Consider the following 57,671-nt stretch of genomic DNA (forward strand, 5'->3'; position numbering starts at 1 on the left):
ATTCTTCAAGGATGGGCCTGCCCCACCCTCCATATTTGGACCATGACATGCAATACACGAAGAGCCGTAAAGGGATTCTACCCTATCAATATCGTTTTCTGTCAGTTCGTTTTGTGGCGGTCCCACCTTGTTCAATCTATAGGTGGATGCATATTCCTGGGTCATTATGTACATCATTCCGTTGCGAGGGTCAGCGGCTGTGTTGCCGTAATTGGCACCACCCAAAGCTCCGGGCATCATTATGGTTTCATATTTGTCGGAAGGTGGTACGTATAATCCAGTTTTTGCAGAATCCAATCTTTTGAGCCAATCCTGCCGAAGACTATCCGAAAAGTAGGGGTTCAAGTTTTCTTTGGTCACTTCATGTCTCGTAAAACTCGGAAGTGAAGTGATGGGTTGGGTAGGCCAAGATTCTTCCCCTGGCATCTCGCTTTTGGGAAACGGTTTTTCCTCAATGGGGAATAGTGTTTCCCCAGTTACCCTATCAAATACAAAAACAAAACCGTGCTTGGTAGCAATGGCCACTGCATCTATTTTTTTGCCGTCCTTCTCAACCGTGAGCAGTTGTGGGGCCGGTGACAGATCATAGTCCCATAGATCATGGTGCACCGTTTGATAGTGCCACAGCCTCTCCCCTGTTTTTGCATCAAGGGCCACCAAGGAATTCGCAAAAAGGTTACTTCCCAACCGATCAGCTCCATAGTAATCATAGGTTGGCGAACCGATGGGCAAATAGGCAATTCCACGTTCGGTATCCACCGATATTTCGCTCCATACATTTGTGCCACCTACATATTTATAAGCATCCTTAGGCCAAGTTTCATATCCATATTCACCGGGATGGGGTATGGTATGAAAAACCCACTCCATTTTACCGGTGACCACATTATAGGCCCTTACATAACCTGGTGGGGAAAAATAGGCCTCCCCAGGTGCAGAGCCGAGTATCAAAAGATCATCGTAGATAACACCGGGCATCATGGGCTGTATCCGTGTGATGGATGTTGGGTCACGATCCAAACCTTCACGAAGGTCCACATAGCCATTGTTGCCAAAATCCATAATGGATTTTCCAGTAACGGCATCAATGGCCTGAAGGGAATTGTTCAGTGTGAAGAGTAATCTCTTGTTTTTTTTGTCCTTACTTTCCCAATAATTGATACCCCTCCGGGTAATGCCCGCCAAATCTGTATGTATCCAAAGTTCTTCACCTGTTTTGGCATTCATGGCAATAAGGGAACTATTTTTCCCTAGAACGTACATGGTGCTGTCCACAATGATCGGGTTGAAAAAATAAGAACGATCATCCCTCGATGGGTAGCTCCACAACAGTTGCATTTGTGCAACGTTGGACTTTGTAATGCTGGGCGACTCGAAGAATTTAGACTGGTCGGGGCTGCCTCCGTAGTGTGACCAGGTGCTGTGTTCAGTAACTTCAGTTGTATGCTTCTGACATCCTGATATATGGGCAAAAATTATCAGCATGGTCAGGATATGCCACGACGTTGGGGAGAATTTAGTATTTGACATTGTTATCTAGGAAAAGTCCATTATGCCGAGTTTTCATACACTCGGCAGGCAATGGCAGTTGTCAAAATTTTATAGGTTTACCAAGTTCTTTTCTTCAAAATTTCTTGGATCTGCTCTTTGGAAACGGGAAGTTCATCAATATGCTCGTTGAGCCACTTGCTAAAATCCTTTTCGATTTCATCGGACCATCGCGTATCAATCTGTCCGGCGGTATAGGTTCCTTCTTTTATACGTTGATGTCCGAACATATCACGCAAACGAACAACTTCGGAAGTTGTCGCCACTTTTTCCGCCAAATGTGCCGGTATAAAGGTGACCACGCCCATTTTTCCCAGAACCACATCACCGGGCATTACAGTGACCGTCCTTATACGGGTAGGTTGATTGATGCCGATGAGCATGGTATTCAAATCTCCCGGTGGATTATGATGCGAAGCATCGTAGCTAGTGTAAAAAGAGGTGAAACCTCCTATTTCCATGAGTCCTTCCACATCCCTTAGGGCACCATCGTAAACTATGCCATTACCTGTTTTGGCATAAATGGCATTGCCCACATTGTCACCAATGGTTGGGCCATCCCTATCCGCTCCAAATTGGTCAGCAACATATACATCGCCCTTGACCAAAATATCCACGGGCCAAGTGTTCTGTCCTCGTTTTCCCTGGGCCTTTCCACGGTCATCAATGGCTTTCCAAACATCGGGACGGCCTGGCATAAAGGTTGCCGTGACCGCACGCCCGACCAACACGCTATCCGGATTGATCAATTTCCAGTCCTCCGCAATTTGATAGCGATACCCTTCATTTTTCATGACCGCCCATGCCTCTTCCACGCTAACGGATTTTATCCTCTCCAATAGCGCATCGGGTACCTTGGGCCTACCATCTTCAAAACGTTCCCCTTTCCATTCCGGGGTCAAAAAAATAAGTTCTTCCTTGCTGATCTGTTGCCCCATCATTTGGGTTGTCAGACCGGCAAGTACCAAGAATAGCATGTATGTTTTTCTGGACATAATAGTATGGTTTGATTTATTGTTAATCATTCAAAAAATGGCACGCCTTCCGGTGCATATTTCCTCATCGCCTCTTCATTGATATCCACTCCAATACCGGGCTTGTTGGAAACAGTGACAAAACTGTCCTTTACCCAATCCCCTTCATCGTAGGTAACGATTTCCTTGAACATTGGATCTGTGTGGAAATAGGATTGCCATTCCATCAAATGGAAATTGGGCACCGTGACGCACACATGCGCACAGGCCATGGCACCCAAGAAGGAAGCTACCATGTGGGGCGAAAAGGGAACGTAATATAGATTGGCGAGGTTCGCAATGCGTTGTCCTTCCCCAAGTCCGCCACATTTTTGCAGATCGGGCATGATGATGTCCACCCCATTATCCAACAATTGTTTGAACCCGTGGCCCAGATATACATTTTCACCTGCCGAAATGGGTGTACTGGTTTCTTCCGCAAGGGTTTTGAAGGCATCAAAATTTTCAGCAGGGATCGGCTCTTCCAACCAGGTCAGGTTAAGGTCCTCCACTTTTTTGGCAATGGTCTGGGCGGTTACATGATCGTAACGCCCGTGCATATCCACACAAAGGTCTATTTTTGGCCCCACAGCTTCCCTCACTGCAGCGAGTTGATCATACATTCTTATGATCTCGCCCGGACTGGCCGTCCAGTTATAGCGATCGTATTTATCAGGATCACTTGCATAATCCAAGTCGAATTTCAACGCATTGAAGCCCCAATTTTTAATGGCATCCTTGGCTGCGGTGGCAAAATCATCCGGAGATGGGAAACTTACCCGATAAAGGGCAGTATCACAATACACCCTCACTTTATCCCGAAATTTCCCCCCAAGCAGCTGATACACGGGAAGATCGAGGGCTTTTCCTGACAAATCCCATAAAGCGGTCTCTATGGCGGAAAGTACGGCCACGTACATTCCAGATTGGGCTCCACCGAAATGCCCACCCCTACGGATATCCTCAAAAATCTTGTGTACATTGAATGGACTTTGGCCCTTTAGTCTTCTTCCAAACATTTGGACAAGATGGTAGGTGCCGTTAACAGCATCCACACCTTCGCCACAACCATAAATTCCTTGGTTGGTATATATTTTGACAAATAAACTGCTTCCGCGTTTGATATAGCCACATTTTACATCTGTGATTTTCAGATCCGATGGTGCGGACAGTTTGGGGTTTTTGTTCATGGCTTCTTGGTATTCCGAACCAAATGCTACTGAGGACACCATTCCCAATCCTGCACCGGCCGCGATGGATTTGGATATAAAAGATCTTCTTGAATTTTTCATACGTTTCTTATTTTTGATTTAATGAATGATGGATTATCGATTTTTTAATTGGTCATTACGGTTTCCGGCTTCTCCACAGTAGGCTTTCCATGCCAGTAAGAAGCTAAAATAGAGCCTGTTATATTCATCAAAGGGCCAAATACGGCCGGTGCCAGCCCCATGGTGGCAATTTTGCCCAAACTGTTCGCTATACCTGAGGCCAATCCCCCATTTTGCATTCCCACTTCAATGGCGATGGTTCTTGCGTCTTTTTCGGACATCCCAAAGAACCGAGCGTACCAATACCCCAGTAAATACCCAAAAAGATTATGGGCCAATACCAAGAGCATCAATATTCCACCTATTTCCAAAAGGCTGTCCCTTCCTGCTGCGGTGATAATGGTGATGATAAGACCAATGGCCAACATGGATATCAAGGGCATTGCCCTACCCAACCATTGGGTACTATTGCTAAATAGTTTATTGAAGAGCAAGCCTGCCCCGATAGGTATGATAATCATTTTTACAATGCTCCACATCATGGCGAACACATCGATTTCGATGAACTCCCCGGCGAACAACTTCATCATCAAAGGCGTAAGAAACGGTGCCAAAAGTGTGGCAATGGAAGTAATGGTTATCGAAAGTGCGACATTGGCGTTGGCCAAAAAAGCCATGACGTTGGAGGCCACACCACTTGGGGAACAGCCTATGAGTACTATTCCTGCTGCAATTTCCGGTGGAAAGTTACTGATCTGTGCCAAAAAGTAGCCCATCAGCGGCATTACGATCAATTGCGCAGAAACTCCGATCATCACCCCTTTTGGTGATTGAAATATGGCAGCAAAATCTTTGATGCTCATCGTGGTTCCCATACCGAACATGATAATCTGTATCAAGGGAATTATGAGTATCGTGAATTTGAAATCACCAAAATGGGTAAAGTATTCGGGATAATATAGTGCTGCCGTCACCCCTGCAAAGATCATGGTGGTGAATATCAATCCCTTCATTTTTTTGTACCCGTTAAACCCGAAGGCCAACAAAGCAAAAAATCCAAGGATGAACAGTCCGGCTTGGTCGATATGGCCCATGATGACCATGCCAATTATAATGATGAACAGCAGAGCTGCCAACCCTAATGCTATGGAATAAATGCTAATCTTTTTCAAAATAGAAGGAATTAAAGTTTATATGCCTGTCTTGCCAATAATTTCCATTGACCCCCTTCTTTTTGAAACACCAACAGACAACCTATATTGACTGTTGCCGGCGAACCATTATTGGTTCCTTCGCCTTTAAACATATGACGCACTATACCTATTTTACCGGAAGTTGTTATGGTTTGATTTTCTGGCGTTATCGAAGAAAATAGAAATGCGCCGTGCAAAACGCCATCGACGTATTCCTTTTTGTTCTCAATCTTGCCACTGGAGTGGCCATAGGTCAGTTTGTCCATGGTCAATTCTTCCAGTTTATCCGAATTCCTATCGACCATGGCAGCGTATAGGTGACTTACCGTGTCGTCTATTTTTTTGGCATCGGCATCTTTGTTTTGGGCCACCAAAACTGTAGAGAAACAAAGAAGTATTCCCAAAAAGGAATGCTTTATTGATTTAGAGTATGGAGTTGATTTTTTTAAAAGATAATTTTTCATTCTATTGGTTATTGTGGTGCAGCTATTTATTCTTTTTTTGATGCCAAATAATCATTAAGTTCTTTTCTCGTCATGGGCAATTTGCTATCAGGATATTCCTTCAGCCAATTCTCAAAATCTGCATTGATCTCTTTCGTCCACTTCGTGTCTATCTGTCCGGCCGTGTATTTTTTCTCCCGTAGCCTTTGGAATCCAAAAAGATCACGCAAGCCTACTATTTCAGAGGACAGCACCAATTCCGAAGCGAGATGGGAAGGAATGAAAATAGTTCCATGTTGGTTGGCCAACACCACGTCGCCAGGTAATACGGTTGCCCTTCCAATGCGGATAGGCATGTTAATACTGGTCAACATTTCTTCCTGTAAATAAGAAGGATCTGCACCTTTGTACCATCCATTGAATCCCTCGATATCCAAAAGACCTGCGACATCCCTAACGCCACCGTCAAAAATTACCCCGTTTTTGGAATTGGTATAAATGGCATTGCCTAAATTGGAACCGATCAGGGTACCGTCAATGATTCTTCCGTAGCCGTCCGCAACATACACATCCCCAGGCACCAATTGCTGAATGGGCCATGAGTTGCTCCCTCCAATGGTATCCCGTTTCTCTTGGCCTCCCTTTAGTTTCACCAATTGCTGATAGTCCGGTCTAAGTGGCATATATTGTGCCGTCACGACCCTACCGGTCATGGCGCTTTCGGGGTGTATGATCTTCCAATCACCTTCATATTGATTATTATATCCCTTTCTTCTTAAAAAGCCCCAGGCCTCTTCTATTTGAATATTTTTCATTCGTTGCAATAAGGCGTCGGAGACTTTTGGCCTTCCGTCCTCAAAACGCTCACCGCTCCAGTTCGAGGTGAGTTCCTTAATATATTCTGGTGAGGCTGTAACTCCCTGCGATTTGGCCTGGAAAAAAACCAGAAAGCTACTTAGCACCAATACTATCCTTAAATTTTTCATTTCTATTATTTTAATTTTCCCTTAAAAAGGGTTCATCCATACTAATTTTCCAATGTGTCAAGTGAGATAGGAAACCCCCGTTAAAAAAACGGGAGTCTTCCTATCAAACCCAAACTAAATCAAACTAAACTAACTCAAAATCTTACTCCCAAATACAGTAGTGAACCTAAAGGAACACCGCCTTTATTCAGGAGAATGTTATCCTGTTATCAACTATAGCTCCTGTCATGGGAACGAAGCTCGTTCCATTCATCAGTGGATTTAAAGAATGTTTTGTCCGAAGGATGCAAATGTTCCTTCACCACTTCTTCATCCAACTCTATCCCCAAACCTGGTGCGGTAAGCGGAACGGTGGCAAAACCTTTGTCGATCATTTTAAAACCACCGACCGTTTTCACCAGACTTTCCCACCACGGCACATCCACCGAGTGGTGCTCCAGGGCCAAAAAGTTTTGGGTCGCGGCCGCACAATGCACATTGGCCATGAAAGAGACAGGTGTGCCAGCTTGGTGCATGGCCATGGCTATACCATATTCCTCGGCATAGTCGCCAATCCTTTTTGTTTCCAAAAGACCGCCTGATGATGCCAAGTCTGGGTGGATGATATCAACCGATCTGTTATGGATGAGAGGCTTAAAGTTCTCCAAGAAATGGATATCCTCACCTGTGGTCGTGGGCGTCTCAATGGCATCGGATATGGTCCTCCATTGCTCATGGTACTGCCAAGGCACCATGTCCTCGAACCAAGCCAGCCTGTATTTGTCAAGGGCTTTTGCCAAACGTATGCCGTTATTGAGATCAAAATGTCCATAATGATCGGTTGAAATCGGAATTTCATACCCTACCATGTTCCGAACATCCTCCACTACCCGCTGCAGTTCCTCAAGTCCTTTTTCAGTGATCTGTATCTGGGTAAAGGGGTGCATGGTATTTGCGTAGGACATCGGATTGCTCCGATCGCCCCATTGGGCCAAAACGCCTTTATCGTTTTCCCAGAACTTTCCATTTACGACAGTATTGGGCTTGCCCCTTAGTTCGCCAATGGAAACATCCATTTTCAGCCAAGTGTATCCCTGTTCATTTATCCTGAAATCTATCAATCGTTTTTGCTCTTCAGGAGACGATGCTTCGGGGGTATCAGCATAGAGTCTTACTTTGTCCCTATATCTTCCACCGAGCAATTGCCATGAGGGCACATTGTATGCCTTACCGCAAATATCCCAAAGCGCCATTTCAACGGCGCAGACCCCCCCAGCTTGTCTGGCAGGCCCTCCGAATTGTTTTATGCTCTTGAATATCTTTTCGACATTGCAAGGGTTTTTGCCCAAGATCCGGCTTTTAAGAAAAAGTGCATAGCGTACGTCTGCTGCATCCCTTACCTCGCCAAGACCATAAATACCTTGATTGGTCTCTATCTTGATGATGGCCGTGCCTCCCATCACATTGGTAAGGGCATACCTCATATCGGTGATCTTGAGTTCCGAAGGTGCGGACATACGGCTGACCTTGGAAGTGGTCTGTGCTATGGTATCCTCTATGCCCAGCCCCATCATTCCGGTCATTGCAATGCCGCCCAAGGCCGTCTTTTTCAGAAAGTTCCTTCTGTCATCGGTCGTTTTTGGGTTTTCCATTTCTTGTTGTCTGGCCAACCCAAGGTCTTTTTCTTCTTGCTTGTTCTTGGCTATAATCTGTTTCAATACTGATTTCATACTTATTTTATGTAATGGTCTTGGTTACTAATCAATCTACATCCCACCAAACCTTTGTATCCAAGTTGTCGGGGCCCATTCTGGAAACCGCCTCTTGAAGGTTTTCCTGATTTACTGCTATTTCGTCAGGGGGATAGGTCAGCCTATTTATGAAATCACCGGTGATATCCTGCGCTGGATAGGGATTGGGCGCCAAATCGGGATAGCCAGACCTTCTAAAATTGGCAAACAGCTCCGGTCCGTTCAAAAAGGAAGCCACCCAATATTGTGTGTTGATTTCCTCAACAGCATTGGCCATATCCAATGGATTGGCAGCTATATAAGCATCAATATCCGCTCCGGCAATGGCCACACTTTCTCCATAGGCAGCTACTTGCTCCATATGTCCGCGGATCCCATTCTCATAATATTCGGCCGCATCTCCCGATACCCAACCATTGACCGCTGCCTCTGCCAACAATAATTGGGTCTGTGCATAGGTGCAGAGGAACATGGGCGAGGATTGGGCCCCATAGGTAAAGCGATCCAACTGGGTAAAGTCATAGAAACTGGCGAGTCCCTCATTGGCCACCACGGTACCGATGGTACTGTTGTCATACCCCATGGGCATCCCTATCTGATCGTCAGGATCCTTCGAGGCGATGGCCACTACTTGGTCCGGCCCTGATGCGGCACCCACATATCTGATGGCCAATGAGGCCAACCTTGGGTCATTGTTTCCATATAGATAGTCCACAAATACATCCGTCAAATAGAAGTTATTGGCTTCTGTCCCATTAAAGGTAAAGCTGTATGGGTTGGTGAAATTGGTATCATGGCGCACCACAAAATTATCGTCATTTGACTCCATCACCCCTCCATCAAAACCACTTTGAACGGTCTGTTCTGCCAAGGCGGCATCCACATTGGAAAGTCGCATCCCGATCCTGACCAAGAGGGAATTGGCCAGTTTTCTCCACTGATCCAAATTTCCTGCGTACATGGCCTCCCCGTTTTCAGCTGGGGCAGCATCACTCAGGGCATCCCGTGCTTCTGTCAATTCCGTGATCAGATCCGGATAGATCTGTTCTTGGGGGTCATAGTTGGGCAAAACCACCTGTTCTGACAAGCCCTTACCTGCCTCGAAATAGGGAATTTCCCCATATTCATCGGTCAAGACCATAAAAGCATAAGCTTCCAAGATACGGGCCATCTGCAATAAATTGGTACGGTCCGATCCTACAGTGTTAAGTTGAAAAATAACGTCACTGGTATGTTTTATGACATTTTCATAGTATGTATCCCACTGGTTGCCAGTATTGTTCCGGTTATCCTGATTGTAGTTGGCCCCGGCCACAAATCCCGAGTTCGGTGTGACTATCTGCTGTACAATGGCCTCATCATAGTAGATGTTGGTCCCACTTGGAAAGGAGAGCCCGACTATTGCATTGTTCAACAAGAACACAGGGTCTATACTTTCGCTTGTGGGGTCAACGGTATTGGTATTGAGTTCATCAAAATTCTTTTCGCACCCCAATAGACCTATCAGGATTACAAAAATTATGATTCTATTCCCTATATTTTTCATGATGTCTTATTTAGAATTTGATGTTTAGGTTACACCCGATACTTCTTGTCGTCGGTACACCTGTGGATTCCAATCCTGAAACGTTGTCCGAGCTATAGGCAAAGGAGTCGGGATCAATATTGGGCACCCATTTTTTGAGTATCGCCACATTGTTTGCGATCAGGCTGAGGGTAACCCCTTTCACAAAGGAGTTCTCTGGAATAAACTTTTGGAAATCATAGCCCACGGTAATCTGCCTCAATTTCCAGAACCCGGAATTGTACACAATGGGTTCTATCAATTGCTGTGAGCGCACCACTTCCCAATAGGTCTGGGGTTCTGTTGCAACCGTATTGGGTTCTCCTGCTTGGTTCACCCCTTCTCCGATGACCCCGGTATCCCTTCCAGGAAGGGTCATTTTATGGAGACCGTGTCTAACAGCATTGAAGTTGGTGCCGGAAATCATCTTACCTCCCAATTTGAAGTCAATCAGAAAGGATAAGTTGAAATCCTTGTAGCGCACCGTGTTGGTAATACCTCCGACCCAATTGGGCAGTGCACTTCCAAAGAATTTGATTTCATCTGACCTCAAAGGCCTTCCATCATTGGCAAATATTTGTCTTCCCTGGTCGTCGAACTTGTACCCGAAACCTGCCAATTGACCAATTTCCTCACCTACCACTTGGTAGAGATAACCGTTGAACACGTGGTTACCTACCAATATACTCTCACCTTCCTCATCGCTAAGGAGGCTGATCACTTTGGTTTTATTGTAGGACGCATTGAAACTAAAATCCCATCGTAGATCATCATTGCGGATCGGTGTCAGGTTCAACAGCATTTCAATACCGTCACTCCTACTTTCACCACTGTTGATCAACTGGCTTATAAAGCCTGAAGAATTGGAAATCTGGGCTGGAATGATCTGATCTATCGTGGTCTTGCGATATACGGCCACATCCAATCCTACCCGGTTATCGAACATTCTTAAATCCACACCTATTTCAGTTTCCTTTACACGCATGGGGCGAAGATCAGGATTGGGAAGTATGGAGGTATTGGCCCCGGCGATTGGATTGGGAGCCCCATCCGGTCCCGGAAAAAAATTGGTGTTAAGATCATAAAACAAAGCATTCGAGTAAGGAATTACATCCGTGTCACTTCCTACCTCTGCATAAGCAACTCTTAATTTACCCAAAGTGAGCCATTCTGCATCATCCCCAACCCAATTGGAAAAGAGTAGACTACCGGAAACAGAAGGATACAGGATACTCCTATTCTCTTTGGCAAGTGTGGAGAACCAATCGTTACGGGCCGTACCACTTAAAAAGTAAGTGTCTTTATAAGACAAATCAACAGCTCCATACAATGAATTTATTCCACGTGTATAGAGATCATAATCTGGATCTTTTACCCTTCCATTTTGTACGGTGTACAAATCACGTATTATAAAATCGGTCACATCGACACGGTTCAATTCTTCCCTTCTTCTCATTTGGTTTCCCCCTACATTGTAGCCAACAACAAAATCTTCATTGACATCTACATTCCCAGAGAAAAGGAAGTCAACATTGGACTCTCTATACCTCCTTGTCATTTGTGTATAGGTTCCATTAAAGAATGGAGCAGGAGCCGCTGGTCTTGAAGCTTGACCTGTGGGAAATCCATTGAATTCCTGGGAACGGGACCAATAGTCCTGCCCTACCCTGATCTGCCCAGAAAGCCATGGGAAAATTTGATAGCGTGTGGAAATATTACCAAATATTCGATCCCTTCTGATTTCGTTGAACTGTTCGGAAAGTGTGAAGTACGGATTGGTACGGTTTCTAAACCTACTGTACACAAACTCATTTCCGTTGGCATCAAACTTTTTCTCTTCCAAGAGATCCAATGGCATGGAGTTGGCCATATTGAAAAGGGCCACTGGAATGGTATTGTCCTGTTGACCTACATTGGGAGGGTTTACATTTTTCTCGTAAGAGTAGTTAACATGGGCCTCCACGTTAAGTTTATCCGATAAATCATAATTGGCTCCAAAGTTTACCGTTTTCCGGTTGAACTCATTGTTAGGAGTTATGCCCTTACTGCCCAAATTGGAAAGGGAAAGATTGAAACCTCCCTTTTCCGATCCACTTGAGATGGATATGGAATTGGTAATATCGGTTCCGTTCCTATAGAATTTCTTTATCCTATCATATACGGGAACATAGGGAACTTCCACACCGTCAAAAAGAACCTGTGTCATTCCAGGCTGAAAACGCTCCCCGAAGGACCATTGTCCCGAGGTGGGATTGGCAGATGTTGGCCTTACCCCGAATTCACCTTGTCCGTATTCATACTGATAATCTGTAAAATCCAAAGGTGTGTGGTCCATTACGTTCAGGTTGTAGGTGACACCTATTCCTTGTTGGCGGCCACGGGATTTCGTGGTGATCATGATTACGCCATCCTTTGCCCTGGACCCATAAAGTGCGGCCCCGGTGGCACCCTTAAGAATGGTCATACTTTCTATATCGTCCGGGTTGATACTGGAAAAACCATCGCCTCCATCGGAAAAGACACCATCGCTATTGGTACCCACTTCTGTACTTGTACTGCCGGGACTGGTTCCAAAACTGGTATTGTCAATGGGAACACCGTTTACCACTATCAAAGGGTTGTTGGTTCCAGAAATGGAGGATTGCCCGCGTATCCTGACCTTTGATGATCCACCCGGACCTGTGCTCAATGATGCTATGTTGACACCGGCCACCTTACCTTGAAGGGTGTTCATAAAGTTGGAGGACCTGTTCACGTTGACCTCTTCGGCATCCACTTGGGCAATGGAATATCCCAATTTTTTTGTCTCTTGCTTGATTCCCAGGGCGGTTACCACTACTTCGTTCAGGTTCTGGGTATCTTCCTGCAATACGATATCGAGGGTTGTGGCCCCACCAACAGGAATTTCCTTTCTTGTGAACCCAATGGAACTGACCAACAAAACGGCATCGGAATTCTGGACCGTTATCTCGTAAAACCCGTCAAAGTTGGCTGCCACACCATTGGTCGTGCCTTTTTCAATCACGGAAGCCCCTGGTATCGGCACGCCATTGGAGTCTGTGATCTTTCCTGAAATTGTAGCCTGGGGATTGCCATCAGGGACAGGGGGAAGACCCGTCTCCCTGGGAACGACATCGATTGCGTTCTTGGTCTTTAAAATAATTTGTTGTTTGTTAAAAAGATAAGTGATGTTGGTTCCCTGGAAAAGTTGGTCCAGTATTTCTGTGATCGTTTTTTGGTCCACATTGATGGAGACCTTTCTGTGGGCATTTACTTTTTTGTTGTCATAAAAGAACTTGAATTCTGAAACAGACTCAATCTGTTCGAACACTTGCATAATTTCCACATTTTCCATTTCCAAACTGAGTTTGGTCTTTTGGGAGTAGGAATTTGCGTATGTCGAAAAAAAGGAAACCGTCAAAAAAAGTGCAGTTAGTTTCACTGTCAGCGACAAGTTGTTTGTTAAACAAGGCAGAGTGCTCTTGATGTAATTTTTCATACCTTTGTAATGTTTTTAGTTAACTTAATTTTTTTGAGTTAATGATCTCAATCGGGAAGATGTTGCCGCATTTCCCGATTTTTTTTTGTGCATTTATTTCATAGGCGTGTAACTGGTTTTTGGTTATTTATTCTAAAATGGTTATCTGATCGTTTTCTATCACATAGTCAAAACTTGTTTCGGACACGAAAGTGTTGAGCACTTCTTCAATGGTTTCCACATCAAAAGTGGCAGTGAACACCCTATCCTCCAATATTTTGTTCTTATTGTGTATGGACACCCCATAGTGTCTTTCGAGCCTTTTTTCTATATCCTTGAACTTCATTCCCTTGAGAACGAGTTTTCCTTGCATCCAACTGGTATATAATTCGGTATCGACCTGTTCTACGCTTACTTTTTTGTTGTCACCCTCCCATGAGGCCATCTCCCCCGGGGCAAGTAATGTAGAATTGTCCTGATCATACGCCCCGCCCGATTCATAGAGTCGAACAGATCCTTCGACCAACACCGTCTTCTGGTCTGTATCTTCGGGATAGGACGTTACATTGAATTTGGTGCCCAGAACACGTATGTCCAATGAACGGGAAGTGACAATGAAGGGACTCTTTTCATCCTTTCTGACATCAAAGAAGGCTTCCCCGATCAAGGTCACTTTTCTATGTTTTCCCTTGATGAATTTTACCGGATACTCCAAGGTGGAACCTGCATTCAGATTGACAGTAGTTCCGTCTGACAATACAATCTTGAATGTTTTCCCATTGGGAATATGGAGCGTATTATATACCTCAACATCATTTTCATCAACATCGGTATGGGAATAGTCCACCACACCGTCAGCTTTGCTGCCCAACACATTGCCATCCTTTGTGACGATCTCCGTGGAGCCAGATTGGGAGAGGATTCGGGTTTCACCATTTCCCAGTTCCAACCTGATGGCTGTTGGGTCAGGCGCCACCTCTACCTGTTCTTCCGCATAAAATGACCTATATAGAAGGGATAGCCCTACAATGCCCACAAAAACCGCCGCATAGCGTATAAACTTTATATGAGAAGTCGCCGCCGGGCGTCTGTTCAGTTTATTTGGATGAAGCTCACGTTGGATTATTTTCCAAGCCTTTTGTGGATCAAGATGGTGTATATCCTGAAACTCTTTCGATTTGTCCTGTAAATTTGAGAGCCTTTGAAAGGTAAAAAGGTTTTCATCATCTTCGGCCAACCACTTTTCAAATAGAATTTCTTCCTCTTCGCTTAAGTGCCCTTTTAATTTTTTAAGGATAATTTTTACGATCAATTTGGTCTTTGTTTATAGCGATGATAACGTATCACCTATCTATAAGACCTGAAAAAGCAAAAAGCGGGTAGTGAAAATCTTAATTTTTTATGTTGTTTTTTATGTAAATGGTATTCTACAACATCCATAAATGTATATTTCTCAAATTTAAACGAAGCATCTTGAAGGATTTTTTCAAATGATACTTTACCGTGTTGACCGTTACTCCCATGATTTCTGCCGCGCCTTCATACTTGATCCCTTCCATGACGCAAAGTTCAAATACCTTTCTGTTCTGTGCGGGCAAAGATTCCAGTTCCCTGAAAATCGTTTCGGAAATCTCCGACTGTATCAACTCGTTCTCATAGGAGGGTACATGGGTAGTGGAATGGGGAATAGTGAAAGTTCTTTGCTTACTTTTGATTTTTTTTAGACTTTCATTTCGTACAGCTTTACTGATGTAGGGTTTTAAACTGCCAATGGAGCCATGCTCCTCTTTCTGTAACAGTTTAATGAAAATGGCCTGTACCACATCTTCCGCATCATCCAGATCATGCACATAACTAAAGGACAACAAACACCATTCTTGGTAATGTTCAAGAAACATTTTCTCCAAAATTTTAGCATTTATCATTTCCGTAATAATTGTTGAACTTGTCTAAAAGCTTGATCTATAGTGGGGGAAAAGAATTTAAATATGTTATAATTAATTGTAAGTTTTACACTTAATGTAACAGCAATTTATTAATTTGTTGTTATCTATGCAAAAAAAATGTGAAAATTACACGTAACGACGTCTGTATTGCCAATTTTGCAATTGGCAGGTATTGCAGTTGCTTTGGAGCCTAAGGAGCATGAAACCTATTATTGAGTGGGAAATGGGAATTCTATGTGCAAAACATGCCATTGGTTCCGATATGTAATGATAGAGCAGAAAATAGAAAGAATACAATATTCAGTCATTTAAACCAAATAGTACAATGAAAGACCTCTTGATGAACCGTTCCATTACCGATGAAGGCATTTGGATAGGAAGATGCCACATACCACCGGAAAAAGCCTACAATAATATTGAAGGCCCCCATGTGGTTTGGGTCCATAAGGAATGGGTATATGATCTATCCTATCATTTCAAATCTACGGGGGAACTGATCAATTCAGGCAACTACAAAGAAATATTGGATGTAAACGATCCAAATATTACAAAAGTGGGACCTTTTGAAGATATTTTGGAAAATTCAATTTATTATCAGAAAAATCATGCCAAGCCCTATTTCCTCTCCCCTAACGACACCCAAGCCGTAAAGGCCTGCGGGGTCACTTTTATAAAAAGTCTATTGGAAAGAGTAATTGAGGAGCGGGCAAAAGGGGAACCCCAATTGGCCATGCAGCTCAGGGACGAGATCACCACCGTCATCGGCGAAAGCCTGAACAACATCGTACCGGGCTCGCCACAGGCCGTTAGTTTAAAAGAGGAATTAAAGAAAAGGGGGATTTGGTCCCAGTACCTGGAAGTGGGTATTGGCCCCAATGCAGAAGTGTTCACCAAAAGCCAACCTTTTTCATCGGTGGGATTTGGTGCGGAGGTTGGTGTGCTCAGCGATTCCAAATGGAACAATCCAGAACCTGAAGTAGTGTTGGTGGTCAACAATTCAGGCAAAATAGTGGGGGCAACTTTGGGCAATGATGTGAATTTACGGGATTATGAGGGCCGTAGTGCCTTATTATTGGGAGAAGCAAAGGATCAAAATGGATCTTGTGCCGTTGGTCCCTTGTTCAGAATGTTCGATGATTCTTTTTCGTTGGACGATGTAAAAAGTGCCAAGGTATCCTTAGCGATTACCGGTACCGATGGTTTTGAGTTAAAGGATGCAAGTGACATGGGAGAAATAAGCAGGTCACCTGAAGAATTGGTAAAACAAGTGATCAATGATAACCATCAATATCCCGATGGGTTCATTCTATTTTGTGGAACCATGTTCGCTCCAACGTTGGATAGGAACGAAAAAGATATGGGATTCACCCATAAACCACAGGACAGGGTGATTATAGAATCCCCTAAACTGGGCATGCTGGTGAACTGGGTCAACTCGGCAGATAAAATTCCTCATTGGAATTTCGGAATCAATGCTTTTGTTGACTACTCTTTAAAAAGGGCACAAAAAAAAGAACTAATTGGAAGTACGTTAAAACAGTCTCATAGCCAATGATACATACGGGTTTAGGTGGCCTCAAAACCGCTTGTCCAAAACCCTATAGTGAAATCAAAGTAGCTTCCAGCGAATCATTTTCATGGCTTTGGCTTATAAATATCCATTTATTAATCAATTAGAGAAAAAATTAAAAAATGATATCAGGTAAAAACTATATCGGTTCAAAAGTATCGGCGAACGGCGAGAGAACATTCCACACCTTTAATCCAAAAAGCAACCAAGTTACGCCTTGGACCTTTTATGAAGCTTCCTCGGCGGAAATTGACGAAGCAGTGGGTTTGGCGGAAAAGGCATTTCAGGAATACAAACAATTTTCCGGTGTCAAAAAAGCAGGTTTTCTAAGGGCCATTGCCGAAGAAATTGAGAATTTGGGCAAGGAGTTGATCGATACCTATACCCAGGAATCCGGGCTTCCCGAAGGTCGTGCCTTGGGAGAGCGAGGCCGCACCATGGGACAGCTCAATGCATTTGCCACATTGTTGGAAGAAGGCTCCTGGACCGATGCGACCATAGATACCGCACTTCCCGAACGTGCACCTATACCTAAAGAAGACATACGAAAGATGTTGGTCCCAATGGGCCCCATAGTAGTTTTTGGTTCCAGTAACTTTCCTTTTGCCTTCTCTACTGCCGGCGGTGATACGGCAAGTGTCCTGGCAGCGGGGTGCCCTGTCATTGTAAAGAGCCATCCGATGCATGCCGGAACCGGTGAACTTGTCGCTTCGGCCATAATAAAGGCCGCAGAACGAACAGGAATGCCCGACGGGGTTTTTTCAAACTTGAACAGCAGTGGGATCGAAGTCGGGGAAAGATTGGTTACCCACCCAAAAGTAAAGGGCGTAGGTTTTACCGGAAGTATCCGCGGAGGAACGGCACTGTATAATTTGGGTACGCAACGGAAGGAACCCATTCCTGTTTTCGCAGAAATGGGGAGTGTGAATCCTGTTATCCTGCTTCCCTCTGCCTTGGAAGGAAAAAAGGATCATTGGGCCTCCCAATATGCCAACTCCATTACGTTGGGGTGTGGTCAATTTTGCACAAATCCCGGCTTGTTGATCGGACTTAAAGGAAAGGCTTTGGACAGTTTTCTTTCCACATTGGGCGAACAACTATCGCTTTTGGATCCATCGAGTATGTTGCATCCCAACATACATAAAAACTATGAAAAGGGACGAAAGGAAATCTCCAGTCACGAAAAAGTATCCGTTGTGGCGGAGTATGGGAAGGAATTGCCTCCAAATTATGGCAGACAGCAATTGCTTACGGTGAGCGGAAAGGATTTTTTGGAGAACCCCATAATGCACCAAGAGGTTTTTGGTCCGTTGTCCCTTGTTGTCCAATGTACCGATGAGGAGGAGCTCACCAATATCCTTCATAATTTGGAGGGTCAACTTACCGGAACAATATTGGGTGATGAATCGGAGATAAAAACATATGAAAAGGTAGTGGATGCCCTGAAAAGTAAGGTGGGTCGAATCATTTTCAACAGTGTTCCCACAGGTGTCGAGGTCTGTCCGTCCATATTTCACGGTGGCCCCTTCCCTGCTACCACGGACAGTAGGTTCTCTTCGGTGGGGACCTCGGCCATAGTTCGATGGGTACGCCCCGTCTGTTTCCAAAATTGGCCACAATCCATGCTGCCAGCCGAATTACAAAACGACAATCCTTTGGGTATCATGAGAAAAGTGAACGGTACATTCACCTCAAATCCTATCTGACCGGGAAAAAACGGCATAGCATACCGCACTAAAAGAAGTTTTTGAACTGGTCCTGATAGAATGGAAGGATAAACAGCTTGTGCAGGCTTCCATAAATCAACCTTGGGAAACAATCTGCACCTAAGAAAAGGCACCCTTCAAATGGGCCTCTCCTCGCCTATCCTTCCCCCTCAACAGAATTAATTTTGAAATAAATGTCACATTAACGAGACATTATTCCTATTTTTGTGCCATCATGAATACCAGAAGTAAAATTATTGCTGCTGCAGTAAGATGTTTTAATAACAACCCTTCGGAAACCTTGGAGAAGGTTGCTGAAGAAGCCGGGGTTTCCAGGAGAACGCTCCATCGCTATTTTGAAAATCGTGAGGACTTGATCGAATCCTGCAAAAACGAAATGCTGGTCAGCTGTAACAAGGCGATGACACTAGCTTATGAAAGTGATCCAGATTCCATTATAAAAGTACGGAATATGCTTTTTGCGGCTATCGAGCAAGGGGCCAATTATGCATTCGTTAAAAGAATCTACGAACGCAGTAACTTCTCTGACTTGGACCGGGAAAAAGAATTTGAATCCGACAACGTCAAATCAAAATGGTTGAACCTAATCAAAGAACTTCAAAAGGCCGAACGGATAAACCCTGAGCTGACCATCCCCTGGATTTTTAATTTGTTCGGGGCGATCATTGAGACTGCCATCTATGCCGTCGAGTCCGGGGATGTTGCCAAGAACGATAGTAGGAATTTTGCATGGATCTCCTTTAAAGGAGCCATTGGATTAAAGGAATAAACCCATATCAATATGACGCCATACGCAACAGCAAACCTTATAAAACGAATGCCAAGTTTTTCAAGTCACTTTCAAAAAGTCAATGGCATAAACATCCACTATGTCACAGGAGGAAGTGGAAATCCATTGGTTTTATTGCCAGGGTGGCCCCAAACCTGGTGGTCATACCATAAAATCATGCCTCTGTTGGCCGAAAAGTATAGGGTAATTGCGGTCGATCTTCGAGGAATGGGCGATAGTGATAAACCTGAAGAAGGCTATACCAAGAAGCAAATGGCCAGTGATATTGTGGAATTGATAGTTGCTTTAGGATGCGATAGGGTGCATATCGCAGGACATGATATTGGAGCCACTGTAGCCTATTCGTTTGCCGTCAATCATCCGGAAAAAATTGACAAACTGATTCTTCTGGATACGCCTCCCCCCGATGAAAATATGTATCGACTCCCCATGTTGCCCGTAGGGACTCCTGTGTACCCATGGTGGGTGGCCTTTAATCAGTTGAACGATTTGCCAGCCCAGCTACTGGATGGACGTTTTGGGTTGTTGATGGACCACCTGTTTGAAAAGTTACTCATCAACAAAAAGGCAATCAGTGATTTTGACCGCTCCGTTTACCTTGAACACTACAACCAGAAGGATAACATAAGAGCTGCCAATGCTTGGTACCAGACCTTTGGCCAAGATATTGCAGAACAGAAGACCTATTCCAAAATTAAAAATCCAACAAAGGGAATTGTGTCATCCGCCAATTTTGAAATTCTGGATAATTTTCTGTCCCATAATGCCCATGAACATGAAATGGTGGAAATAAAGGAATGCGGTCATTTTCTTCAAGAGGAGGAACCCGAACAAATTGCAGGGTCGATCTCCGATTTTTTGAATTAGAGCAACATAGTCAATACTACGATGACAGAAGCAAATAAAATAATTCTACAGAAAGCAAATGAAGCAGTTTCCAAAGGGGATTATGAAGAATTCCTTCAATACTGTACCGAAGATACCAAATGGATATTTGTAGGTGACCAGATACTAAATGGAAAGGAAGCGGTCCGAAAATGGATGCTTACTGAATATATTGAACCACCACAAAATGAGGTCAAACATTTGATTGCAGAGAACGATTACCTTACGGCAATGGGCCAAATCACGGTGATGAATGAAAGTGGAAAAAGCATTCAATACTCGTACTGTGATGTATGGAAGTTTCGTGATGGCAAAATGGCCGAACTCATGGCTTTTGTAATTGAGCACAAGGATTTAAAAGACCATAAATAAAAAAAAGAGACTTTTAAGTAAGTGTTGGTGTACTCAGACCGTTAACGGTAACAAAAAATCCCAAAAACTTGGATGTAAAAACGTTTATCCTTGATTTGAAAACTCCATAGATCTATGTGCCCTGTAGTTTTGTGAAAAAACAAATAGTATGAGCACACAAAAAGTTTGGTTCATTACAGGAGCCTCCAAGGGGATGGGTCTTGAAATAACTAAAGCAGCTTTGGAAAGCGGAGGGAAAGTCATTGCAACCTCCCGAAATACCGACCTACTTTTAGAAAAAGTTATAGATCATAAGGATAATTTACTCTCCGTAAAATTGGACATCACCAATGAAAAGGATGTAGAAAATGGGATTTCCAAGGGCATTGAAAAATTTGGTCGAATAGACGTTGTGGTCAATAATGCAGGCTACAACCTTTTGGGAAATATCGAAGAACTAAGTGATTCGGAATTCAGGAAGACAATGGATGTAAATGTTTTTGCAATGGCCAATGTCATTAGAAACGTTTTACCGCATTTGCGCAGGCAAAAATCCGGGCATATCATCAATACTGCGTCTATGATGGGCTATATGAGTTATCCCGGAAATGGGAGCTATAGTGCCTCTAAGTATGCAGTTATCGGACTTTCGGAAGCCCTTGCCCAAGAAGTCGCTCCTTTTGATATAAAAGTGACCATCCTTGCACCAGGAACATTTCGCACCAATTTTATGAGCGAGGAATCACTCAATGTTGCAGAAAACAAAATTGACGCCTATAATCTCGATGGACAGGTGGAACAGTTTACGGGATTTGATGGCCAACAATTGGGTGATCCCAAAAAATTGGCGGAAGTGCTGCTTAAAATCACCGCAATGTCCAATCCGCCTTTGCATCTTCCCTTGGGTTCCGATAGCTACCATGCTATTCTGGAAGTCCGCAGAAAGGAAAGAGAAGAAATGGAACAATGGAAAGACTTATCTTTAGCTACTGATTTTGAATAATCCAAGTTTGAAAAAAGCTGCTCCGTATAAAATTGAGTCAATTTCTGAACTCCATAACTTATTTGGCCTGCCAAAGCCCGATCATCCTTTGATCAGTGTGATCGATTTTGAATTGCTGAAGTTTGATGACAATACAATTTGGAGCAACTTTTTCTATGATTTTTATTGTGTGGCCTGTAAAAAAGGGGCTTCGGGAAAATTCAAATATGGACAAGGTCATTATGATTTCGATGAAGGCGTCATGAGTTTTACCAAACCTGGTCAAATTTTTTCGGTTACGAATCCTACGGATGACCCAGTGTCGGGTTATATGCTCATCTTCAAACCCGATCTCATTCGGCATTATGAATTGGGCAAGGTCATTGGAAATTATGGGTTCTTCTCGTATTCCACTGCCGAGGCCTTGCATCTTTCGGAAAAAGAGGACAACATAATGATGAACCTTATGCATCAAATGCAGGATGAACTCAAAAACAATATTGATCATTATAGCCAAGATCTGATAATTTCCCATATTGATTTGCTTCTCCATTATGCAAAGCGTTTTCACAATCGGCAGTTTCTGACACGGAGTGCCATAAATAACGATTTAGTGGCCAAGATGGAAGAATTGATCGATTCCTATCTCAAAAGTGACGCTGCACTTTTGGGCTTGCCCACCGTTCACTTTTTTGCGGAAAAGCTCAACGTATCCCCTAATTATTTGAGTGATCTTTTGAAAAATGTTACGGGTAAAAACGCCCAAACACATATTCAGGAATCCGTAATAGACAGAGCCAAAGAACTGCTTTCAACAACCGATTTAAGTGTCAAGGAAATCGCTTTTGATTTAGGTTATGAGCGTCCCCAATCATTCAGTACAATGTTCAAAAAGAGTACCCAAAAAACACCTTTGCAATTCAGAACATCGTTTAATTGAAAAAATATCAGTTCTTGAAAAATACCTGATGCCTCTATATACTTCAAAACCGCAACGTTAACCCCAATCCATATTCCCTGCCATTATAAAAGGGCATCACAATTCCTGTTGTTTTTTCCTTGTCCTTGAAAATGGTGTTCTTGATGATTGGATGCAACCAATACGCAATTTTGGTGCTTAAAATTCCGATTCCCGCACCTGTGGCAATATCGGTCAACCAATGCTTTTCGTTGTGCAATCTGAACAACCCTGTACCCGTAGCGACCACATAACCAGCAACCCCGTACCAAACCGATATGTCCTTATACTCCTGATACAAAAACTCCGCACCCATAAAAGCCGTGGCCGTATGCCCAGAAGGAAATGAGGTGGTGGACGAGCCATCCGGCCTGGTGACCCTTGTGGTTTTCTTTAGGATGTTTACCGAGCCCCCCATAAGGAGATATGCCGTTCCCAAAATAATGGTCCTATCCTTAAAATTATGTTTTCCTTGGACGCCCATCGCATTTAGGGCATATACGGATACAAACGGACTGTACTGGGAAAAATCGTCGATGTTGGTTTTCCTATCATCATGCTCCCTAAATTCATTTTTTGTCCTGTGATTGAAATCCCTTAAAGTGGGGCTTTCTTGACCAATAACACCGTACCCGATCAAAACAGATGGGATGATGAACGATTTGTAATTGAATGCATTGGGTTTCTTGTTTTTTGTTGAATCAAGGGAAACGCTTTGTCCGAGGGCTTTTGAATTCGTTGAGTCAACTGACATGCTTTGTCCTTGAACCATTAAAACGGACAGGAATAGCATGAATACAGGTATTTTATGCATTTTAGTTTATTTTTTAAGTAATCTTTCCCCATAGGCATTAAAACTTGTAGGTTAAAACTATCGTTGGGTCGTTTCCAATAAGGCCTGAAGAAATTCCGAGCTTCTTTTTCCCTTCATACCGTTTGGTGAACAAGTAACCAATGCCAACACCTATCGCTGCACCCGCCAGCACATCCACGGCATCATGTTTGTTTGCTTCGATCCTCGTATACCCCACATATCCTGCCAAGAGATAGGCAAGAATTCCATATTCCCAACCGTATCTTTTTTGCACAAATGCAGCACTGGCAAAGGTGACCGAAGTGTGTCCGGATGGGAAGCTATTGTTGTTTTCACCATTTGGCCGTTCCTTGTTTATGGCCAATTTTAAACCATACGTAACTGCAAGGGTGCCCGCCAAGGCTTTGGAAAATTGATAGGTTCCTTTTTGACCATCTTGCCGAATAAAGGTAGAGCCCATGGCCAAAGCTGGCATGGTTACAAGCAGTACATCGCCTGCGGTCTTATGGACCTTTTGGGATGAAGTCAGGGGCTCCACCTGCCCATAGCTTAGTGATGTCCCCAAAAAAACAAGCGCGACCACAGTTCTAAAACCGCAGCTACTTTTCTGTAAAATTGTGATGTTGTCCATGGGTCTCAAGCAGAGGTATCTAGATTTGGATAAAGCGCATTTTTGACAAGTACCAACAAGGCATCGATTTCAACCTCATTGGTATTTACGGCGGCACTGCCCTCGTTGTAAGGCTTATATTTCTCCATTTCGGTAACTGAGAACAAACCAAGGGTTGGGGTAAGGGACGAGCTGGCCAACTGCATCACTCCGCTATCGGGTCCAATGAAAACGTCCGTATTTGCAATCATGGATGCCAATTCCCTTACATCGTTGGAATACAAAGCAGGGACCTTGAAACCAACCTTAGAGCTGTTTTCCTTTGGAAGTATTTCAATGATGTTTACTTCTGGAAATGCTTTTCGCAAATGTTCGTATAGATCAATCCACCATTTTTCTGCGCCATTGGCATGTGGATATAGGCAAATGGTCGGTTGTGCGTTCTGCACGATGTCATACACCAAACTGCCACCATATATGAGTTCATCGTTCGCAAGTCTCAGGTCCAAGTTGGCCGGCACCGCATCATTAGGCATGACCCCTATACTGGGCAAAAACTCCCTTAAGGAATAGATTACTTGTTTTGCAATATGTGGTTCTTTTTTATCCGTTCCCCCATTACCTATGAACTTGAACCTTGCATTTGAAATGCCCGTAAACAATCTTCCCGTACAAGATTCCATGACGGCATTTATGGCCAGATCATAATTCTTCCTTCTGAGCCGAACCAATGTTCTTAGATATTTTATGGGGTTTTTGAAGGGTTTCTTCGGAAATGCAATAACGACGTTGACATTCTCATAATTTTGATACAATTGGACGGCACAGGAATGGTTGACCAGCAGGTCGATTTCGCTGTTCGGGAATGTTGATTCCAACTCCTGGACCAAAGGTGAAAGCAACAGTAAATTTCCCAGCCTGTGAGTCGGTCTACAAATGAGGATTCTTTGTATGGCATCATTGGTACTGACAGTTTTACCTATCTTGTTTTTAAAACATCCTGAAAGATGCCCAAACGCTTTCCTCGCTATGGCGTTGATGAATGTATCCATTTCTAAAATTTTGGTGTTAAGCTTTCTGGGCCTCCATCGGATTGCCTTGTGACTTCGAGCATCCATCTGAAGAAAGTGGCTGGAAAAATAAAGGTGGTTCGGGATGCGTGAACAATCATCAAAAATTCCGAATACGCATTTTTGCCCCTTACCACCTTATATCCTATTGCTGTTCAATCGTATATGAGGTCGTGTCAAATTCACCCAGCCTAAAAAAACCCAATACCTCCTCGTTGGGATCGTTGACATTGGTGCAGTTTCCCTTTAACTGCACGGGGGTCGTTGGAAAAGGCCCGTTTTCATCACTTCCCGATTGTTGGATGAAGATGCTCAAATAGTCATAATAGCGTTGGGAGATTCCATACACATTGATAGCCACAGTGGCTCCGGCAACATAATTCTCATTATCGTTCTCAATGAAATTTTCGTTGCCATCCGTAAATTCATCGCTAATGACTGCAAGGGACGGTATCGGTAAATTGGACGGAATAAATTCACCCAAATAATAATTTTCAACAGCTTCGGGGTCGTCAAAAAATACTTGAAGCTGAATTTCAGCGTCATCATCCGATCCTTCAAGGCTTTGTTCAATTCGATTGATATCCGGTGCCGCAATCAAGGTCTCGGTTGCAGTGTAAGTGTTTCCGTTATAAATGATTTCCAAAGTGTAGGATGCATTCAATTCCGGAACAAAATCGGTCGCTCTGTAACTACCATTGCCCTGGTCGCTAAACACAAATGTTGATCCGTCGTTTTCTTTGGTTACCGTTACTGTTGCACCCGTAACAGGAACATCGGGGTCCTTATCAAAATAAGCAGTTGATTCCCTGAGTTGAATGGTCTGTGTTTCTCCAGAGGTGCCTTTTTCCCATTTAATGGACGCATCGATCACCAATCGTGCCCCGCCGTTGGGGACATTGACGTCTATGACATCGGTACACGAGTTCAGTGATCCCAATAGGAGGAGGAGCGCTAATAGTATGTTATAAAAATTTATATTCTTCATTGTTTTAAAATTTAAAGTTGTAGGTTACGGAAGGGACAATGCCGAATATGGCAGTACGTGTGGCTTCATTTACCCCTGTCTCTTGATTTTGGCCAAAGGAAATAGAGGCTGCGTTCATTCGGTTATAGGCGTTGTATATGCCAAATACCCACTCGCCCTGCCATTTTCTATCCTTGTTTTTTTGAGGTGTCAAGGTTGCGGAAAGGTCCAATCTGTGGTAGGCCGGCAAACGGTCCGCATTTCGTTCGGAATACGTCGCTACTGATAATCCGTTGAATACGAACTGCCCGTTGGGATAGGTGACAGGCCGTCCGGTTTGGAATACCATATTGGCCCCAAATCGCCATTTTTCGTTGAGTTTGTAACTTCCGGTAAAAGAAAAGTCGTGGGTCCTGTCCCAGTTGGAGTTGTACCATTCCCCGTTGTTGAGCCCCAATCCGCCCGCTGCTCCGCCTGGGGTGCGCTGTTGTGATTTTGACAAAGTGTACGACACCCAACCTGTAAAATTGCCTTTGTTCTTTCGTACTAAAAGCTCCAGTCCATAGGCTCGGGCCTCCCCGGTCAAGATTTCGGTCTCAATGGTGTTTTGGGCTATCAGTTCTGCACCATTGATATAATCCACCCGATTGTCGATGGTTTTGTAATAGGCCTCAGCTTCAATGGAAAACATATTTTCCCTGAAATTCCTGAAGTAGCCCACAGCATATTGGTCCGCAATCTGGGGGTCAATGAACTTTCCGCTCGGTGCCCAAACATCCAAGGGAGTGGCCGATGTGGTGTTGGAAATCAAATGCAGGTATTGGGCCATTCGGTTATAGCTTGCTTTCAAGGAAGACTTCTCGTTAAGCTGATACGACAGGGCAAACCGTGGTTCCAGATTATTGAAGGTAGCTATGCTTTTTCCCTTCCCGTAAGCGGTACTGGAAATTGGGTCGGCACGCTCATAAATACCCAATTCCTCGTTGAAGACCACGGGTAAATCATTGGCGTAATTGTTTAAGGTCTGCTCCCCCAAGCGATTGAAGTAACTGAACCGTAAGCCATATTGCGCGGTGAGCCAATCCGAAATTTTATGTTCCAAACCTGCATACACCCCGGCTTCAAAGGCAAATTTGTTGTCCAATTTCTCTGGATTGACACCCGATTCTGCATTTAACGGGTTGAGTTTGCCCGGATTGAAGTTGTAGTAGATACCATTGACCCCAAAATCAAATTTTAATTTATCGCTGGCATAATACCCCAAATCATAGCGCACATTATAATTGCTGATATCCGAGGCCCAATCGATTCCTTCAATGGGTATTTCCAAATTGTAATTATAGCGACTGTATATCAAGGATGTATTGGAGAATAACTTGTTGTTGAAAATATGGTTCCATCGCAAGTTGCCTGAAAGGTTTCCGTAGGAATTCGTGAAAAATCCTGCCAGATTAAAATTGTCATTGCCCAGATAACCGGATAGGTACAGCCGGTTCTTTTCATCAATTTCATAATTAGTCTTCAGGTTCAGATCGTAAAATCCGGCCCTACTGTCCTCACCGGACAAGGCCAAGAATATATTGGCATAGGCAGCCCTACCGGCCATTAGAAACGAACCTTTGTCCTTGAACATGGGCCCTTCCGCCGCCAAACGACTGGAAATGGCACCAATGCCCCCAGTGAGTTCAAACTCCTTACTGTTCCCGTCCTTTTGACGTATATCCAGAACGGAGGAGACCCGTCCTCCAAAGCGCGCAGGAATACCTCCTTTATAAAGCTTGACATCCTTGATGGCATCGGCATTGAACACGGAGAAAAAACCAAACAAATGAGAGGCATTGTAAATAATCGCTTCATCCAAAAGGATTAGGTTTTGGTCTTCTGCACCTCCTCGTACATTGAAGCCCGATGCTCCTTCGCCCGCGTTGGTAACACCAGGCAATAATTGAATGGATTTGATCAAATCCACCTCGCCCAAAACAACAGGTATCTGTTTGATCTCGTTGGTCGAGAGTTTTGCCACACTCATTTGTGGTGTCTGGAGGTCCACTTTCTTTGATTCTTCGGCGGTGATGACCACTTCATCCAATTGAGCGGCATCCTCTTTGAGCTCAATGTCGAACTTTTGGTCAGCGCTAAGGTTTATATCCTGTTCAAAAGTTGTAAATCCCAAAAAGGAAATGGTCAAGGTATAGTCGCCTTCAGGCGCTGTGAGGGAATAAAAACCATATTCGTTGGTCGTGCTTCCAATGGAAGTACCTTTTAAAAGAACAGTTGCCCCCAAGAGGGTTTCACCGTTGGCCATATCCTTGACCACACCGCTGATGGTATATTTGGTCTGTGCAAAAAAGAATACTGGACACAACAGTATCACCACCAATAAGGCCTGCCTTTTTTTGGACCTAAAGGGTTTTAATCGCTTTGTTTTTGTCATAATTGTTAGAAGTTTTTTGATTAAGGTTTTCATTCAACCGGGGTAAAAGTAGAACTGCATCCAAGGCGATTAAAATGAAGTAGGTCTTGAATACGCTTTCAGTACTTGTTTGTTATTGAGATAGGTATATTTGACTGATTATTAGCGAAATGTATTATATGGACTGGATGGCTTGAAAAGGTTCTAAATGCGCTTTCCGTACCTGGAAAAACGCCAATAGTACCATTTGGACCTATTTTTTGTTTTTGGAGTGGTGAGGATTGGTAGATTGAAGTTTTGGACCAAAAAGCATGGAAATGCAAACAACCCCGTTGCAGCTTGGGCACTACTAGATGGGGCTATCGATTCCAAATAGCCTTCATCAACGCTGCCCCATTATCGGCATTTGCAATTGTAGCCTTGGAAATAATTCAGCATCCGGAAGAACGGGAAGCTTCTTTGGTTTTCAAGAGGTCTTTGAAATCGAAATAGGACGTAATCCTTCGGTGAGGAATACTGACTAAAGGCAAAGTCTAAATAGCCGAAGCCAATGTCTTTTTAAACTCACTGGGCGTTACCCCGTAAATTCTTTTAAAGGTGGTGTTGAAAGAGGATTTGGATTTAAAACCCACTTCGTTGGCAATGCCCATGATGGAATAATTCTTGAACTTTTCATCCTTGAGACATTCCACAAATTCTTCGGCCCTGTACTTGTTCATGTAGTCCTGAAAATTGGATTTTAAATACACGTTCAAGACTTCAGACAGGTACTGTCTGGGAATCCCCATTCGTTGTGCTACTTGGTTGACCGTGATATTGCTGTTGATATAAAGCTTCTCTTTGTCCATGAGCTTCAGAAACTCCCTTTTATAAACCTCTGCCTTGGATTTGCTAAGGCTTGAAGTTTTATAGGACTTGATGTCGGCCTTTGGAAGTACGGATGTAGGGGACACGACCAGCTTAAATAGGATCATGTAGAGAAGAACTGCTGATATTCCAATAATGCCATAACTTTCCAAGAAGGAAAAATTATCATGACTTTTTGTAATGATAAATGAAACTTCATCAATTAGGTTCAGTATGGCATAGGGCACTATAAAAAATAGCATCCATCGTTCCTTTTTGTTCTTGATGATCGTATAGATGGTATATCCTAAATAGAGCAATAGGGTTACACCTGCCAGAATTTCCCCTATTATTACCCATATGTTCTGACCTAGTCCGCTAACATCATCTATGATTTGCAGCGTGATAAAAAACACATATGGAATAAAATAAAGAAAATCCTTAGGTTGAAATTTATCTTTTTGGGAATGGTGATACTTTATCAGTAAAAAGAAGAGGGTAATGATCAATGGGGATTGGAAAAAGTACCAGTTGGCATTGGAAAAAAACAGGTTGAAATCATCATCTCCAACGATGTTCAATAGCATTGCAATAATGGATCCGAGAAGCAGTAAGAAATTTACCCGCTTGTAGCTTTCTTGTTTGACGAGCAGAACAGTTAAAAGAAACAAGCCCTGGATAAGGGCGATGATTTGAATTATTTCCAACATAAATAATGGAGCACTTTCTTCGAATAGGCTAAAATAATTCAATAAAAAACGAATATCGATTGAAAATTTATTAAAAAATACCAAAATTTAACATTCCGCCACGAGTCTAATTAGAAGAAGTCCAATCCAAATTATTTTATTTGGGGTGGACTTCTTGTTTTATGAAAAATATCGATGATCAAAATGCAATCTTGACAAAAACAATCCAATTGGAGTATAGGGATCCGTGAGCACCAAGATATAATTCACCTAAATATTAATTTCGCCTGAGCCGATGTATAGATCCAGCCTTTCAATTGCCAAACCCATTGAAAATGGGAGAATCAATCATCCTCAATATTTGTAAAACACAGAAACCAGGCCATTTTAATCCCTAACAGGACCGAGTGTCGTCCCAAAAAATAAATAAAAACAGCCCGGACTCTCTAGTTATGATCGGCACCTAATTTTGGGAGGAGGTCATAACGCATTTAGTCGGAGTATTGTTCCGTCCGGATTATGGGTAAGCTCCGTCATTTTCACACTTCTCAAATGGGTCTTTCCGCCCGACATGGAGCTATCATGGAAGAACAACCACCACTTGCCCTGATACTCCACAATGGAATGATGGTTGGTCCATCCCAAAACAGGATCCAAAATCACGCCTTGATAGGTAAAAGGACCATAAGGACTGTCCCCTATGGCATACACAATTTTATGGGTGTCCCCTGTGGAATAGGAGAGATAATATTTGTCCTTATATCTATGTACCCAGGCGGCCTCAAAAAATCTTCGATCATTATCCCCTGTGGTAATGGGATCCCCGTTTTCATCAAGTACCATCACATCCTTGGGTTCCTCGGCAAAGCTGGCCATGTCATCGGCCAACAGGGCAACTTTGGGGGAAAGTGCAGGAGCATCATCTGCGGGATAGGTATCTTCACCATGGTATTCATTATTCCTCCATCTCTGGAGTTGACCGCCCCAAATACCTCCAAAGTACATATAATACTTGCCATCGGTATCCTCAAAAACTGCAGGGTCCATACTGTAGCTTCCCTCTATGGGTTTGTCCATGGCCTTGAACGGCCCTTCGGGCGTGGTACTTTTGGCCACCCCTATTCGAAAGATGTCCTCCTTGTCCTTTACGGGAAAATAGAGAAAGTACTCTCCGCCTTTATGGGCGGCATCGGGGGCCCACATCTGCCTTCCGGCCCAGGGCACATCATCTACGTGCAGTGCCAGACCATGATCGGTCACCTCCCCTCCTACACTATCCATGGAAAACACATGGTAGTCCTCCATGTTGAAATGGCTCCCCAGATCGTCCTCGGGAATACCTGACTCAAAATCGTGGGAAGGATAAACATATAGTTTTCCATTGAACACATGGGCCGAAGGGTCTGCGGTGTACAATTCGGATGACAATGTATAAACTGTATCGGGAGTCGTTCCGATGGTGTCCGCTACACTTACACTATCAGTTTCAGTATTGGTTTCAGCGGGAGTTTCCTTTTGACGCTTACAGCCAAAAACTCCCAAAACAACTACAGATAGCAAGAAAAAAGGAGAAATACTCCTTATAATGTATTTTTTGTGGGTGGAAAATGTGTTTTTCATAAGATACAAGGAAAGTTAATTCATTAAAAATAATCATTCTTCTTTAATTACAATCGTTTGCTTTAAATTAATAAAAATATACAAACCTGTTTATCAGCGCTTTAACCATTTCAATAAATATAGCAGACTAATTTTAACATGGAAATTTGAAAAAATTTAACGCAACCGATTGCGTGGACAAATATATTGTGTATATTTAACACATTCAAAAAAATATGAGCACTTTTTTGCCATAATTGAAGTAATTAACTAAACAGAATCAAAACTTAGTAACATGACTAAACAACCATTATTTGTTTCTACAAAGGGCAAATGGTCCACACCATTGCATTTGTACCTAACAAGCTTTTTGTTATTTGTTTTTTGCACGACTGCTTTTGCTCAGAACACCGTTTCGGTCTCCGGTACTGTGACCGATGGGTCGGGCGCACCTATTCCCGGGGTAAGCATTATTGTGCAGAACACGACAAATGGAACAACCACGGACTTTGACGGGAATTATGTGATCGAAGCGGCTTCCAATGCCACCCTTGAGTTTCGTTATCTTGGATTTGTTCCTCAAACGATTGCGGTAAATGGAAGATCTACCGTGAACGTTCAGATGGCAGAGGACACCCAACAACTGGATGAAGTTGTGATCATTGGGTATGGTACCCAAAGAAAAGAATCGATAACAGGTTCTGTGGTATCCATCAAGGGAGAGGAACTGAACGAGGTGCAAAGTGCCAATTTCACCCAAGCACTTGTGGGACGCGCCGCTGGTGTGAACATTGCCTCGACCAGTACACGGCCGGGAGCTGCACCGCAAATTCAAATTCGTGGCGTACGCTCACTTACAGCATCCAACGACCCGCTCATCGTATTGAACGGTATTCCTTTCTCCGGGGGACTCAGTGATATCAACCAAAACGATATTGAGAGCTTGGATATCTTAAAGGATGCCTCGGCCACGGCCATTTATGGTTCCAGGGGTGCCAACGGGGTAATTATCATCACCACAAAATCAGGCACAAAGGGACAAAAGGCACAGTTCTCTTACAATTCCTATTATGGTACCAAGGAAGTGTTTGCCAAACTTCCCGTGATGAATACGGCCCAACTATTGGAATTGCGTGAGATTGCCGCTGCCAATGGTACAGGAGCCCCTACCGGAAACGATGAAAGCCTTGAAAATGATACCGATTGGCAAGATTTATTGTTTGGGTCATCGCTTCAAACCGCACACGATATCAGTGTTCAGGGAGGTACTGAAAATGGCACCTATAATGTGGGGATGGGTTACTTTAAAGAGACTTCCCCTGTTCCCGGCGACACTTATCAGAGATATTCCCTACGGTTCTCACTGGACCAAGAGGTAGGCAAATTATTTCGCTATGGGGTAAACTCAGTGATGAACTACAGTATTACCAACAGCATAATAGATCCAGGAGGGGTTTACGATGCATCACCTCTTTTGAGTCCCTATGATGAAAATGGGAACTTTTTGGAATCCGTAAGGCTTACGGATGGCCAAGATCAGCGCTTTATCATTACAAGAAATGAGGCCAATCGAATCGGGGATAGAAGAGTGAACGAACAATTGGATTTTGGCACCTATAACAATGTTTACGGTGAACTTAAAATGCCCTTTATTGTTGAAGGCCTAAAGTTTCGCCTTAACCTTGGTCTCAACCTAAGGACGAGCAGGGATGGCAACTTTACGGGCGAGGGTGTCTTTAGTTTTAATCCGGATCAACCTAATTCGGCCAGTTACGGCACTAGTCTTACACGGGACTACGTAGTTGAGAACCAATTGATTTTCGACCGCACCTTTGCCGATAAGCACAAAGTGAACTTTGTAGGGCTTTTTTCAGCTCAAGAGAATAGTTTTGACAATTCTTTTATACGAGTCCAAAATATTCCGGATGAAAACGACCTGTGGTACAATACAGATTCCGCTTTATTGGATGATGTATTGGATTACGATACAGGCTATACTGAATGGGGGTTGCTATCCTTGATGGGAAGGGTGTTATATGAATATGACAACCGTTACCTGCTTACCGCTACCATACGGTCGGACGGGTCTTCCAGATTGGCACCCGGGAACAAATGGTACACCTATCCCGCTGTATCCGTGGGTTGGAACATTGCCAATGAAGCCTTTATGGATGGTGTTGATGCAGTCAACCTATTAAAATTAAGGGCAGGCTATGGAGAAACCTCCAATCAGGCCATTGATCCTTTCTCAGTACAAGGACGACTAAACAGTGGTGGCACCAGTCCTGCTTACAATTTTGGGGATACCTATTCAAATGGTTTTGTGGTGACTCTGTTGCCCAATACAGACTTAAGGTGGGAGTTTTCGCAAACCTATAATTACGGTATTGATTTCGGTCTGTTCAATAATCGACTTTCTGGAACAGTGGAATATTATACAACCGAAACTAACAACATACTTCTTAACCTTGGCCTACCCAGTACTGCTGGTGTACCCTCCATAACCAGCAATGTGGGTAAGACAAAGAGTAATGGTGTTGAAATAGCATTGAATGCCACTCCAGTCCAAACTCCCGATTTTACTTGGGATATAGGTATCAACTTGTATACCAACAGAAATGAGATCGTGGAATTGGCATCCGGTCAACAAGAAGATTTAGGTAACCTTTGGTTTGTAGGTCAACCCCTTAGCGTTATTTTCGATCATGAACGTTTGGGATTGTGGAACGCCGATGATGAAGGCGCTGAATTTCTTGAACAATTTGAACCAGGTGGTAATCTAGGTATGATTCGGGTTCGATATACAGGTGAGTTCAATGAGGATGGGTCCCCTGTTCGGCAGATCAATGCTGATGACAGGGTAGTAATAGACCCAACTCCGGATTTCCGAGGTGGTTTCAATACCCGCTTGGCCTATAAGAATTTTGATTTGAGCATGGTCGGTGCCTTTCAGAGTGGAGGTATCTTGGTCAGTACACTACATAGCAGTAACGGTAACACCAATAGGCTCAATGGTAGGGGCAACAACCTTAATGTGGATTATTGGACCCCGACCAACACGGACGCCAAATATCCTGCACCAGGGGGCATAGGAGGGGATCGCCCAAAATATGGTAGCACCTTGGGGTATTTTGATGGCTCTTACCTGAAAGTACGTGCTATGACCTTGGGCTATAGATTTGACCCTGATGTGATCAAGGCAATTGGAGCCAAAAATCTATACATATACGGCACAGTACAAAACCCATTTGTATTATTCTCCGATTTCCACGATGAATCGGGGCTGGATCCAGAAATCACAAATTCTGGGGTGAACAATGATGGAACCCGTCAAAATGCTGCTATAAACACAGCAGGTTTGATTTCCGGTAATATCCCGACCATCGGCACCAACGTACCATCCACACGAAATTATTTATTTGGATTAAATGTAACTTTCTAAAAAAATGACTGTGAAAATTAATTTTAAAGCTAAAGTTATTACGGTTCTTTCTGTTGCCTTTTTGCTGGGCGCATGTACAAAAGACATTATAGAAGAGAACCCTAGAGGACAATTTACCCCTGATTTTTTCCAATCAGAGACTGGAGTTCAGGGTGGTGTGGTGTTCTTATATGAAACCATGAGGGACATTTATGGGAACAATGGCTTCTTTAACGCCACCGAAAACGGTACGGACCATTATACCTGGGCAGAGTCTGCAACGGGTGATTTTAAAAACGTGGACTTGTCCGGAGAAGGACAGATCATATCAGATGAAGGTGCAACTGCCGGGGTATGGTTTTCGAGTTTCCCGGCGATAAACACGGCCAATGGTATTTTGGAGAATGCAGAGACTGTAGGGTTGGACCCTGCCCTTGTTGCCGAAGTACGGTTTTTCAGGGCATTTTATTACTTCTTATTGGTACAGACCTATGGAGGCGTACCATTGGACCTGGGATCTGGAGAATTGGCATTCAATAGATCTGCGGTCAGGACCTCAACACGTAACACGGTTCCAGAGGTATATACAAAGGCTATTTTTCCTGATCTGGTCACGGCCGTTAACGATCTACCTGAAAATCCAAGATTGACCGGAACAGTAACCAAAAATGTGGCTAGGCTCATGTTGGCCAAAGCCTATTTGACCTATGGTTGGTGGCTGGAGAACCCAGAAGGTATTCCCACATACCCCGAAACACCAAGAAACGACCCTGATGGCAACGGTGCTTCATTTTATTTTCAAGAAGCATACGACCTGGCGATGGAGGGAATACAGAACCCCGGTCCTTACGGCTTGTTGGAGTATTTTTATGATGTCCACGATGGTGCAAACGATCGACACCAAGAGATGATGTTGTATGCCGACCGCACCCCGGATAACGAACAATTCAATGGGGCTCCTGTAGTAGGTTGGGGCACCACTTCCAACAGTGCCAACACTGCAGTTTGGATGGCGACATCAAATTATACTACCATCAGCGTTGATGGTGTTCCCGCAGTGCAACGTCAATCTGTTCAGAGTCTTGGTAGGCCATGGACCCGTATGGCACCTACCATCAACGCTTTGACTGAGAACTTTCCAGATAAGGACATAGACTCTCGCTACGATGGTACTTTTGTGACCAGTTATCGAGGCAATTGGGACGCAGGAGGCGATCCTACCCCCTCATTGACTGCTGCCAATGGTCTGGAAATAGTACCGGGTGATGCTGTGATCTCATTTTTGGATGAACATGACCCAGCTGTGGTGTATGAAGAAAATGGAGTGCCTATAAACGGCGCCAACATTGGTGGCGGAGTATTACCAGGAAGATCGGATTATGTCATCAATTTAAATGAAATCAACAGAAGGTTTTACCCTGGTTTATGGAAGATAGGCACCTATCGTACCGATAATGAAGGAGGTCTAGGCAATCCCAATGTCCCGGTAACGCGCCCTTTCCCTATAGCTAAATTTTCAGAGTTCTATTTTATTGCTGCTGAAGCTGCTGTAAAAGGTGCATCCGGAACAATGACTGCAAGGGAATTGATCAATGTGATTCGTGCCCGTGCCGGCAAATGGCGTTTTGACAATGGTGAACAGGAAGAACGTATTGAGGACAACAGTGCCGCAATGGTGGCAGCTACTCCCCTGACCATTGATATTGATTACATCTTGGCTGAGCGTTCACGTGAATATTTTGGCGAAAGTGTGAGATGGTACGATCTGGTACGCACCCAAAAATGGGCTGAAGTTGCTGGTTCATTTGAAATCGTGGCAAGTATAAGTGCAACAGTTCATAGCCCAACGGCCACAATTTCCCGGGAAATTCAGCCTTATCATTACTTAAGGCCCATACCGCAAGGTCAAATAGACAATTTGGATATGACCGATGCCGAAAAAGCCACATACCAAAATCCTGGGTATTAAAAAAAGTAATTTCGCATAGTTGATTAGTTAGTTTGAGTTAGTTTTTACGCAAGTAAGGAGGCTGTCCGAGAAGACAGCCTCTTTTGATTATGGAGGGCAACGGGCAACCAATACCCCATAAAATTTATCCGTGGACCAAAGCCCTTCTTGTTATAATGAATACCTTTATTTAAATGAAGATTCTTGGAATATCCGCATATTATCACGATTCTGCCGCTGCCCTGATTGTGGACGGGGAAGTAAGGTATGCCGCTCAGGAAGAACGGTTTTCAAGGATAAAAAACGATGCGTCCTTTCCTATGGAAGCCATTCAATTTTGCCTTGTCGAATCTGGATATGCCCTTGAAGACCTCGATTACGTAGCATTCTATGACAAGCCCTTCCTAAAGTTTGAACGACTTTTGGAAACTTATTATGCCTTTATCCCCAAAGGCTTCAGGTCGTTTGCCATGGCCATGCCCGTTTGGTTGAAGGAAAAACTCTTTACAAAACAAGTCATCCGAAAACAACTGAAAAAAATTGGTGGGCCACATGCGCAAAAAATTTCCATTGTATTTCCAGAGCACCATCTGTCCCATGCAGCCAGTGCTTTTTACACCTCTCCATTTCCCCAAAGTGCATTTTTGACCGTAGATGGGGTTGGTGAATGGACAACGACCTCTTACGGATTGGCTTCCGGTGACCAAGGAATCAAAGTGCTGGGCGAACTCCATTTTCCAGATTCATTGGGATTATTTTATTCATCCTTCACCTATTTCTTGGGATTTAAGGTGAACGCTGGGGAGTACAAAATGATGGGGCTTGCTCCCTACAGTAATCTTCAATCCAAAACAGTACAGAGCTTCATTGCTATTATCAAAGAAAAATTGGTGGACATCAAAGCCGATGGGTCCATCAAACTTAACATGGACTATTTTGAATACCCTGTTGGTCTGCGGATGGTGAACCCAAAAAAATGGGAAGCCCTCTTCGGAATCAAAAAAAGAACACCTGATGAACCCTTACTGCAAGTGCATGCCGATTTGGCCTTCGCCGCCCAAAAAGTTTTGGAAGAAATGATGGTTAAATTGGTCCATCACATCAAAAAGGAAACACAAGCCGACTATTTGTGCTTGGCCGGTGGGGTGGCCCTAAACTGCGTTGCCAATTCGGCAATATTCAATGAAAATTGTTTCAAGGACATATATGTGCAGCCCGCCGCGGGCGATGCCGGCGGAGCCCTTGGGGCCGCATTGGCCACCGCCCATTTAAAACAAGATTTAAACTTTTCAGGACTAAAAAAAGCATTCAACCCCTATTTGGGGCCATGTTACTCCAACTTGGACATAGAACGATTGTTGCGCAAACATAAATGCTCGTATCAGCATTATGGAGCGACGGATGAACTTCTAAAAGTTACGGCGCAGCACATCGCCAATAAAAAAGTAGTGGGATGGTTCAGGGGACGCACGGAATTTGGCCCAAGGGCGTTGGGCAATCGGAGCATCCTCGCAGACCCTTCAGACCCTGAAATGCAATCCAAGCTCAACCTAAAAATCAAGTTTAGGGAAAGTTTTCGGCCTTTTGCCCCTGCGGTCTGCGAGGAAGATTACGATGCCTATTTTGAGCCTGGCAAACACTCAGCATATATGCTGTTCACCAATCCAGTGAAGGAATCCCTAAGAAAGCCGTTACCCAAAAATTTTGACGAACTTAGTCTGGAAGAAAAACGGAACACCCAAAAATCAGAATTGCCTGCCATAACCCATATAGATTGTTCGGCGCGGGTACAGGTGATCAGAAAAGAGGTCAACCCCACATTTTGGAGTTTGTTGCAGACCTTTAAAAAATTGACGGGGAACGGAGTGCTCATCAACACCAGTTTTAATGTTAAGGATGAGCCCATTGTGAACACGCCAGAGGATGCTTACCAATGTTTCATCAACTCGGGTATGGATATTTTGGTTTTGGAAAATTATATAATTGAAAAGTAAATGGAGTTTTTAAAAGAATTCTTTCTATTTCTAAAGGAACGCAAAAAGTGGTGGTTGGTCCCTTTGATCATCATATTTGTACTATTTGGCATCCTTATTTATCTGACCAGTAGTTCCGCTTTGGCACCTTTTATTTATACCTTGTTTTGATGAATCGGGAAAAAGCAATTGAGACCATCCTTGTTTTGGCGCTTGCTTCGCTCATCATTTCCCTATGGCTGAATGTGGAGTGGTTGGAGTATGTTGCCATTGCTTTTTTGGTCATTGGGATAGTTTCCAAAAATGCCAGCATGCTCATCGCCAAAGTCTGGTTCGGTCTTTCACACTATCTGGGTCTGGTGATGAATTTTGTGTTGATGTTTGTTATCTTCCATTTTATTTTGATTCCCTTGGCAGGTTTGCAGCGGTTGTTCGGCAGCAATCACATTCGGCGTAAAACTACGGGGAACACTTATTTTCATCAGCGCAACCACCACTATTCCAGTACGGATATTGATAACCCTTGGTAAATTCCCAAACTGGATTTACTCTAAAGCCTTCATGCTTTTAAGGTATTGGCTTTTCTTAAAATAATATTCCGCATAGGCCTCATCTCCCAGTTTCCGACACATCTCCCCTGCCATTTCATATACTTTGAACTGCTCGGGGAACTCAAAAATCAAGGTTTGGGCCACTTTAAGGGCCTTTTTGTGTTCCCCATCCTCGTTGTATTTGTGGTAAGCCTGCGTAATTAGATACTGCCATTGCCCCTGATGGTTATGTAGATTGACGGCAGTTCTTTCCTCAAAGGTGGGGTTTTGGGTTATGTAATTTACCCCCATGGGTTTGGTTCCGGACATGCTCAAATCGTAAGGCCATGATTGTTTAAGGATCTCCACCGCCAATTTCCCTTTAATTGAATCGATTTGGGTCATTGGAATATCATCAAAGGCCTCTTCATAAGACACATAATTTTCCCAATTGTCCAGGAGCTTCAATGCTTTTATTTTCTCGTAAAAAGCATCCGCCATTACAAAATAACCTTCCACATTGGGATGCACATGTTCGGCCACCAATTCATCGCCCACTATACCATTGGGCACCTTTGACTCAAATATGTTCTTCATATCGACCAAAGGCAAATCATACTCCTGAGCCAGTCCGGTAATCACCTCATTGATTTTCTCCGGAGCCCTAAAACGTAACAAATCCAGCTCTTTGGCCAAGTGCAGGTATTTTTTGGCGGAATCTGGGTTTCGCTCTAGGTAATGTTGTCCCAAAATGTAGGCAGCATCCGCATTTTTCCGTGCCAATTCCCGGACCTCCGGTTTGTTTTGTTCCATTGATTCCACATAGTTTTCCTTGTCCAACTCATCGCTGATAAAGGGTTTGACATCCTTTTCATTGGATACCAAGGTGGAAAGGATTACTGGAATCCCATGACGTTCGTATTTATCCAAAATTCGTTTCAAATTGCCTTCAAATTGGGTTATTCCGGCAGTAAAGGCTTCTGAATTCAACGGAATTTCCTGCTCCTTTGCCATGACCTCCATTAAAGTGGTCTCCGTAACCGACTTTTTATTTGGCATGTCCGATTTCGTCAAACCCCTGACCGTATTTTCTAGCAATTGAAAAAAACGAAGGTTCTTGAGCTTCAGATAGCTTCTGACCAAGGTGGGATGGCTTCCAACCGAAGCTGAGGAGCCTACCCCCAAGGCACCATAATATTCGTTGTGCCCTGCATAAATGATGACCAGATCCGGGTCTTGGTCAATGATCTTGTCCGCCACATCCCATAACGTGTACGAATTGACCGCCGTGATCCCCGTGTTCACCACTTCAATATTCTTATCGGGAAAAGTGCGCGAGAGTCGGTGCTTCAACAGTCTTGGAAACGAACCGCCCTTATAAAAAGGATACCCTACGACAGTGGAGGCGCCTTGGACAAACACCCTAAAAGTACTGTCAGTTTTCTGTCGGAGAAATAGATCGGCTTGGCTATCCGCCCGAAAATCTGTGTTCCCAAAGTATTTTTTGGACACATCGGGATTGACCACAAGATATTCCACCCTATTTTCACCGTTCACCCTGTTGAAAAGTGGGTAACTATCCCCATATCCAAATAAACGCAAGGCCACTTCCACCAACATAATGAGGATAAGGGGAAGTGCAACAGCAATAGTCTTGAACAGTATTTTTTTCTTCACATCCAATGGGTATTCATATTCCATATCAACCCTTCTGTATCATCGGAACGGGGCAATAAGCCCTTAAGATTAACGAATATAACCCAGTTGTCAAAAAATATGTGCAACCGATTGTTGATTTTAAATCGTGTACGAGAAATTAGCTTTCCAAAAGGACTCATTTTATTCAATCCATTATCCGTTAATCAATTTTAAGAGTTGAACTTACCCCCTAAAGCTCACTATTTCATTTTATACGCAATCGATTGCGTTTTCTAAATTTATTAATTATTTTTGATTAAAATCATGATAACCACTAAACAACCTTGGTTATTCCAACAAATTTTCAATGGTGAACAAATTGCTGATTCCGATTCTATCTGTACTACTGCTTGCAGGTAATGCCTCCACACAAGCTCAAACAAACTCCCTGAAAGAAGCGTTCAAGGATAAATTTTTAATGGGCGTTGCCATCAATCGCTCCCAAATAAACCAAGCAAACAAGGAAGAAATCGACCTTATTACATCCCAATTCAATGCTTTGACCGCAGAAAATAACATGAAATGGATGTACATTCACCCCAAACAGGACGAATTCAATTTTGAACAGTCCGACAAATTGGTGGAATTGGCAGAAGCCAATGATATGTTCGTGGTGGGCCACACCCTTGTTTGGCACAGCCAGTTGGCCCCATGGGTATTTAAAACGGCGGAAGGGGACACTATTGACAATGCCGAACTGACCAACCGCCTAAAAAGCCATATTTCAACCATTGTGGGCAAATACAAAGGAAAAATAGAAGGCTGGGATGTGGTCAATGAAGCCTTGGCTGAAGATGGATCCTACAGAAAGTCCCCATTCTTTAAAATTGGTGGGGAAGGTTTTATTGAAAATGCGTTTCGGTTTGCCCACGAAGCAGACCCCGAAGCCGAACTGTATTACAACGATTATAACTTGATCAATGCGGACAAAAGGGACGGTGCGATCCGCATCGTAAAAAACCTCAAAAGCAAAGGGATCAAAATAGATGGCGTGGGCGTCCAGGCCCATTGGAGTTTGAATGAACCATCCATCGAGGAAATTGAGACCGCCATTGAAATGTACGCGGCAACCGGGGTTAAAGTGATGTTTACGGAATTGGACATTTCTGTGCTGCCAAGCCCTTGGGAAAAGTCAACCGCGGATATTTCAACAAGGTTTGAAAACAGCCCTACCATGAATCCATACCCAGAAAGCCTGCCCGATTCGGTACAGACCCAGTTGGCAAACCGGTACGCAGAAATATTCGAGCTTTTCAACAAACATTCCGATAAAATCAGCAGGGTCACCTTTTGGGGATTGCATGATGGGCTGTCCTGGAAAAACAACTTTCCCATTCGTGGAAGGACGGACTACACCTTATTATTTAATCGGGACATGAAACCCAAAAAGGCCTACCACGCCGTGATCCAAACCGTTGAAGACTAACATACACCTTATATTTCTACAAAACCCATGAGAACACGCACGGATTTCCGCTTTTCTATATCCCATTGCCTTGCAGGATTGCTCCTGCTTTCGGTGTTCGCATCCTGCAAAGGAGAGCCAACACAAACTGGTGATGAAGCCAACAATATGGAAAAAATAAACACCCTTCCTACGGAAGATCCATTTCCCGATACTTCATTCTTGACAACGGATAAGACAAAAAGTGGATTTACATTGGTTGAAAACGGGGTTCCTGCCGCTATTTTGGTCAGTGAGTCCGATCATCCCGGGATTTTACGCATAGCTGGAATGTTCCAAAAAGATCTGGGCCTTGTCTCTGGTCAAGAAGCGGAATTGATTGTGGGCGAAACGCACCAAACACAAAACCTCATCATTGTGGGCACTGTGGGTAAAAGTAGTTTAATCGATAGGTTGGCCGAAGAAGGCAAAATCGATGTCACCGAACTGGACGGCAAATGGGAACAATTTATCATCACTCCCGTCCAAAACCCAATGGATGGGGTGGACAATGCCTTGGTCATAGCCGGAAGCGACAAACGCGGTACCATTTTTGGCATGTTCGACCTTTCGGAAAAAATGGGGGTTTCTCCTTGGTACTGGTGGGCGGATGTTCCTGTGAAAGTCCGCAAAAACATCTATGCGAAACCAGAAACCTATACCCTTGGCGAGCCCAAAGTGAAATACAGGGGCATCTTTATCAATGATGAAGCTCCGGCCCTATCGGGTTGGGTGACAGAAAAATACGGGGACTTCAACAAGCAATTTTATGAAAAGGTGTTTGAACTCATCCTTCGGATGAAGGGCAATTACCTTTGGCCCGCCATGTGGGGAAGGTCGCTTTGGGACGACGACCCTACCAGTGCCCCTTTGGCAGATGAAATGGGGGTGGTTTTGGCCACATCGCACCATGAACCCCTCATGCGCTCCCATGTGGAATGGGACCGTTATGGGGAAGGCCCGTGGGATTATGAAAAGAACCCCGAAAAGCTCCGGGAATTCTGGCGAGAAGGCATGGAACGCACAAAAGGACAGGAAAAAGTCGTGACCCTTGCCATGCGGGGAGATGGGGACGAGGCCATGAGCGAAGGGACCAACATAGACCTACTCGAAAAAATAGTGGAAGATCAGCGGGATATCATTGAAGAAGTAACCGGCAGGCCCATTGAGGAAACCCCTCAGGTATGGGCACTCTACAAAGAAGTCCAGGATTATTACGACAAGGGAATGCGGGTTCCGGATGATGTGACGCTATTGCTCTGTGATGACAACTGGGGGCAGGTACGGATTTTACCCGCTTTGGACAGTGAGCCTCGCAAGGGAGGGTACGGCATGTACTATCACTTTGATTTTGTTGGGGGGCCCCGAAGCTATAAATGGCTGAACACCACCCAAATTGAGCGTGTATGGGAGCAAATGCACCTCACCTACTCCTACGGAGTGGATGAGATTTGGTTGGTGAACGTGGGCGACATCAAGCCCATGGAATTTCCCATCAGTTTCTTTTTGGATTATGCTTGGAACCCAGAGGATTTCCCGGCAGAAAAGCTACCTCAATATTATACCGAATGGGCCCGAAATCAATTTGGTACGGCCCACGCCAAAGAGATTGGTGAAATCATAGCACTGTACACCAAATACAATTCCCGTAGAAAACCGGAACTCATCGAACCGACCACGTACAGCCTTCAAAACTTCAATGAAGCGGAAAACATGGTGGAAGATTACAATTCCCTTGTGGAAAGAACAAAAAAGGTGAAGGAAGAATTGCCCAAGGAAACGCACGATGCTTTTTACCAATTGGTGCAATATCCAGTGGAAGCTTGTGCAAACCTCAACGAAATGTACGTAGCTGCCGGCAAGAACAGGTTATACGGATTTCAAGACCGGGCCTCGACCAATTTCTATGCCGATAAAACAAAAGAACTGTTCTATAAAGACGCTGAATTCACAACCTATTATCACGATTCTGTGGCCAATGGCAAATGGAACCACATGATGTCCCAGACCCACATGGGGCATATCACCTGGAGTGATCCCGCTTACAATAAAATGCCTACGGTTTCCTATATCCAATCCGGCACCGAGGCCAATTTGGGTTATGTGGTGGAAAATGGCATCAGCAGGTCCCGATGGCTCCCAAGTGGGCTCAACAGCCGCAGTTTTTCCACTTTTGACCCTGTGAACGATCAAAACTACTATGTGGAGATCTTCAACAAGGGCAAGGAACCGTTGACCTATACCATTACCGCGGAAAATGATTGGATCACGTTGTCCTCACAAGGAGGGACCATTCAATATGAAGAAAAGGTCTATGTAAGCATTGATTGGGACAAAGCCCCCAAAGGACAGGATGCCGGCGAAATTGTCATCACCGCCGCCAATGCGGAGGAAGGTACAAAAGTGAGCGTCCCCATCCGAAATGACCTTCCTGAAGGGATAACTGGTTTTGTGGAAAACAACGGCATTGTTAGTATTGATGCAGTGAATTATCAAAATGCCAAGGAAACAGCTGACGTCTCATGGCAGACCATACCCAATTTGGGACGCACGGGTTCGGCGATTACGTCCATGCCGGTGACCGCTTCCAAGCAAAACCCAGGCGATGGTGGCCCTTATTTGGAATATGAAGTCTATCTTTTGGATGGAGGAACTTATAGTCTCACCACTTATTTTTCACCGACCCTTAATTTTCAGAAAGATGAAGGCTTGATCTATGCCGTTTCCCTTGATGACGGTGCGCCGCAAATGGTAAACCTGCACAAAGATGCCACCGCACCGGATTGGACCTACCCAACTTGGTGGAACGAAGCGGTAAAGGACAACATCATGAAGCAGACCGTTCTTGAAAAAGAACTGTCCGCAGGAGCCCACACCATTAAGTACTGGGCCGTTGATCCCGGGGTGGTGCTGCAAAAGATGGTGTTGCAAAAAGAAGGCGTCAATGCAGAGAGCTATTTGGGTCCGCCAGAAAGCAAGATCATTAAATGATTTTTTAAATTAAACCGTACCATAAACCCATCATTTTGAAAAAAAGGCAATTTTTAATAACATTCATCCTACTGGTGTTCACGGCCACTGCCGGAATGGCCCAAATAACACTTCCAGAAATCATCCGGGATAGTATGGTCTTGCAGCGCAATGCAAAGATCCCCATCTGGGGATGGGCATCCGCAGGAGAACAGGTAACGGCCACTTTTAACGGCAAGCAACGAAAAGCGACTGCCTCAGCAGAAGGAAATTGGAGCGTGGAATTTCCCAAAATGAAAGCGGGCGGCCCCTATACTTTAAAAATTTCGGGGAAAAACGAAATCCTCTTGAACGATATCTTGATCGGGGATGTGTGGTTGTGTTCCGGGCAATCCAACATGGTACATCAAATGGACATCCATGATGTCACCTATGCCGAGGATATCGCCAATGCAAATTATCCCGAAATACGACATTTTAAAGTGCCCACAAAAACAGACTTGCAGGGCCCGAGCAAAAATCTGGCAGGTGGCTCTTGGAAGGCTGCCGTATCCGATGAAGTCCGGCCCTTCTCTGCCGTTGCCTACTTTTTTGCACTTAAATTGTATAAGAAATATGGAGTTCCCATCGGGTTGGTCAATGCCAGCGTTGGCGGCACACCCATAGAAGCATGGATAAACGAAGAAGGTTATCAAGGATTCCCTGAAAAATTAAAAATCATTGAAGAAAACAAGGATACCGCTTTTGTGAACAGCCATGTAAGAAGGGGCTTTTCAGGAAATCAGGGGGCCAAGGAACCTTCGGACAAAGGGCTTACCGGAGAAATCCCTTGGTATGAGGTGAATTTTTCGCCCAAGAACTGGCGTAGGATCAATATTCCCGGTTATTGGGAAGACCAAGGGGCCAGAGACCTCAATGGGGTGGTCTGGTACCGAAAGGAAATTATGCTGCCCCCCTCCATGTCCAGCCAAGAAGCCACCGTCTTTTTGGGCAGAATTGTGGATGCCGATGAACTCTACATCAACGGAAAAAAAGTGGGAAACACCACCTACCAATATCCCCAAAGAAGATATGACGTGCCGGCAGACCTCTTGAAAGCCGGAAAAAACATTTTTGTGATCCGGGTGACCAATAATTTTGGAAAAGGTGGTTTTGTGCCGGACAAACCCTATTACATTTTTACGGAGAAGGATACCGTCGACCTAAAAGGGTATTGGCAGTATAAGGTGGGGGAAGTGTTCCCTCCTTTTGATTTCTCCTCTTTTTCAAGAAATGAGGACGAAGAGCCCCGCGAAAGGACCGTAAACCCCCAGAATGAGCCCACAGTTTTGTTCAATGGCATGGTGGCGCCCTATACTCAACTTCCCATAAAAGGAGTGTTGTGGTACCAAGGGGAGAGCAATGCAGGTAAACCTGAAGAATATTTAGATTTGATGCATGCCCTTATCAATGGATGGCGCGGAATTTACAAGGATCCCGAGCTGCCCTTTATCTATGCACAGCTGCCCAATTTTGGGGATGTGACCTACTCCCCTACCGAAAGCAATTGGGCCGAACTTAGGGAAGCACAACTCAAGGCTCTGGGAGACCCCAACACCGCAATGACCGTCAACATCGACCTAGGGGAATGGAACGATATCCATCCGGACAATAAAAAAGATGTAGGGGAACGGATGGCCTTGGCTGCCCAAAAGATTGCCTATGGCGAAGATCTAGTGCATTCCGGGCCTCTTTATACAACTTCTGAAGTGGAAGGAGATAAAATCACCATTTCCTTTTCACATGTGGGCAGCGGATTGATTACAAATGATGGAGAAGCCCCAAGCAGCTTTGAGATTGCAGGGGAAGATAAAAAGTTTGTATGGGCCGATGCCAAGATTGAAGGAACCAAGGTCATTGTTTGGAGTGATGAAGTCCCCAACCCCAAATATGTGCGCTATGCCTGGGCTGACAATCCGGACAATCCCAATCTATATAACAAAGAGGGGCTGCCCGCATCACCATTCCAGACGGAATAGATCAACAGCGTATTTGGCTCCGCTTATTTTCTGAAAACAGGGTCGTTTCCAGTATATTTCAAATATTCAAAGGAGGCCGAGTTGTCCGTTTGTTCTCCTGATGAAGTGGCATACATCCCATATAGACAGCCGATAAATCCGCCCGCTTCCTTGGTACTCAGGAATTTGGCATCGACATTTTCTTTGACCAAATGCCAATCCTTTCCATTTATGGAATAATGGAAACTATACGTATCTCCCTTTGACTCAATGGCTAATTTAATTCTATCATTTTTAGACTTCAAAGGAACTTCAGCTATCGTGTCCATGACGGAATCATCTGTATTGCTCTTGAAAAGCTGGACCACATTTTGTCCGTCATTTTGTGATACGGCCAGAAAATAAAAGTGTTCTTCGTCTTGAAACGCCACCAAACCTGCTTTTTCACTTTCGCTTTCCGCACGGAACTGCATTTCCGTCTCTGCCCTACTGTAGAGGTGTTGCTGCCGTTTGCCCACAAAAGAGGGATTGCCATGTTCCGCAATGGTTTCTGGTTTTAGCTTTAAGACCAAACCCTGTTTTTTGGAAATGGAAAAAGAAGTACTATCCACCGTTCGCATAAAGAGCAATGAAGGATCCAAGCCTTTTTTAAGGTCCAAAGTGTATTCAAAATTTCCTGATTGGGGCAAAGCTTCTTCCTGTGGTATTTCCTTATAATCGACCTCATAGGCATATTTCACTTCCTCACCTCCCAGAGCAAAATGTGGCCAGTCATTCTTCCATTCAATCGGAGCGATGAATGTTTCACGTCCGGTGTTGTAATAATCCCCTTCATAGGGCCTTACGGCCAAAAAAATGGAGTAGGTCTTTCCATCGGGTCCTTCCACAAATTGGGCATGACCCGTGGATGTAATGGGATTTTCCCTGTCCTCTGGCAAATGCCTTTGGGTGAGTATGGGATTGTTTTCATAAGGAACATAGGGCCCTTTTGGCGATTTGCTTCTAAACACCACTTCGGAGTGGTTGACCGATGTGCCTCCCTCTGCAGCATACAAATAATACCATCCGTTTCTTTTCCAGATATGTGGCCCTTCAATCCAAACCGGTTTTTGCGAAATATCCACTCCCCCGTTCACCAATTGTGTTTCTTCGCCGACCACTTTCAGGTTTTCATAATCAAACTCGTACATCCTGATGGTCCTGTGCCCAGAATATAGTGGTTTATTGTCCGGGGCATCACTATTATAAAGGATATAGGCCTTGTCGGTATCCTTATCAAAATAAATGGAAGGATCGATTCCCCTGACCTCTGGAAGCCTTACCGGGTCGCTCCACGGTCCTGCAGGGTCAGTGGCCGTCACCACAAAATTTCCCATATTATCTATATCGGTGCAACTCACATAAAACATTCCTTTGTGATAACTAATCGCGGGGGCAAACAATCCCCGAGTCATCCGTTCGCCCATAAAATCCATTTGTGATGGACGATGGATCACGTTACCGATCTGTTTCCAGTTTTTGAGGTCTTTGCTGTGCATGACCGGAATGCCTGGAAAATAGGAAAAGGTGGAATTGACCAAATAATAGTCGGCATCGACCTTTACGATGCTGGGATCAGGGTAGAATCCGGTCAGTATGGGGTTTACGATAGTGGTTGATTGGGCTTTTATGTCCTTGGGACATAGCAATAGCGATAAGACCAGCGGGAGTAAAACTATTTTCTTCATTGTGCTTTTGATGGTTTCAGTTTATAGGAAATCCCGAGTTCCAATCCTCGTATTTCGGCCAAACCCTTCAGTCTTCCTATCAATGAGTAGCCGGGGTATTGTTCTTTGTTTCCCTCAAAGGAGTGCAAAAAACCATGATCGGGCCGCATGGGAAGGGAAACCTGTCTTTTTTGCATCAACAAAAGGATTTTCTCCACGACGGCCTCCATGGGATTATCCCCATTCAGGTGCTCGGATTCCCTGAAACGTCTTCCTTTTTCCCTTTTTACATTTCTCAAATGGAGAAAATGTATCCGATCTCCATGTGCATCCATGATCTGCAACAGATCGTTTCCAGGATGTGCGCCCAGCGAACCGGTACAATAGCACAGGCCATTGGCATTGATGGGCACTGCCTTGAATAGTTGTTCAAGGTCGCTTTGGGTGGACACCACCCTAGGAAGACCCAAGACCGAAAACGGGGGGTCGTCCGGATGTATGGCCAACCCAATGCCCAGTTTTTCGGCAACCGGGGCCACTTCGGAGAGAAAATAGATCAGGTTCTGGCGCAAGGTGGCATCATCGACTTCTCTGTAATCCTCCAACAATTCCAATACTTTTTCACGGGTGAAGTTTTCTTGGCTGCCGGGCAATCCCAACAGCACGTTCTTGAAGAGCGTCTGTTTTTCTTCTTCGTCCAAAGTGTTTCCATAGGCTTCCGCTTCCTGTAACTGCGCTCCGGTATAATCGGATTGGGCCCCTGGCCTTTGCAACAGGTAGGCATCAAAATAGATAAAGGCGGTTTCGTCAAAAAGAAGTGCCTTTGTTCCGTCCTGGTTAAGATACGACTGCTCGGTCCGTACCCAATCGAGTATGGGCATGAAGTTATAGGTGACTACCTTCAATCCACATTCGGCAAGGTTTTCCAGGCTTTTTTTATAGTTTGAAACAAATCGGTCACAAGCTCCCCCCTTTCGCTTGATGTCCTCGTGCACGGGCAAACTCTCCACTACCGTCCACTCCATTCCTTCATCCCGGATAAGTTGTTGGCGCTGCTTTATGTCCTTGATCTCCCACACCTCCCCTACGGGAATCTGGTGCAGAGCGGTGACAATTCCCTGTACCCCACATTGCCTTATGTCCCTTAACTTGATGGTATCGTGTGGGCCATACCATCTCATGGTCTGTTGCATTTTGATCATCTATCGGGCATTGGGTTTCAAAATCCTATACTGTTTCCTCCATCAACGGGGAGTACCGTCCCTGTTACAAATTTCGATTCATTTGAGGCAAAGAAGTATGCCGCATCCGCAATATCCTCCGGCAGTCCCATTTTGCCCATGGGTGTTCTGGAAAATACCTTGTCTTTTCGTGCGGGGTCGGAGTTGAGTGCCTTTGCCGTCATTTTGGTCTTGATAAAGCCCGGGGCAATGCAGTTGACGCGTATTCCGTATTCCGCCAATTCCACGGCCATGGCCCGGGTCATCCCCTCTATGGCGGTCTTGCTGGCCGAATAGGCAATTACCTTTGGTAAGCCATATTGGGCCGCCATGGAGCTGATGTTGATAATGCTTCCCCCGTTTTTTTCCTTCATTTTTTTTACCACTTCCCTGCTGATGGCAAAAACACTGAAAAGATTGGTCTGTACCACTTGTTCAAATTCGGAATCGGTCACATCCACAAAATCCTTTTTCATATTGATCCCTGCATTGTTCACCAAAATATCTATTTGGCCTTCTTTTTGAAAGATCTCATCGATCAAGGCCGGGATTTTGTTAAGATGGGTCAGATCAACGATGATCGGCACGGCCAGCTTACCTATTTCCGCGCAGGCCTCCTCCGTTTTTTCCTTGTTCCTTCCCAAAATATAGGTCTTGAGCCCGTTTTCACAAAACTTCTTTGCAGTCGCAAATCCCAATCCTGAATTGCCACCTGTGACTATGGCTATTTTTTTGTCCATCAACTTTTATCTGAGTATTAGTTCCAACTGGGCCGGATTCCCGGAGCGTATGGAAATTGTAGCGATTTGTAATGTTCGAGGGTGTTCTCCGGCTGTCCCATTTCCTTTGGAAAATCCATCTTGGAATAGGTTTGAAAGTATAGCATACAGGCATCTTTCCACCACTTTGCCTCTTTCAATTGTATGTCCAACAACATGGAAACTTGATGGTGCCGAAATTCATCGACATAAGGTTCCATGGCGTTCCAAGTCTTTATCATTTCCCTTACTTGATCCACGCCTTCTTGGTATTTGATTCCCAGCCCGTCCCAAAGTGTTCTTCCGTTCTTAAGCTGATAATCCCACGGCAGGTGATGAAACCATAAAAGGTATTCTTCTGGACAAGTGTTTGGGTCACTGAATTTTTCTTCGATTTCCGGTGCATATTGGGATAGGGCATTACTTCCGGTTCCCGTTCTATCAAATCCAATACCTTTTTCATCCGCTTTGTGATAGTACACGGGGTTCCATTCCGGTCTGGAGAGGTTGTCCACCCAAGGACCGGGACCATAATGGTGGCCCGTGTCAAAAATATGGTGGAGCCCCAGAGGGTTCATGTAATTTACGACCGCCTCTCGGGATTCGATCATCATTTTCTTGACCGGTTTCACAAAATTTTGATTAGTGGTAAACGTGCATCGCAGCCATTCCTCCGCAATGGTTTCCGAATCGAGATAGGGATCCCATGCCAGTCTTCCAAAGCCATACCAATCGGCCTGCCCAAAAGGATGGCCTGTCCAGTTCCTGTCTGTTCCTATGTTGGAAACCCCTGCCATGCCGGTCAATTTTTTATCGTCCAAAGTCCCATCCACCACTTTGGCCACCAAAGAGCCTTTTCCCTTGCTATACGTATCGGATTGAAGGACCTCTTCGAAGAGTTTGGGCAAATAGACAAGGTGTGTGGCAAACCCCAAATATTCCTTGGTAATCTGAAATTCCATCATCAAAGGGGTCTGTGGCATGGCCCCGAACATGGGATGGAACGGTTCCCTAGGTTGGAAATCGATGGCGCCGTTCTTTACTTGGATCAATACATTTTTCCTGAATTTCCCATCATCGGGCACAAACTCACTATAGGCCTGTTTGGCGCGGTCCGTGGGGTCGTGTTCGGAATATACGAAGGCGCGCCATATCACCACCCCGTCAAAAGGTGACAGGGCATCTGCCAGTAGGTTGGCCCCATCCAAATGGGTACGTCCGTAATTTTGTGGACCAGGCTGCCCTTCCGAATTTGCCTTCACCAGAAAACCACCAAAATCTGGGATCAGGTCATATATTTCCTTGGTCTTTTCCTTCCACCATTGGATCACATCGGCATCCAAGGGATCGGCGGTCTTCAGTCCCCCTATTTCAATGGGCGCGGAAAACCTTGCCGTGAGGTATACTTTTAAGCCGTAGGGTCTGAATACATCGGCCAAGGCCTTCACTTTTTCCAGATAATGGGGGGTCAAGATCAGAGCGTTGGCATTCACATTTGTAAGCACTGTGCCATTGATCCCAATGGAAGCATTGGCACGGGCATAGTCTATATAACGCTGGTCGGTGTAATCCGGAAGCGTATGCCAGTTCCAGATGGAAAAACCTGAATAGCCCCGCTCAATGGTTCGATCCAGATTATCCCAATGGTTCAACATCCTAATGTCCACCTTTGGTGAATCTATTATGTTGAGATCTTCCAACGAATGGTGCATTTGCATCAGTCTCAACAAGTGAAAAGTTCCATACAACAGACCGATATCCTCTTTTGCACTTAGCAAGATATAGGACTCCCCTGCCTCCTTGATGGATTTGATGACAAAGCCCTCCCTTTCCAAGGTGTTGATGTCCACATGCTTTTGCAAGCTCTGGGGCAGATGTGCAAAGGTTGACACAACGAGGCCCCTTTTCCCATCTCCGTACTTCTTGAAAACAACATCTTTATCCAATAATGTACCGAGGCCCTTGATCAGTTCCTTCTTTATAACTGTTAGGGTCTCTGAGCCTTCGTCCACGTAAACATTTGGGATTTGATCTTGGTAAGCCTGCAACAATCCGGCATCCGAAACCTTCTTATATTCCAGCCAAAGTCCATATCCATCTGTCATTGACAACAGTGTATTGGACAAGAGCATAAAAAACATAAAAAAGCAACCGGTCTTTACCTTCAAGGATTGTCCCATGATTTAGAAATCAGCAAAAAAATATAGATCAATCATTAAATCAATCAATTGCATTTAGTAAATTACACAAAAAATGCACAGATTGATAAAATGTTTAACGCAATCGATTGCGAATATAATTATTTTTACGAAATTTGAAGTCCAGTTACCAAAAATAAATCTCTCACCGCCAAACTATGGGATTTTTGAACCTCGCCTATTGCTTCGCCCCTTTCTTCTTCTTTTTGTGGGGCATAATCAGAACTCCGAGGACAAACTTGACAATGTCAAGGCTGATACAGCACAAGGCCTGGAATGTGATTTTCCATTTTATGACACCCCATCAACCATTCCATAAACCGCTGCTACTATTCGGGGCACTGACAATGGGCACGGAAAGCACTACACCCATCTAAGCATCACCAAAAGAAACAACCACATGCAAACATTCATTCACGATAATTTTCTGTTGGAAACCGACTATGCCAAAGAACTATATCACTGCTATGCAAAAAACCAGCCCATCATAGATTACCACTCCCATCTGCCGCCAAATGAACTTGCTGAGAATAGAGTTTTTAAAAACATGACCCAACTCTGGATCGATGGGGACCATTATAAGTGGAGGGCCATGCGCGCCCTGGGTATTCCGGAAAAGTACATAACAGGTGATGCACCAGACAGTGAAAAATTCAAGAAATGGGCAGAAACGGTTCCCTATGCCCTTCGCAATCCCCTATACCACTGGACCCATCTGGAACTCAGCCGTTATTTTGGGATCGGTGACCTTTTGACCCCCAAGACTGCAGGAAAAATATATGAAGAATGCAACGCCAAACTTGGCATGGAGGATTATTCGGCACGTGGCCTGATCGACAGAATGAACGTTGAGGTGGTCTGCACTACGGACGATCCTTTGGACAATCTGGACCATCACAGGGACCTTGCCGAATCCGGTTGGCCCGTAAAGGTGCTCCCGACTTTCAGGCCGGATGGGCTGATCTCCATTGAAAAAGGGACATTTCCCGATTACCTCGCTTCACTTTCCAAAATCACTGACATCAAGATCACCGATTTTGAATCCTTGGGCGAGGCCATCAAGAAAAGAGTGGATTATTTCCATAGAAACGGTTGCCGACTTTCAGACCACGGCCTTCCACATGCTTATGCGATGGATTTTACCGAGGCGGAGATCAACAACATCCTGTCGGAACGTCTGCAGGACAAGACCATCTCCAAAAAAGAGGTGGCCCAATACAAATCTGCCATCCTTGTCCTTTTGGCTGGCTTCTACACCGAGAAAAAATGGACCATGCAACTCCATTTGGGTCCCATTCGGGACACCAACGAAGTCATTTTGTCCAAGGTCGGCTTCAATGCAGGGGTGGACAGCATAGGTGATTTCCAACAGGCCGAACAACTTGCCGGTCTATTGAACAGCCTGAACAACAAAGGCCATCTCCCAAAAAGCGTGCTGTACAACTCCAATCCCAACGACAATGAACTGTTTGCCACCATGGCGGGCAACTTTAACGGGGATGGTATAAAGGGCAAGGTACAGTTTGGGGCGGCATGGTGGTTCCTCGATCAAATGGATGGCATCACCAATCAATTGAACGCCCTTTCCAATATGGGACTGTTGAGCTGTTCTGTTGGGATGCTTACGGACAGCCGGAGTTTCCTATCCTTCCCACGGCATGAATATTACAGAAGAATTCTCTGCAATATGCTGGGCAACGACATCAAGGCCGGTCTTTTGCCGAACGATATGGAATGGATCGGGAAAATTGTAACGGATATTACCTACAACAATGCCAAGGAATTTTTCCAGTTTCCCACTTATGTGGAAAAAGTTCCTTTGGAAAATGGATAAGAAGGGCTACACTCCTACTCGATTGTATCAACTGGTCTTGCTGGAATGGAGTATCTTGGCTTTTTTCAGAGAAGAGTCCCTTACAATGATTTCCGTACCAAGGACCGTTATCTCCGTGAGGTCGGCATCATAATTTTGTCCGGAATGGTTCAGGATTCTTTTGGCCGAAATGGCCCCCATTTTACTGGCCGGGTGCGATACGGTGGAAAGGGAAGGCTGCATAATGGACGCTATCGGGTCGTCATTGAACCCTATCACGGCCAATTCCTGGGGAACCTCTATTCCCATTTTTTTTGCGCACATAATGGCACTCACGGCAGCCGTGTCGTTTGCAGAAAATATGCCGTCGGGCGGTTCGGGCATTTTTAGAAGTTTCTTGGTGGCCTTGTTCCCTTCTTCAAAACTCAGGGTCTTAAAATGGATGATGAGGTCTTGATCAATGGGGAGACCAGATTCACGCAATGCATCCAGATATCCTTTTTTTCTTTCTTCGTAAATATTTCTGTGCTGCGCCCCTGCAAAATGTGCAATCCTGGTACAGCCTTGGTCTATCAAATGTTTGGTGGCCGAATATCCAGCAGTGTAGTTGTCGATCACGACTTTGTACGAATTGAAATTATCCGGCACCCTGTCCACAAAGACAATGGGAATCCCCAGATCTATAAATTTTTGAAAATGGCCCATATCCACTGTCTCCATTGATAGGGAAACAATTAACCCTGTGATCCTGCTATCATAAAGGGCATTGCAGTTGCTCACTTCGTTTTCGTACTTATCATTGGACTGGCTGATCAACACATTGTACCCAGCCTTTCTAGCAGTTTCCTCAATACCACTGATCAAGGAAGCTTGAAAAGGCCTGCTTATCCTGGAGATAAGCACTCCTATGGTATTGCTCTTATTGTTCCTGAGCCCTGCTGCCAAATTATTCGGACGGTACCCCATTTCCTCCGCAGCCTCTTTGATCAGTTTGATGGTTTTCTTACTGATGCTCTTATGGTTGTTCAAAGCTCTTGAAATCGTCGAGGGGGAATAGTTCAATTCTTTGGCGAGATCATAAATGGTAACCTCCTTTTTAATCTTCATCTGTCAAATACCGTTAGGTTTTTCAAGCACAATAAGGGATAAGCTTGAACTTCAATTCACTAAATTAGTTTTTAGTTTCCTTATAAAATAATTTTTTTAAATTGTTGAAAAAACACTTATTCATACAAAATACCTTGTTTTTTGATTATTTCAGCTTAATTTTCCCCAATGAGAAAAAATAAAGTTCGGGATTATAAAAAAATGTCATTTCTGTATAATTTACGGAAATAAAGGTACGCAATCGATTCCGTTGTTTATATTTGAAGAGCATAGAAATTAACCAAATGATCAAAATTCATGTATTGGATAGGATTCGACATTGGTAGTTCATCCATAAAAGCTGCATTGATAAGTGCCGATGATGGCCGTGTGGTGGATATGGCGCAGCAGCCAAAAATGGAAATGCCCATTGATTCCCCCAACCGCGGATGGGCGGAACAGGATCCCGACCTGTGGTGGAAATATGTGTGCGACGCCACCCACGAACTGATATCCAAAAACAACATAGTCAAAACTGACATCAAGGGTATCGGTATCTCCTATCAGATGCACGGGTTGGTGACCGTGGGCAAAGATCTTAAGCCTCTCAGACCTTCCATCATCTGGTGCGATAGCAGGGCGGTGGAAACTGGGGAACAGATCTTCAACAAAGTTGGGCCCACAAAATGTGTAGAGCACTTGTTGAACGCGCCGGGCAATTTCACCCTTTCCAAACTCAAATGGGTGAAGGACAACGAACCTGGCATCTATGGAAAAATCCACAAATTCATGTTGCCAGGGGATTACATCGCCTTAAAGTTATCTGGAGAGTGTGTGACCACCCCTTCCGGACTTTCGGAAGGAATCCTGTGGGACTTTAAGAAAAACCAACTGGCCAAATGGCTTCTGGAAGATGCAGGCATTGACCCTGAATTGGTTTCAGAAATACGGCCCTCCTTTTCGGAACAAGGCTTTGTGAGCAAACAGGGCGCAGCGGAATCCGGGCTGCCCGAAGGCATTCCCATCATGTACCGCGCGGGCGATCAGCCCAACAATGCACTTTCCCTCAATGTAATGGAACCTGGACAGATTGCTGCCACTGGGGGCACTTCCGGGGTGGTCTATGCCATATCCGGACACGAAAAAACAAGGGAACACACGCGCATCAACAGTTTTGCCCACACCAACCATTCTGCTGATCAACCCCGTATCGGAAAGTTGCTCTGCATCAATGGCACCGGGATCCAGTATAGCTGGATCAAGAACGAGCTCACCCATGGTCTTTCTTATGACAACATGAACCAACAAGCCGAGTCCATCCCAGTGGGTTCCGAAGGGTTACAGATCTTGCCGTTTGGCAACGGAGCAGAGCGAATGTTGGAAAATTGCAATAAGGGCTCGCGGGTGTTGAACCTCAATTTCAATGTGCACAAAGCTCCCCATATATTCAGGGCGGCACTCGAAGG

41 protein-coding genes (2 of these 41 cut by a window edge) are annotated in these 57,671 nt (G+C 44.4%); 17 read left to right on the plus strand and 24 right to left on the minus strand.

Going from position 1 to position 57,671, the window contains the following annotated elements:
- From SD450_RS01360 to SD450_RS01410, 11 genes are all read right to left on the minus strand, one after another.
- Positions 1–1,485 carry the 5' portion of an outer membrane protein assembly factor BamB family protein gene (locus SD450_RS01360; protein WP_318342861.1) on the minus strand. Its footprint begins 723 nt before the window's first position, so 1,485 of the gene's 2,208 nt are visible here — the first part of the coding sequence; the start codon lies at positions 1,483–1,485; its stop codon lies off the left edge, out of view.
- A gap of 122 nt (positions 1,486–1,607) precedes the next feature.
- Complete coding sequence (locus SD450_RS01365; protein WP_318342862.1) at positions 1,608–2,543, minus strand: RraA family protein; 936 nt, start codon at positions 2,541–2,543, stop codon at positions 1,608–1,610.
- 26 nt (positions 2,544–2,569) lie between these two features.
- Positions 2,570–3,853, minus strand: a complete 1,284-nt coding sequence (locus SD450_RS01370; protein WP_318342863.1) for a mandelate racemase/muconate lactonizing enzyme family protein — start codon at positions 3,851–3,853, stop codon at positions 2,570–2,572.
- Between the two features lie 44 nt (positions 3,854–3,897).
- Complete coding sequence (locus tag SD450_RS01375; RefSeq protein WP_318342864.1) at positions 3,898–5,004, minus strand: bile acid:sodium symporter family protein; 1,107 nt, start codon at positions 5,002–5,004, stop codon at positions 3,898–3,900.
- An 11-nt stretch (positions 5,005–5,015) separates the two neighbouring features.
- Entirely contained in the window at positions 5,016–5,489 is a 474-nt protein-coding gene (locus SD450_RS01380; protein ID WP_318342865.1) for a nuclear transport factor 2 family protein, read from the minus strand.
- A gap of 26 nt (positions 5,490–5,515) precedes the next feature.
- The gene (locus tag SD450_RS01385; RefSeq protein ID WP_318342866.1) at positions 5,516–6,454 is read right to left on the minus strand and encodes an RraA family protein; all 939 of its coding nucleotides are present in this window, start codon (positions 6,452–6,454) and stop codon (positions 5,516–5,518) included.
- Positions 6,455–6,663: 209 nt separating this feature from the next.
- The gene (locus tag SD450_RS01390) at positions 6,664–8,163 is read right to left on the minus strand and encodes a mandelate racemase/muconate lactonizing enzyme family protein (protein WP_318342867.1); all 1,500 of its coding nucleotides are present in this window, start codon (positions 8,161–8,163) and stop codon (positions 6,664–6,666) included.
- Between the two features lie 31 nt (positions 8,164–8,194).
- On the minus strand, positions 8,195–9,730 hold the full coding sequence (locus SD450_RS01395; RefSeq protein WP_318342868.1) for a SusD/RagB family nutrient-binding outer membrane lipoprotein: 1,536 nt from the start codon (positions 9,728–9,730) through the stop codon (positions 8,195–8,197).
- A gap of 10 nt (positions 9,731–9,740) precedes the next feature.
- Positions 9,741–13,190 carry a SusC/RagA family TonB-linked outer membrane protein gene (locus SD450_RS01400; protein WP_318342869.1) on the minus strand — a complete coding sequence of 1,150 codons (3,450 nt, stop codon included), beginning with the start codon at positions 13,188–13,190 and terminating at the stop codon, positions 9,741–9,743.
- Positions 13,191–13,374: 184 nt separating this feature from the next.
- The gene (locus SD450_RS01405; RefSeq protein ID WP_318342870.1) at positions 13,375–14,538 is read right to left on the minus strand and encodes a FecR family protein; all 1,164 of its coding nucleotides are present in this window, start codon (positions 14,536–14,538) and stop codon (positions 13,375–13,377) included.
- Between the two features lie 115 nt (positions 14,539–14,653).
- Complete coding sequence (locus SD450_RS01410; protein WP_318342871.1) at positions 14,654–15,124, minus strand: RNA polymerase sigma factor; 471 nt, start codon at positions 15,122–15,124, stop codon at positions 14,654–14,656.
- Between the two features lie 373 nt (positions 15,125–15,497).
- Between SD450_RS01410 and SD450_RS01415 the strand changes: the two genes are divergently transcribed.
- From SD450_RS01415 to SD450_RS01445, 7 genes are all read left to right on the plus strand, one after another.
- The gene (locus SD450_RS01415; protein WP_318342872.1) at positions 15,498–16,727 is read left to right on the plus strand and encodes a fumarylacetoacetate hydrolase family protein; all 1,230 of its coding nucleotides are present in this window, start codon (positions 15,498–15,500) and stop codon (positions 16,725–16,727) included.
- A gap of 137 nt (positions 16,728–16,864) precedes the next feature.
- A complete protein-coding gene (locus tag SD450_RS01420) occupies positions 16,865–18,448 on the plus strand; it encodes an aldehyde dehydrogenase (NADP(+)) (protein ID WP_318342873.1) in 1,584 nt (527 codons plus the stop codon).
- A 235-nt stretch (positions 18,449–18,683) separates the two neighbouring features.
- Positions 18,684–19,238, plus strand: coding sequence for a TetR/AcrR family transcriptional regulator (locus SD450_RS01425; protein WP_318342874.1), 555 nt, complete (start codon positions 18,684–18,686; stop codon positions 19,236–19,238).
- A 48-nt stretch (positions 19,239–19,286) separates the two neighbouring features.
- Positions 19,287–20,126 carry an alpha/beta fold hydrolase gene (locus SD450_RS01430; protein ID WP_318342875.1) on the plus strand — a complete coding sequence of 280 codons (840 nt, stop codon included), beginning with the start codon at positions 19,287–19,289 and terminating at the stop codon, positions 20,124–20,126.
- Between the two features lie 21 nt (positions 20,127–20,147).
- Positions 20,148–20,516 carry a nuclear transport factor 2 family protein gene (locus SD450_RS01435; protein WP_318342876.1) on the plus strand — a complete coding sequence of 123 codons (369 nt, stop codon included), beginning with the start codon at positions 20,148–20,150 and terminating at the stop codon, positions 20,514–20,516.
- 148 nt (positions 20,517–20,664) lie between these two features.
- Positions 20,665–21,498: an SDR family NAD(P)-dependent oxidoreductase gene (locus tag SD450_RS01440; protein ID WP_318342877.1), complete on the plus strand. Its 834-nt coding sequence runs from the start codon at positions 20,665–20,667 to the stop codon at positions 21,496–21,498.
- A gap of 97 nt (positions 21,499–21,595) precedes the next feature.
- Entirely contained in the window at positions 21,596–22,417 is an 822-nt protein-coding gene (locus SD450_RS01445) for a helix-turn-helix domain-containing protein (protein ID WP_318343086.1), read from the plus strand.
- A 43-nt stretch (positions 22,418–22,460) separates the two neighbouring features.
- Here the strand turns inward: SD450_RS01445 and SD450_RS01450 are convergent, their stop codons facing one another.
- The 7 genes from SD450_RS01450 to SD450_RS01480 all read right to left on the minus strand — a co-directional run bounded on the left by SD450_RS01450 (position 22,461) and on the right by SD450_RS01480 (position 31,464).
- On the minus strand, positions 22,461–23,189 hold the full coding sequence (locus tag SD450_RS01450; protein ID WP_318342878.1) for a phosphatase PAP2 family protein: 729 nt from the start codon (positions 23,187–23,189) through the stop codon (positions 22,461–22,463).
- A 97-nt stretch (positions 23,190–23,286) separates the two neighbouring features.
- Positions 23,287–23,880 (minus strand): phosphatase PAP2 family protein, encoded by a 594-nt coding sequence (locus tag SD450_RS01455; protein WP_318342879.1) that lies wholly within the window; start codon positions 23,878–23,880, stop codon positions 23,287–23,289.
- A gap of 5 nt (positions 23,881–23,885) precedes the next feature.
- Complete coding sequence (locus SD450_RS01460; RefSeq protein ID WP_318342880.1) at positions 23,886–24,911, minus strand: glycosyltransferase family 9 protein; 1,026 nt, start codon at positions 24,909–24,911, stop codon at positions 23,886–23,888.
- Positions 24,912–25,074: 163 nt separating this feature from the next.
- Complete coding sequence (locus SD450_RS01465) at positions 25,075–25,917, minus strand: DUF4249 domain-containing protein (RefSeq protein WP_318342881.1); 843 nt, start codon at positions 25,915–25,917, stop codon at positions 25,075–25,077.
- A 4-nt stretch (positions 25,918–25,921) separates the two neighbouring features.
- Positions 25,922–28,330 carry a TonB-dependent receptor gene (locus SD450_RS01470; protein ID WP_318342882.1) on the minus strand — a complete coding sequence of 803 codons (2,409 nt, stop codon included), beginning with the start codon at positions 28,328–28,330 and terminating at the stop codon, positions 25,922–25,924.
- Between the two features lie 512 nt (positions 28,331–28,842).
- Positions 28,843–29,865 carry a helix-turn-helix domain-containing protein gene (locus tag SD450_RS01475; protein ID WP_318342883.1) on the minus strand — a complete coding sequence of 341 codons (1,023 nt, stop codon included), beginning with the start codon at positions 29,863–29,865 and terminating at the stop codon, positions 28,843–28,845.
- Positions 29,866–30,324: 459 nt separating this feature from the next.
- Entirely contained in the window at positions 30,325–31,464 is a 1,140-nt protein-coding gene (locus SD450_RS01480; RefSeq protein ID WP_318342884.1) for a glycoside hydrolase family 43 protein, read from the minus strand.
- A gap of 349 nt (positions 31,465–31,813) precedes the next feature.
- On the opposite strand from SD450_RS01480, the gene SD450_RS01485 reads away from it, so the two are divergent.
- The 5 genes from SD450_RS01485 to SD450_RS01505 all read left to right on the plus strand — a co-directional run bounded on the left by SD450_RS01485 (position 31,814) and on the right by SD450_RS01505 (position 39,315).
- The gene (locus tag SD450_RS01485) at positions 31,814–34,885 is read left to right on the plus strand and encodes a SusC/RagA family TonB-linked outer membrane protein (RefSeq protein WP_318342885.1); all 3,072 of its coding nucleotides are present in this window, start codon (positions 31,814–31,816) and stop codon (positions 34,883–34,885) included.
- A gap of 4 nt (positions 34,886–34,889) precedes the next feature.
- Positions 34,890–36,833: a RagB/SusD family nutrient uptake outer membrane protein gene (locus tag SD450_RS01490; protein WP_318342886.1), complete on the plus strand. Its 1,944-nt coding sequence runs from the start codon at positions 34,890–34,892 to the stop codon at positions 36,831–36,833.
- 173 nt (positions 36,834–37,006) lie between these two features.
- A complete protein-coding gene (locus tag SD450_RS01495) occupies positions 37,007–38,806 on the plus strand; it encodes a carbamoyltransferase family protein (protein WP_318342887.1) in 1,800 nt (599 codons plus the stop codon).
- On the plus strand, positions 38,807–38,956 hold the full coding sequence (locus tag SD450_RS01500) for a DUF5989 family protein (RefSeq protein WP_318342888.1): 150 nt from the start codon (positions 38,807–38,809) through the stop codon (positions 38,954–38,956).
- A complete protein-coding gene (locus tag SD450_RS01505; protein WP_318342889.1) occupies positions 38,956–39,315 on the plus strand; it encodes a hypothetical protein in 360 nt (119 codons plus the stop codon). The genes SD450_RS01500 and SD450_RS01505 overlap by 1 nt, the downstream gene beginning before the upstream one ends.
- A gap of 15 nt (positions 39,316–39,330) precedes the next feature.
- Here the strand turns inward: SD450_RS01505 and SD450_RS01510 are convergent, their stop codons facing one another.
- Positions 39,331–41,016 carry an SGNH/GDSL hydrolase family protein gene (locus SD450_RS01510; RefSeq protein ID WP_318342890.1) on the minus strand — a complete coding sequence of 562 codons (1,686 nt, stop codon included), beginning with the start codon at positions 41,014–41,016 and terminating at the stop codon, positions 39,331–39,333.
- A gap of 304 nt (positions 41,017–41,320) precedes the next feature.
- On the opposite strand from SD450_RS01510, the gene SD450_RS01515 reads away from it, so the two are divergent.
- Genes SD450_RS01515 through SD450_RS01525 form a run of 3 tightly spaced genes read left to right on the plus strand, consistent with a single transcriptional unit; the run spans position 41,321 to position 47,445 of the window.
- The gene (locus SD450_RS01515; RefSeq protein ID WP_318342891.1) at positions 41,321–42,439 is read left to right on the plus strand and encodes an endo-1,4-beta-xylanase; all 1,119 of its coding nucleotides are present in this window, start codon (positions 41,321–41,323) and stop codon (positions 42,437–42,439) included.
- Between the two features lie 27 nt (positions 42,440–42,466).
- A complete protein-coding gene (locus tag SD450_RS01520) occupies positions 42,467–45,448 on the plus strand; it encodes a glycosyl hydrolase 115 family protein (RefSeq protein WP_318342892.1) in 2,982 nt (993 codons plus the stop codon).
- A gap of 35 nt (positions 45,449–45,483) precedes the next feature.
- Positions 45,484–47,445 (plus strand): sialate O-acetylesterase, encoded by a 1,962-nt coding sequence (locus SD450_RS01525; protein ID WP_318342893.1) that lies wholly within the window; start codon positions 45,484–45,486, stop codon positions 47,443–47,445.
- Between the two features lie 23 nt (positions 47,446–47,468).
- Here the strand turns inward: SD450_RS01525 and SD450_RS01530 are convergent, their stop codons facing one another.
- From SD450_RS01530 to SD450_RS01545, 4 genes are read right to left on the minus strand one after another with little or no spacing between them, the layout of a single operon-like run.
- Complete coding sequence (locus tag SD450_RS01530; protein ID WP_318342894.1) at positions 47,469–49,151, minus strand: glycoside hydrolase family 43 protein; 1,683 nt, start codon at positions 49,149–49,151, stop codon at positions 47,469–47,471.
- The gene (gene uxuA / locus SD450_RS01535; RefSeq protein WP_318342895.1) at positions 49,148–50,332 is read right to left on the minus strand and encodes a mannonate dehydratase; all 1,185 of its coding nucleotides are present in this window, start codon (positions 50,330–50,332) and stop codon (positions 49,148–49,150) included. The genes SD450_RS01530 and uxuA overlap by 4 nt, the downstream gene beginning before the upstream one ends.
- Before the next feature lie 17 nt (positions 50,333–50,349).
- On the minus strand, positions 50,350–51,090 hold the full coding sequence (locus SD450_RS01540; RefSeq protein WP_318342896.1) for an SDR family NAD(P)-dependent oxidoreductase: 741 nt from the start codon (positions 51,088–51,090) through the stop codon (positions 50,350–50,352).
- Between the two features lie 17 nt (positions 51,091–51,107).
- Positions 51,108–53,288: an alpha-glucuronidase family glycosyl hydrolase gene (locus SD450_RS01545; protein ID WP_404828210.1), complete on the minus strand. Its 2,181-nt coding sequence runs from the start codon at positions 53,286–53,288 to the stop codon at positions 51,108–51,110.
- Positions 53,289–53,706: 418 nt separating this feature from the next.
- Between SD450_RS01545 and uxaC the strand changes: the two genes are divergently transcribed.
- Positions 53,707–55,140, plus strand: a complete 1,434-nt coding sequence (gene uxaC / locus SD450_RS01550; RefSeq protein WP_318342897.1) for a glucuronate isomerase — start codon at positions 53,707–53,709, stop codon at positions 55,138–55,140.
- 27 nt (positions 55,141–55,167) lie between these two features.
- Here the strand turns inward: uxaC and SD450_RS01555 are convergent, their stop codons facing one another.
- Positions 55,168–56,226 (minus strand): LacI family DNA-binding transcriptional regulator, encoded by a 1,059-nt coding sequence (locus tag SD450_RS01555; RefSeq protein WP_318342898.1) that lies wholly within the window; start codon positions 56,224–56,226, stop codon positions 55,168–55,170.
- Between the two features lie 297 nt (positions 56,227–56,523).
- Between SD450_RS01555 and SD450_RS01560 the strand changes: the two genes are divergently transcribed.
- Positions 56,524–57,671, plus strand: partial view of a xylulokinase gene (locus SD450_RS01560; protein ID WP_318342899.1) — the 5' portion only. It continues 337 nt past the right edge of the window; the window shows 1,148 of its 1,485 coding nt (coding positions 1–1,148); the start codon lies at positions 56,524–56,526; its stop codon lies off the right edge, out of view.

Origin of the sequence: Flagellimonas baculiformis, assembly GCF_033441575.1 — a bacterium.
GTDB classification, from domain to species: domain Bacteria; phylum Bacteroidota; class Bacteroidia; order Flavobacteriales; family Flavobacteriaceae; genus Flagellimonas; species Flagellimonas baculiformis.

Excerpts from the sequence above, each read along its gene's own strand:
- SD450_RS01475 (WP_318342883.1), bottom strand. The coding sequence starts at position 29,865 with ATGTTGGAAATAATTCAAATCATCGCCCTTATCCAGGGCTTGTTTCTT.
- SD450_RS01450 (WP_318342878.1), bottom strand. The coding sequence starts at position 23,189 with ATGTCAGTTGACTCAACGAATTCAAAAGCCCTCGGACAAAGCGTTTCC.
- SD450_RS01545 (WP_404828210.1), bottom strand. The coding sequence starts at position 53,288 with ATGGGACAATCCTTGAAGGTAAAGACCGGTTGCTTTTTTATGTTTTTT.
- SD450_RS01460 (WP_318342880.1), bottom strand. The coding sequence starts at position 24,911 with ATGGATACATTCATCAACGCCATAGCGAGGAAAGCGTTTGGGCATCTT.
- SD450_RS01555 (WP_318342898.1), bottom strand. The coding sequence starts at position 56,226 with ATGAAGATTAAAAAGGAGGTTACCATTTATGATCTCGCCAAAGAATTG.
- SD450_RS01385 (WP_318342866.1), bottom strand. The coding sequence starts at position 6,454 with ATGAAAAATTTAAGGATAGTATTGGTGCTAAGTAGCTTTCTGGTTTTT.
- SD450_RS01480 (WP_318342884.1), bottom strand. The coding sequence starts at position 31,464 with ATGAAAAACACATTTTCCACCCACAAAAAATACATTATAAGGAGTATT.
- SD450_RS01495 (WP_318342887.1), top strand. The coding sequence starts at position 37,007 with ATGAAGATTCTTGGAATATCCGCATATTATCACGATTCTGCCGCTGCC.
- SD450_RS01410 (WP_318342871.1), bottom strand. The coding sequence starts at position 15,124 with ATGTTTCTTGAACATTACCAAGAATGGTGTTTGTTGTCCTTTAGTTAT.
- SD450_RS01415 (WP_318342872.1), top strand. The coding sequence starts at position 15,498 with ATGAAAGACCTCTTGATGAACCGTTCCATTACCGATGAAGGCATTTGG.
- SD450_RS01500 (WP_318342888.1), top strand. The coding sequence starts at position 38,807 with ATGGAGTTTTTAAAAGAATTCTTTCTATTTCTAAAGGAACGCAAAAAG.
- uxuA (WP_318342895.1), bottom strand. The coding sequence starts at position 50,332 with ATGATCAAAATGCAACAGACCATGAGATGGTATGGCCCACACGATACC.
- SD450_RS01530 (WP_318342894.1), bottom strand. The coding sequence starts at position 49,151 with ATGAAGAAAATAGTTTTACTCCCGCTGGTCTTATCGCTATTGCTATGT.
- SD450_RS01370 (WP_318342863.1), bottom strand. The coding sequence starts at position 3,853 with ATGAAAAATTCAAGAAGATCTTTTATATCCAAATCCATCGCGGCCGGT.
- SD450_RS01520 (WP_318342892.1), top strand. The coding sequence starts at position 42,467 with ATGAGAACACGCACGGATTTCCGCTTTTCTATATCCCATTGCCTTGCA.
- SD450_RS01425 (WP_318342874.1), top strand. The coding sequence starts at position 18,684 with ATGAATACCAGAAGTAAAATTATTGCTGCTGCAGTAAGATGTTTTAAT.
- SD450_RS01490 (WP_318342886.1), top strand. The coding sequence starts at position 34,890 with ATGACTGTGAAAATTAATTTTAAAGCTAAAGTTATTACGGTTCTTTCT.
- SD450_RS01505 (WP_318342889.1), top strand. The coding sequence starts at position 38,956 with ATGAATCGGGAAAAAGCAATTGAGACCATCCTTGTTTTGGCGCTTGCT.
- SD450_RS01390 (WP_318342867.1), bottom strand. The coding sequence starts at position 8,163 with ATGAAATCAGTATTGAAACAGATTATAGCCAAGAACAAGCAAGAAGAA.
- SD450_RS01380 (WP_318342865.1), bottom strand. The coding sequence starts at position 5,489 with ATGAAAAATTATCTTTTAAAAAAATCAACTCCATACTCTAAATCAATA.
- SD450_RS01455 (WP_318342879.1), bottom strand. The coding sequence starts at position 23,880 with ATGGACAACATCACAATTTTACAGAAAAGTAGCTGCGGTTTTAGAACT.
- SD450_RS01540 (WP_318342896.1), bottom strand. The coding sequence starts at position 51,090 with ATGGACAAAAAAATAGCCATAGTCACAGGTGGCAATTCAGGATTGGGA.
- SD450_RS01470 (WP_318342882.1), bottom strand. The coding sequence starts at position 28,330 with ATGACAAAAACAAAGCGATTAAAACCCTTTAGGTCCAAAAAAAGGCAG.
- SD450_RS01510 (WP_318342890.1), bottom strand. The coding sequence starts at position 41,016 with ATGGAATATGAATACCCATTGGATGTGAAGAAAAAAATACTGTTCAAG.
- SD450_RS01435 (WP_318342876.1), top strand. The coding sequence starts at position 20,148 with ATGACAGAAGCAAATAAAATAATTCTACAGAAAGCAAATGAAGCAGTT.
- SD450_RS01515 (WP_318342891.1), top strand. The coding sequence starts at position 41,321 with ATGGTGAACAAATTGCTGATTCCGATTCTATCTGTACTACTGCTTGCA.
- SD450_RS01365 (WP_318342862.1), bottom strand. The coding sequence starts at position 2,543 with ATGTCCAGAAAAACATACATGCTATTCTTGGTACTTGCCGGTCTGACA.
- SD450_RS01430 (WP_318342875.1), top strand. The coding sequence starts at position 19,287 with ATGCCAAGTTTTTCAAGTCACTTTCAAAAAGTCAATGGCATAAACATC.
- SD450_RS01440 (WP_318342877.1), top strand. The coding sequence starts at position 20,665 with ATGAGCACACAAAAAGTTTGGTTCATTACAGGAGCCTCCAAGGGGATG.
- SD450_RS01420 (WP_318342873.1), top strand. The coding sequence starts at position 16,865 with ATGATATCAGGTAAAAACTATATCGGTTCAAAAGTATCGGCGAACGGC.
- SD450_RS01395 (WP_318342868.1), bottom strand. The coding sequence starts at position 9,730 with ATGAAAAATATAGGGAATAGAATCATAATTTTTGTAATCCTGATAGGT.
- uxaC (WP_318342897.1), top strand. The coding sequence starts at position 53,707 with ATGCAAACATTCATTCACGATAATTTTCTGTTGGAAACCGACTATGCC.
- SD450_RS01465 (WP_318342881.1), bottom strand. The coding sequence starts at position 25,917 with ATGAAGAATATAAATTTTTATAACATACTATTAGCGCTCCTCCTCCTA.